General features: G+C 73.2%; 49 protein-coding genes (1 of these 49 only partly in view). 39 read left to right on the top strand and 10 right to left on the bottom strand.

Features of this window, described 5'->3' with window-relative positions; all coding sequences use genetic code 11:
• Positions 1-109 precede the first annotated feature (109 nt).
• Positions 110-862 (bottom strand): alpha/beta fold hydrolase, encoded by a 753-nt coding sequence (locus ACWCYY_RS29805; RefSeq protein WP_345289226.1) that lies wholly within the window; start codon positions 860-862, stop codon positions 110-112.
• Positions 863-979: 117 nt separating this feature from the next.
• Between ACWCYY_RS29805 and ACWCYY_RS29800 the strand changes: the two genes are divergently transcribed.
• The 5 genes from ACWCYY_RS29800 (at position 980) to ACWCYY_RS29780 (ending at position 6509) form a co-directional block, all read left to right on the top strand.
• Positions 980-1936 carry a Ppx/GppA phosphatase family protein gene (locus ACWCYY_RS29800; RefSeq protein ID WP_345289227.1) on the top strand — a complete coding sequence of 319 codons (957 nt, stop codon included), beginning with the start codon at positions 980-982 and terminating at the stop codon, positions 1934-1936.
• Between the two features lie 434 nt (positions 1937-2370).
• A complete protein-coding gene (locus ACWCYY_RS29795) occupies positions 2371-3168 on the top strand; it encodes a sugar phosphate isomerase/epimerase family protein (RefSeq protein ID WP_345289301.1) in 798 nt (265 codons plus the stop codon).
• 20 nt (positions 3169-3188) lie between these two features.
• Entirely contained in the window at positions 3189-3953 is a 765-nt protein-coding gene (locus ACWCYY_RS29790; protein ID WP_345289228.1) for a class I SAM-dependent methyltransferase, read from the top strand.
• A gap of 121 nt (positions 3954-4074) precedes the next feature.
• Positions 4075-5919, top strand: a complete 1845-nt coding sequence (gene ilvD / locus ACWCYY_RS29785) for a dihydroxy-acid dehydratase (RefSeq protein WP_345289229.1) — start codon at positions 4075-4077, stop codon at positions 5917-5919.
• A gap of 83 nt (positions 5920-6002) precedes the next feature.
• A complete protein-coding gene (locus tag ACWCYY_RS29780) occupies positions 6003-6509 on the top strand; it encodes a hypothetical protein (protein ID WP_345289230.1) in 507 nt (168 codons plus the stop codon).
• Positions 6510-6516: 7 nt separating this feature from the next.
• Here ACWCYY_RS29780 and ACWCYY_RS29775 read toward each other — a convergent pair whose 3' ends face one another.
• The 4 genes from ACWCYY_RS29775 to ACWCYY_RS29760 form a co-directional block, all read right to left on the bottom strand.
• Entirely contained in the window at positions 6517-6969 is a 453-nt protein-coding gene (locus ACWCYY_RS29775; RefSeq protein WP_345289231.1) for an SCO2583/SCO2584 N-terminal domain-containing protein, read from the bottom strand.
• A 58-nt stretch (positions 6970-7027) separates the two neighbouring features.
• Positions 7028-8281 carry an SCO2583/SCO2584 N-terminal domain-containing protein gene (locus tag ACWCYY_RS29770; RefSeq protein ID WP_449797785.1) on the bottom strand — a complete coding sequence of 418 codons (1254 nt, stop codon included), beginning with the start codon at positions 8279-8281 and terminating at the stop codon, positions 7028-7030.
• A 110-nt stretch (positions 8282-8391) separates the two neighbouring features.
• Positions 8392-8841 (bottom strand): hypothetical protein, encoded by a 450-nt coding sequence (locus tag ACWCYY_RS29765; RefSeq protein ID WP_380149572.1) that lies wholly within the window; start codon positions 8839-8841, stop codon positions 8392-8394.
• Between the two features lie 173 nt (positions 8842-9014).
• Positions 9015-10574, bottom strand: a complete 1560-nt coding sequence (locus tag ACWCYY_RS29760; RefSeq protein WP_345289233.1) for an extracellular catalytic domain type 1 short-chain-length polyhydroxyalkanoate depolymerase — start codon at positions 10572-10574, stop codon at positions 9015-9017.
• 202 nt (positions 10575-10776) lie between these two features.
• On the opposite strand from ACWCYY_RS29760, the gene proC reads away from it, so the two are divergent.
• From proC to ACWCYY_RS29735, 5 genes are all read left to right on the top strand, one after another.
• Complete coding sequence (gene proC / locus ACWCYY_RS29755) at positions 10777-11601, top strand: pyrroline-5-carboxylate reductase (RefSeq protein WP_345289234.1); 825 nt, start codon at positions 10777-10779, stop codon at positions 11599-11601.
• Between the two features lie 10 nt (positions 11602-11611).
• On the top strand, positions 11612-12265 hold the full coding sequence (locus ACWCYY_RS29750; protein ID WP_449797784.1) for an HAD family hydrolase: 654 nt from the start codon (positions 11612-11614) through the stop codon (positions 12263-12265).
• A 103-nt stretch (positions 12266-12368) separates the two neighbouring features.
• Entirely contained in the window at positions 12369-12872 is a 504-nt protein-coding gene (locus tag ACWCYY_RS29745; RefSeq protein ID WP_345289236.1) for a SigE family RNA polymerase sigma factor, read from the top strand.
• Positions 12873-12913: 41 nt separating this feature from the next.
• Entirely contained in the window at positions 12914-13717 is an 804-nt protein-coding gene (locus ACWCYY_RS29740) for a hypothetical protein (protein WP_345289237.1), read from the top strand.
• A gap of 43 nt (positions 13718-13760) precedes the next feature.
• Positions 13761-15407 (top strand): penicillin-binding transpeptidase domain-containing protein, encoded by a 1647-nt coding sequence (locus ACWCYY_RS29735; RefSeq protein ID WP_345289302.1) that lies wholly within the window; start codon positions 13761-13763, stop codon positions 15405-15407.
• A 41-nt stretch (positions 15408-15448) separates the two neighbouring features.
• Here ACWCYY_RS29735 and ACWCYY_RS29730 read toward each other — a convergent pair whose 3' ends face one another.
• The gene (locus ACWCYY_RS29730; protein ID WP_345289238.1) at positions 15449-16048 is read right to left on the bottom strand and encodes a hypothetical protein; all 600 of its coding nucleotides are present in this window, start codon (positions 16046-16048) and stop codon (positions 15449-15451) included.
• A 30-nt stretch (positions 16049-16078) separates the two neighbouring features.
• A complete protein-coding gene (locus tag ACWCYY_RS29725; protein WP_345289239.1) occupies positions 16079-16573 on the bottom strand; it encodes a helix-turn-helix domain-containing protein in 495 nt (164 codons plus the stop codon).
• A 202-nt stretch (positions 16574-16775) separates the two neighbouring features.
• On the opposite strand from ACWCYY_RS29725, the gene ACWCYY_RS29720 reads away from it, so the two are divergent.
• The 23 genes from ACWCYY_RS29720 (at position 16776) to ACWCYY_RS29610 (ending at position 35348) form a co-directional block, all read left to right on the top strand.
• A complete protein-coding gene (locus ACWCYY_RS29720; protein WP_449797783.1) occupies positions 16776-17141 on the top strand; it encodes a WhiB family transcriptional regulator in 366 nt (121 codons plus the stop codon).
• A 47-nt stretch (positions 17142-17188) separates the two neighbouring features.
• A complete protein-coding gene (locus ACWCYY_RS29715; protein WP_345289241.1) occupies positions 17189-17971 on the top strand; it encodes a hypothetical protein in 783 nt (260 codons plus the stop codon).
• Positions 17968-18180, top strand: coding sequence for a hypothetical protein (locus ACWCYY_RS29710; RefSeq protein ID WP_345289242.1), 213 nt, complete (start codon positions 17968-17970; stop codon positions 18178-18180). The genes ACWCYY_RS29715 and ACWCYY_RS29710 overlap by 4 nt, the downstream gene beginning before the upstream one ends.
• Before the next feature lie 301 nt (positions 18181-18481).
• On the top strand, positions 18482-18889 hold the full coding sequence (locus ACWCYY_RS29705) for a hypothetical protein (protein WP_449797782.1): 408 nt from the start codon (positions 18482-18484) through the stop codon (positions 18887-18889).
• A 119-nt stretch (positions 18890-19008) separates the two neighbouring features.
• Positions 19009-19584, top strand: coding sequence for a phage tail tube protein (locus tag ACWCYY_RS29700; protein ID WP_345289244.1), 576 nt, complete (start codon positions 19009-19011; stop codon positions 19582-19584).
• 85 nt (positions 19585-19669) lie between these two features.
• A complete protein-coding gene (locus ACWCYY_RS29695) occupies positions 19670-19960 on the top strand; it encodes a hypothetical protein (RefSeq protein ID WP_345289245.1) in 291 nt (96 codons plus the stop codon).
• Positions 19961-20025: 65 nt separating this feature from the next.
• Positions 20026-20373: a hypothetical protein gene (locus ACWCYY_RS29690; protein WP_345289247.1), complete on the top strand. Its 348-nt coding sequence runs from the start codon at positions 20026-20028 to the stop codon at positions 20371-20373.
• 15 nt (positions 20374-20388) lie between these two features.
• Entirely contained in the window at positions 20389-21189 is an 801-nt protein-coding gene (locus tag ACWCYY_RS29685) for a hypothetical protein (protein WP_449797781.1), read from the top strand.
• Between the two features lie 17 nt (positions 21190-21206).
• The gene (locus ACWCYY_RS29680) at positions 21207-22358 is read left to right on the top strand and encodes a phage tail protein (RefSeq protein ID WP_449797780.1); all 1152 of its coding nucleotides are present in this window, start codon (positions 21207-21209) and stop codon (positions 22356-22358) included.
• Positions 22359-22408: 50 nt separating this feature from the next.
• Positions 22409-23236, top strand: coding sequence for a hypothetical protein (locus tag ACWCYY_RS29675; protein WP_345289250.1), 828 nt, complete (start codon positions 22409-22411; stop codon positions 23234-23236).
• 7 nt (positions 23237-23243) lie between these two features.
• The gene (locus tag ACWCYY_RS29670; protein WP_449797779.1) at positions 23244-25610 is read left to right on the top strand and encodes a hypothetical protein; all 2367 of its coding nucleotides are present in this window, start codon (positions 23244-23246) and stop codon (positions 25608-25610) included.
• A gap of 32 nt (positions 25611-25642) precedes the next feature.
• The gene (locus ACWCYY_RS29665; protein ID WP_449797778.1) at positions 25643-25936 is read left to right on the top strand and encodes a hypothetical protein; all 294 of its coding nucleotides are present in this window, start codon (positions 25643-25645) and stop codon (positions 25934-25936) included.
• Between the two features lie 37 nt (positions 25937-25973).
• The gene (locus ACWCYY_RS29660) at positions 25974-26645 is read left to right on the top strand and encodes a hypothetical protein (RefSeq protein WP_345289254.1); all 672 of its coding nucleotides are present in this window, start codon (positions 25974-25976) and stop codon (positions 26643-26645) included.
• Positions 26646-26726: 81 nt separating this feature from the next.
• Positions 26727-26966, top strand: coding sequence for a hypothetical protein (locus ACWCYY_RS29655; RefSeq protein WP_345289255.1), 240 nt, complete (start codon positions 26727-26729; stop codon positions 26964-26966).
• The gene (locus ACWCYY_RS29650) at positions 26963-27304 is read left to right on the top strand and encodes a hypothetical protein (protein WP_449797777.1); all 342 of its coding nucleotides are present in this window, start codon (positions 26963-26965) and stop codon (positions 27302-27304) included. Before ACWCYY_RS29655 ends, ACWCYY_RS29650 begins: the two co-directional genes overlap by 4 nt.
• Before the next feature lie 27 nt (positions 27305-27331).
• A complete protein-coding gene (locus ACWCYY_RS29645; RefSeq protein ID WP_449797776.1) occupies positions 27332-29254 on the top strand; it encodes a peptidoglycan-binding protein in 1923 nt (640 codons plus the stop codon).
• A gap of 121 nt (positions 29255-29375) precedes the next feature.
• On the top strand, positions 29376-30581 hold the full coding sequence (locus ACWCYY_RS29640) for an MFS transporter (protein ID WP_345289258.1): 1206 nt from the start codon (positions 29376-29378) through the stop codon (positions 30579-30581).
• A gap of 10 nt (positions 30582-30591) precedes the next feature.
• Positions 30592-31791 carry an acetoin utilization protein AcuC gene (locus tag ACWCYY_RS29635; RefSeq protein WP_345289259.1) on the top strand — a complete coding sequence of 400 codons (1200 nt, stop codon included), beginning with the start codon at positions 30592-30594 and terminating at the stop codon, positions 31789-31791.
• The gene (locus tag ACWCYY_RS29630; protein WP_449797775.1) at positions 31788-32615 is read left to right on the top strand and encodes a phosphatase; all 828 of its coding nucleotides are present in this window, start codon (positions 31788-31790) and stop codon (positions 32613-32615) included. The genes ACWCYY_RS29635 and ACWCYY_RS29630 overlap by 4 nt, the downstream gene beginning before the upstream one ends.
• 118 nt (positions 32616-32733) lie before the next feature.
• Complete coding sequence (locus ACWCYY_RS29625) at positions 32734-32943, top strand: helix-turn-helix domain-containing protein (protein WP_057231645.1); 210 nt, start codon at positions 32734-32736, stop codon at positions 32941-32943.
• 113 nt (positions 32944-33056) lie between these two features.
• Positions 33057-33173 carry a 30S ribosomal protein bS22 gene (locus ACWCYY_RS29620; RefSeq protein WP_449797774.1) on the top strand — a complete coding sequence of 39 codons (117 nt, stop codon included), beginning with the start codon at positions 33057-33059 and terminating at the stop codon, positions 33171-33173.
• 125 nt (positions 33174-33298) lie between these two features.
• Positions 33299-34330, top strand: coding sequence for an NAD-dependent epimerase/dehydratase family protein (locus tag ACWCYY_RS29615; protein WP_345289262.1), 1032 nt, complete (start codon positions 33299-33301; stop codon positions 34328-34330).
• A gap of 7 nt (positions 34331-34337) precedes the next feature.
• Positions 34338-35348 (top strand): lysophospholipid acyltransferase family protein, encoded by a 1011-nt coding sequence (locus ACWCYY_RS29610; RefSeq protein WP_449797773.1) that lies wholly within the window; start codon positions 34338-34340, stop codon positions 35346-35348.
• Between the two features lie 220 nt (positions 35349-35568).
• Here ACWCYY_RS29610 and ACWCYY_RS29605 read toward each other — a convergent pair whose 3' ends face one another.
• The 3 genes from ACWCYY_RS29605 to ACWCYY_RS29595 form a co-directional block, all read right to left on the bottom strand.
• A complete protein-coding gene (locus ACWCYY_RS29605) occupies positions 35569-36831 on the bottom strand; it encodes a DUF5667 domain-containing protein (RefSeq protein ID WP_345289264.1) in 1263 nt (420 codons plus the stop codon).
• 268 nt (positions 36832-37099) lie between these two features.
• Positions 37100-37921 (bottom strand): ECF subfamily RNA polymerase sigma factor, BldN family, encoded by an 822-nt coding sequence (locus tag ACWCYY_RS29600; RefSeq protein ID WP_380149573.1) that lies wholly within the window; start codon positions 37919-37921, stop codon positions 37100-37102.
• Between the two features lie 437 nt (positions 37922-38358).
• Positions 38359-39264 carry an HAD family hydrolase gene (locus ACWCYY_RS29595; protein ID WP_449797772.1) on the bottom strand — a complete coding sequence of 302 codons (906 nt, stop codon included), beginning with the start codon at positions 39262-39264 and terminating at the stop codon, positions 38359-38361.
• A gap of 122 nt (positions 39265-39386) precedes the next feature.
• On the opposite strand from ACWCYY_RS29595, the gene ACWCYY_RS29590 reads away from it, so the two are divergent.
• From ACWCYY_RS29590 to ACWCYY_RS29565, 6 genes are all read left to right on the top strand, one after another.
• The gene (locus ACWCYY_RS29590) at positions 39387-39674 is read left to right on the top strand and encodes a glutaredoxin family protein (RefSeq protein WP_449797787.1); all 288 of its coding nucleotides are present in this window, start codon (positions 39387-39389) and stop codon (positions 39672-39674) included.
• 148 nt (positions 39675-39822) lie between these two features.
• Positions 39823-40554: a 3'-5' exonuclease gene (locus ACWCYY_RS29585; protein WP_449797771.1), complete on the top strand. Its 732-nt coding sequence runs from the start codon at positions 39823-39825 to the stop codon at positions 40552-40554.
• Between the two features lie 176 nt (positions 40555-40730).
• A complete protein-coding gene (locus ACWCYY_RS29580; protein ID WP_345289268.1) occupies positions 40731-41600 on the top strand; it encodes a redox-sensing transcriptional repressor Rex in 870 nt (289 codons plus the stop codon).
• Between the two features lie 34 nt (positions 41601-41634).
• Complete coding sequence (locus ACWCYY_RS29575; protein WP_345289269.1) at positions 41635-43008, top strand: glutamyl-tRNA reductase; 1374 nt, start codon at positions 41635-41637, stop codon at positions 43006-43008.
• A 41-nt stretch (positions 43009-43049) separates the two neighbouring features.
• A complete protein-coding gene (gene hemC / locus ACWCYY_RS29570; protein ID WP_449797770.1) occupies positions 43050-44036 on the top strand; it encodes a hydroxymethylbilane synthase in 987 nt (328 codons plus the stop codon).
• A protein-coding gene (locus ACWCYY_RS29565) for a bifunctional uroporphyrinogen-III C-methyltransferase/uroporphyrinogen-III synthase (RefSeq protein WP_345289271.1) crosses the window boundary here: on the top strand, positions 44033-45219 show its 5' portion. Its footprint extends 454 nt past the window's final position; the window shows 1187 of its 1641 coding nt (coding positions 1-1187); it begins with the start codon at positions 44033-44035; the stop codon falls past the right edge of the window. Before hemC ends, ACWCYY_RS29565 begins: the two co-directional genes overlap by 4 nt.

Here is a 45219-nt window from a genome sequence, read left to right as displayed (position 1 = left end):
ACTGCGCGAGTACGGAAGGCGGACCAGCGCTGGATCGGGGCAGGCGAGCCAGTTGCACGTGCTGCCGTTCCCCTGCGCGCAGTTCCTCGCGCCCCTGGGTCACTGCCACTTACTCGCCGAGGAATCGCTCCAGCGTGGTGGCGAAGGCGACCGGGGTCTCCTGCATGGGGTAGTGGCCCGAGGCGGGGAGGAGTTCGAGGTCGCCCTCGGGGTAGTGGGTGAGCCAGGTGGAGCGGTAGTAGTCCTCGTTGAGGGCCAGGTCGTGCTCGCCGACGAAGGCCCGGGCGGGCAGCCGCAGGCCGGAGACCTCGGCGCTCAGGTCGACCGTGGTCCACTGCTCCAGGTAGGAGGCGAAGGCCTCGGGCCGGGAGGCCCCGAGCGAGTTGGCGACCATCCGGTCGAGCCAGACGCCGGTGGCCCGGTTGCCGGTGACCAGGTCGATGATGGCGCGGCGGTTGCCGGGCTCGGCGGCGGCCCCGTGGAAGAGGTCGTACGCCTCGCCGAGCTCGTACGCGGAGGCGGCCACCGGCGCGACGCCGGCCAGCTTGCGGACCCGCTCGGGCGCCCGGGCCAGCACCTGCTGGGCCGCCTTGCCGCCCATCGAGTGCCCCACCAGGGAGAAGGTCTCCCACCCCAGCTGGTCGGCCAGCGCCAGGGCGTCCCCGGCGATCTCGGCCAGGCTGTACTCGCCCTCGACCGCGGCCCGCTCGCCGTAGCCGCGGTAGTCGAGGAAGGCGTAGCTGAAGGCCGAGCCGTCGAGGTACTCGGGGAACGGGCCCCAGCCGGCGCTGGTGCCGAACCAGTCGTGCAGCACCAGGACGCCGTGTTCGCCGGAGCCCACCAGGCGGTGAGTGATCGTCATCTCGGTCTCCTCCACGTCGAGTTGATCCAGGCGACGCTAGCGGCAGCGGGCCGGTCCCGGGGCCGGTGAGGTGTTATCCGGCCACCTGTGCGGCCGGATCGCGTAGCGTGGGCGGTTATGCGACTCGGTGTGCTCGACGTAGGTTCCAACACCGTCCACTTCCTCGTGGTGGACGCCCACCCCGGTGCTGCCCCGCTGCCCGCGTACTCCCACAAGGCGGAGCTGAGGCTGGCGGAGCTGCTGGACGGGGACGGTGCGATCACCGACGTCGGGGTGGACAAGCTGGTGGCCATGGTGGCCTCCTCGATCCGGGTGGCCGAGGACAAGGGCGTGGTGGACCTGCTGCCGTTCGCCACCTCGGCGGTCCGGGAGGCGGCCAACGGCGAGGCGGTGCTGCGCCGGGTGGCCGAGGAGACCGGGGTGGAGCTGCGGGTGCTGTCGGGCCCGGACGAGGCCCGGCTGACCTTCCTGGCGGTGCGGCGCTGGTACGGCTGGTCCTCCGGGCGGCTGCTGGACCTGGACATCGGCGGCGGCTCGCTGGAGCTGGCGGCCGGCCTGGACGAGCAGCCGGACGTGGTCTGTTCGCTGCCGCTGGGCGCGGGCCGGCTGACCGCCCGGCTGCCCGGGGACGTCGCGGACCCGGAGGACATCCGGGAGCTGCGCCGGTACATCCGGGCCGAGATCGCGCAGGTGGTGGGCGAGTTCACCCGGCGCGGGGCGCCGGACCACGCCGTCGGCACCTCGAAGACCTTCAAGCAGCTGGCCCGGATGACCGGCGCGGCGCCGGCCGAGGCGGGGCCGCTGGCGGTCCGCAAGCTGACCCGGGCCGGGCTCTCCGCCTGGGTGCCGCGGCTGGCCGGGATGACGGTGGCTCAGCGGGCGCAGATCCCGGGCGTCTCCGAGGGGCGGGCGAGACAGCTGCTGGCGGGCGCCCTGGTGGCGGACGCCGCGATGGACCTGTTCGGGCTGGAGGAGCTGGACATCTGCCCGTGGGCGCTGCGCGAGGGCATCATCCTGCGCCGCCTGGACACCCTCGACAGCCCCTCGGACCGGCACCCCGCGCTGACGGGGTGACAGACCTGCGCGGGTCGGCGGCGTGACGGGGCGCACACCATTACCGGCGCGCGCCGCTTACGCTGTCTCCCGTGGCGGAAGCAGCGGACGAGGACGGGTCGCGGCGGGGCCGCGCGGCCGGTGACAGCACCCGGCAGCCGCGCAGGGCCCGCAAGGCGCCTGCGCCGGAGACCACGGGCTCCGACGATCCGCAGCTGGTGCGGAAGGCCGCCAAGAAGGCCGCGAAGAAGGCTGCCAAGAGGGCGGAGACGGCCGAGGCGGCCAAGGCCACGAAGCCCGTCGAGGGGAGGAGGGCCGCCAAGCCGCCCCGGCAGTCGCAGCTGGCCCTCGCCACCCAGGCGGTCAAGGCCGTCCGGGCGGCGAAGAAGCCGGCCCTGCGGGCCCCGCTGCTGCGCACCACCGACCGCCTGGTGCTGCCGCCGCACGCCGACGGCCTGCACGTGCCGGACACCAAGGTGGTGCTCTCCACCGCCTCGGTCTACCCGGAGAACACCGCCACCGCCTTCGAGCTGGCCGCCCGGCTCGGCTACGACGGCGTGGAGGTGATGGTCTGGAACGACCCGGTCAGCCAGGACATCGAGGCGCTGCGCCGGCTCTCCGACGAGTACCGGATGCCGATCCTGGCGGTGCACGCCCCCTGCCTGCTGATCACCCAGCGGGTGTGGAGCACCGACCCGTGGACCAAGCTGGTCCGCGCCCGGGCCGCCGCCGAGAAGCTCGGCGCGGACACCGTGGTGGTGCACCCGCCGTTCCGCTGGCAGCGCCAGTACGCCCGGGAGTTCGTCGAGGGCGTGCACCGGATGGCCGGGGAGACGGACGTCCGCTTCGCGGTGGAGAACATGTACCCGTGGCGCTACCGGGACCGCGAGATGCTCGCCTACGCGCCGGGCTGGGACGTCACCGAGGAGGCGTACCGGCACTACACGGTGGACCTCTCGCACGTGGCCACCTCGCGGGTGGACGCCTTCGAGATGGTGGACCGGATGGGGGAGCGGCTGGCCCACGTGCACCTGGCCGACAGCCTGGGCTCCGCCAAGGACGAGCACCTCATCCCGGGCCGGGGGAACCAGCCCTGCGCCGAGCTGCTGGAACGTCTGGCCCGCACCGGCTTCGAGGGCCACGTGGTGCTGGAGGTCAACACCCGCCGCTCCGCCTCCCCCGCCGAACGCGAGGCCGATCTGGCCGAGGCGCTCGCCTTCACCCGGCTCCACCTGGCCACGGTGGCGAAGTAAGCCCGGGCTACCGTGGGTCCATGACGTCCTATCAGTTGCACGACCACGCGAACTCGTTCGGTGCGGTGGCGGCCGAGTACGACGCCGCCCGCCCCTCCTACCCGGCCGAGCTCTTCGACCGCCTGGAGGAGTTGGCCGGCTTCCCGCTCAAGGGTGCCGAGGTGCTGGACGTCGGTGCGGGCACCGGCATCGCCACCCGCCTGCTGGCCGCCCGGGGCGCCCGGGTCACCGCCGTCGAGCCCAGCCCGGGGATGGCGGCGCGGCTGCGAGCGGTCAGCCCGGAGCTGCCGCTGGTCAAGGGCACCGGGGACGAGCTGCCGTTCCACGACGCCACCGCGGACCTGATCACCTACGCCCAGGCCTTCCACTGGACCGACCCGGGCCGCTCGATCCCGGAGGCCCTGCGGGTGCTCCGCCCGGGCGGCTCGCTGGCGGTCTGGTGGAACGTCAGGGATCCGGAGGTCCCGTGGGTCCGGGCCCAGGGCGAGCGGCTGAAGGCCGGCACCCCGGAGAGCTACCACGGGTACGGAGCGGTGAAGGAGGTCACCGTGGAGTTCGCCCCGTACGGGCTGCCGAGCGGCCACGCGGTGCTGCGCTGGGACCGCCGGATCACGGTGGACGCGATGCTCACCGACCTGCGGTCCCGCTCCTACGTCGCGGTGCTGCCGGAACGGCGGCGGGAGGAGCTGCTGGCGGCGGAACGGGACGCGCTGCTCGCCGAGTTCCCGGACGGCGAGCTGGTCGACCCGTACGTGCTCGACCTCACGGTGCTCACGAAGGAGTGACCGGATGGCGGACGGAGTGTCCGTCCGCTGGAACCGAGGCGTAGGCTCGACAGCCACGGCGGCCCTGCACCCTCCCACCTGAGCGGGGCCCGCCCCGGAGCCTCCGAAGGAGTGGAGCACAGTGCCCGAGCTGAAGTCCCGTACGGTCACCCACGGTCGCAACATGGCAGGCGCCCGGGCGCTTCTCCGGGCCGCGGGCGTAGCCCGGGAGGACTTCGGCAAGCCGATCATCGCGGTGGCCAACTCCTTCACCGAGTTCGTCCCCGGGCACACCCACCTCCAGCCGGTCGGCCGGATCGTCTCCGAGGCGATCAAGGAGGCGGGCGGCATCCCCCGCGAGTTCAACACCATCGCGGTGGACGACGGCATCGCCATGGGCCACCACGGCATGCTCTACTCGCTGCCCTCGCGCGACCTGATCGCCGACTCGGTGGAGTACATGGTCTCCGCGCACTGCGCGGACGCGCTGATCTGCATCTCCAACTGCGACAAGATCACCCCCGGCATGCTGATGGCCGCGCTGCGCCTCAACATCCCGACGGTCTTCGTCTCCGGCGGCCCGATGGAGGCCGGCCAGGCCGTCCTGGTGGACGGCACGGTGCGCAAGCTCGACCTGGTGAACGCGATCTCCGACGCGGTGAACGAGAACGTCTCCGACGAGGACATCGCGATCATCGAGGAGAACGCCTGCCCGACCTGCGGGTCCTGTTCGGGCATGTTCACCGCCAACTCGATGAACTGCCTGGCCGAGGCGATCGGCCTGGCCCTGCCGGGCAACGGCTCGGTGCTGGCCACCCACACCGCCCGCAAGGCGCTGTACGAGGACGCCGGCCGCACGATCGTCGACATCACCAAGCGGTACTACCACCAGGACGACGCCACGGTGCTGCCCCGCTCGGTGGCCTCCCGCGCCGCGTTCGAGAACGCGATGGCGCTGGACATCGCGATGGGCGGCTCGACCAACACCATCCTGCACCTGCTGGCCGCCGCCCAGGAGGCCGAACTCGACTTCGACATGCGGGACATCGACGCCATCTCGCGCAAGGTGCCCTGCCTCTCCAAGGTCGCGCCGAACGGCAAGTACTACATGGAGGACGTGCACCGGGCCGGTGGCATCCCCGCCATCCTGGGCGAGCTCTACCGCGGCGGGATGCTGAACGAGGACGTGCACACCGTGCACTCCGCGACGATGGCCGAGTGGCTCAAGTCCTGGGACATCCGCGGCGGTTCGCCCTCCCCGACGGCGGTCGAGCTGTTCCACGCGGCCCCCGGCTGCGTCCGCTCCGCCACCGCCTTCTCGCAGTCCGAGCGCTGGGACACCCTGGACACCGACGCGGCGAACGGCTGCATCCGCTCGGTCGAGCACGCCTACTCGGTGGAGGGCGGCCTGGCCGTGCTCTACGGCAACCTCGCCGAGGACGGCTGCATCGTGAAGACCGCCGGTGTCGACGAGTCGATCTGGACCTTCTCCGGCCCGGCCGTCGTCCTGGAGTCGCAGGAGGACGCGGTGGACGCGATCCTCACCAAGCGGGTCAAGGAGGGCGACGTGGTGGTCATCCGCTACGAGGGCCCCAAGGGCGGCCCCGGCATGCAGGAGATGCTCTACCCGACCTCCTTCCTCAAGGGCCGCGGCCTGGGCAAGGCCTGCGCGCTGATCACCGACGGCCGCTTCTCCGGCGGCACCTCGGGCCTGTCCATCGGCCACGCCTCGCCCGAGGCGGCCTCCGGCGGCACCATCGCGCTGGTCGAGGACGGTGACGTCATCGCGATCGACATCCCCAACCGCTCGGTCGAGCTCAAGGTCTCCTTCGAGGAGCTGCACGAGCGGCGCCTCAAGCTGGAGGCGGAGACCGGCTACCGGCCCAAGGACCGGGTCCGCCCGGTCAGCGCGGCGCTCAAGGCGTACGCGGCGATGGCCACCTCGGCCGACAAGGGCGCGGTGCGCGACGTCAGCAAGCTGGGCTGACCCGACGTCAGGCGGCCGCTCCCGGGTGATCCGGGAGCGGCCGCTTCGTCGTTCCCGGGGTGCCCCGTGTCATCATCGGAGCCGTGAGCGAGCAGACTGAGCACCCCGACGGCACTCCCGAGCCGATCCGCTGGTTCGGCACCAGCTGGGTGGAGCGCGGCTCCGGCTACTGGGCCCGCCGGGTCGCGGTGCCGCTCGGAGCCCTGGCCGCCGCCGCGGCCGGCGCCCTGCTGCTGCGCTTCGCGGTGGAGGGCGTGCGGGACTCCGAGGCCGGCGGGGTGGTCTACGGGCTGCTGGTGGCCGCCATCGGGCTCTGCTCCCTGCTGGCCGGGCTGCGCACCTGGAAGGTGCTGAGCGAGGGCAAGGAGAGCCTCACCGGCTGGATGACCGAGGAGAAGTCGCTCGGCGCGGTCTGGCTGATCGGCTTCGTCGGCGCGCTGGTCGCCTACTTCCTGCGCAGCCTGCTGGAGGCTCCGGGCGAGAGGGTGAAGCGGGCCCGGTACGAGGAGGCCCTGGCCGCCGTCGACCGCCGCCGGGCCGCGAAGGCCGCGCGCAGCGGCAATCCCGGGCGGCCGAAGAAGCGCCGCTGAGGCTCCGTCAGACCGGTTTGGGCACGTCCTGCGCGGGCGCCGTGGGATCGGCCGGGGCGGTCGGGGTCGGCTTCGGCTGAGGTGTCACGGGGGTGGCCGGCTCCCGCACGGTGTCGGCCGCCACCTTCAGGCTGAACAGCACGATCGCGCAGACCGCGACCACGATCAGCCAGGTCTGCCACGAGGCCCCGGCACCTCCGGCGCCCCGGCGGATCCCCCGGCGGCCCCGGGCCCCGGACTTCCGGCGGGCCGCCTTCGGCCCGTCGTTGACCGAGCGGCGGCCGCCCGGGTCGTGCGGCGGGGTGTGCTTCCACCGGGCGGCCAGCATCCTGGTCCGGCCGCTGGCCTCCTTGACGGTGGCAGCCCGGACGAAGGCCTCGTCCAGGACGAGACCCTCGAACGGGTCCTTCTCCGACGGTTCGTCGGCTGAGCGCGGCTCTGGCTCATCGGCTATCGGCACGCCGTCAGTATGCCCCCCGCCCCCGTCGGGGACGCGTGAATTCGATCAGCCGGGGGACTCAGCTGCGGGTGGTGGTCCCGCACTCCTCGTGCTTCTCGATGTCCTTGCTGCGGTCGTACGGGTCGCTGCTCGGGCCGGTCGGCTCCGGCCGGGTGCCGAAGCTCATGTTGAACTGGGCGAACTGCGGGTGGAAGAAGCCGTCGTAGACGTCGCAGGCGCTGTTGCCGACGTCGCTGTCGGTGTCCGCGAAGCGGATCTTCTTGCTGTCCACGTCGTACCGGGCCGGGTCGTAGAACCGGAAGGCCATCACCCGTCGGACGATGGTCCGGGCGGTCCAGGTGTTCGGAGCGACGTCCTCGGTCGTGAAGCCGGCCGGCTTCACGGTGCCGGCGGCGGGCGAGGGCCGCTTCTTGCCGGCCTCCGGGCCGGGGCGCAGCGCGTAGACGAAGGTGTAGTCGGTGCGGACCAGCAGGCCCTTCTCGCCGTCGCCCTCGAAGCTCATCCGGCCCTGCACCTTCACGGTGTCGTTCACCGGGATCGCGTCGCGCGGGTCGAAGCGGCTGAACACCGAGGTCGCGTCCCCCTTCTCGGAGGGCGCGCGCAGCCAGCCTTCGGTCTGCCGGCGCGGATCGGTGTCCAGCATGGACAGCGCGGTGTCGGTCTGCCCGCCCGAGACCATCGCGTGGTCCAGGTTCGAGGCCACCAGGAAGTCCTTGACCAGCTTGAGCCGGGCGGCCACCTGGTCGGCGTCGAAGGTGCCGACGGCCTGGGCCTGCGGCAGCAGGATCGCGTCCGGCCCGGCCGGCCAGCCCTCGGCCGGGGAGCCGGCCCAGGGGCGGGCCACGGTGGGCTGCTGCTCGTCCACCTGCGGGGCGGCCGCGGTCGGCTTCGCGGTCTCCGGGCCGACGGTCGGCACCGGGCGGGCCGCGGTGCCGTCGGCCGTCCCGGTGTCGCCGCGCCAGTCGGCGTACCAGCCGCGCAGCGACTCGACGTTGAGCGCGGCCAGCACCAGCGCCACGGCGAGCGCCACGTAGAGCGGCGCCTGCCAGTTCGGCCTGCTCCGGCGGACGTTGCCCCAGGGGTCGACGGGCTTCGGCTTGCGGCCGAAGCGGCGCTTCGGCCTCGGGCCGTCGTTGACGGAGCGGCGGCCGCCCGGGTCGTGCGGCGGCTGCTCCTTCCAGCGGGCGGTGAGCATCCGGGTGCGTCCGGACTGCTCCTTGACCTCGGCGGAGCGGACGAACTCCTCGTCCAGGACCAGGTTGTCGAACGGGTCCTCGGCGGGACGCGGCTCGGGCTCTTCGGCTATGGGCACGCGCACAGTATGCCGACGCCGTCGAGCGCCCGTTCGGGAGGGCCGGACGGTCCGCCGCCCCGCCGTTCCGGTGCGTACGGGTTGCTGACGGTTCGTCCGGTGTACGGCCGTCAGCGGGTGCGGCGCGAGCGCTTGACCGAGCCGACCACACCGGCGACCACCAGCAACAGACCGGCCGGCGCGAGCGAGGAGAACAGCGACTCGAACAGCTCGGTCCCCCCGAGGAAGGTCAGGTTCACCGTGTTGAGCAGCCAGAACGCGGCCGACGCCGGGAGCGCCGAGCGCCACGGGTGCTCGGCGGCCCAGCGGTGGATCCGGCGGTCGGCCGCGTCCCGGCGCAGCTTCCCGCCCAAGGTCCCCACCAGGAACAGCACGAACAGCCCCAGCCCGGCCGGCCCCGCCACCACGTCCGCACCCCAGTGCCCGGTCACCACGTTCACCCCGAGCGCGGCCGAGCCCACCAGGGCCCCGGCCCCCGCGGCCGTCCGCCACGGCCCCAGCGTCGCCGAAGCCACCGCCAACTGGTTCTTCTCACCACGCGACAGATCTCCGTGTCCCATGCCCTCCACGGTCCTCCCGTCCACCCCCGTAATCCATAGGGGCCACCCCTGACCTTCCCCCTACGGGGAACGACGGCCAGGAGTGGCCCCGAAGAAGGAGGACGCGGCGGCCGGGTGCGGTGGGCCGGGGCCGGGATCGCCGTGGTGCGGAGGAGGAGCTCCTCCTCGTTCCCTCAGGTGCGGTACTCCAGGGTCAGGGTCGCCGCGGTGCCGCGTTGCAGGAAGAGGTAGGCGGTGCTGGAGAGGGGGCGGTCGAAGGCGAGGCGGAGTTGGAGGGGGGTGCCCGGGGTGACGGTGGGGTGGAAGTCGGTGGAGGTGCGGGTGCCGGAGGTGAAGGCGGGGATGGTGGCAGCGTCAGGGGTGTCGGCCGGGGCGGCGTAGTCCTCGGGGGTGGTGGTGCAGCTGGGGCCGTAGCAGCCGGTGCGGGTGGAGACGGTCAACTGGGCTTCGTTCCAGGGGTTTCCGCTGCCGCTGGCGTAGGTGACGGTGAGCCGGGCGGCGGTGACGGTGGCGCCGGCGGGGAGGGCGGCGGTGTCGAAGGAGAGCAGGGCCCGGTTCTGCTTGCCGTCGGTGCCGCGGCCGACGGCCAGGCCGAGTGAGCCGGCCAGGGTGCCGACGGTGGGGGAGGTGCCGTCGGCGTTGGCCTTCACGTAGCCGTCGCGGGTGGTGTCGTCGGAGAGGGTGAGGGTGCCCGTGGAGGGGGAGGGGGACGGGGACGGCGAGGGGGTGGGTGAAGTGCCGTCGAGGGAGAGGAACGTGGCGATGCGGTAGGACGCGCAGAGGTTGACGTCCAGGATGTAGGCGCCGGCCGTGCCGCACTGCTCGGCTCCGCTGCCCGGGTCGACCGGCTGTCCGTGGCCCATCCCGGTGATGGACCAAGTCTCCACCCGGGCCTGCCCGTTGGCGTCGGCGTAGACCTTGTGGGGGTTGCCCGCGACGGTCTCGGTGAGGGCGGGGGTCTGCGGGACGCCGTTGGCGTCCGTCCACTGCTCCATCAGCTCGGTGAGATTCACGGGCTTCACCAGTGCGTCCGAACTCCCGTGCCAGATGGACACCTTGGGCCACGGGCCGGTCCAGGACGGGTGGCCGGAGCGGACCAGGTCGCCCCACTGGGCGGGGGTCAGGTCGCGACCGGTGGTCATGCAGTCCACGCTGGCCTGGGTCTGGGTGGAGGCACAGCGGTACGGCAGTCCGGCCACCACCCCGCCGCCGGCGAACACGTCGGGGTAGTCGGCGAGCAGCGCGGCGGTCATCGCCCCGCCGGCCGAGAGGCCGGTGACGTAGACCCGGGAAGGGTCGGTGGACAGGTCGGCGGTCGCCCGGGCGACCATCTGACGGATCGACAGCGCCTCGCCCTGGTCCCGGGAGTAGTCGCCGGGGACGAACCAGTTGAAGCAGCCGGAGGAGTTGTTGGCCGACTGCTGCTGCGGCAGCACCAGCGCGAAGCCGTACCGCTCGGCCCACCTGGTCCAGCCGGTCTCGTCGTCGTAGGCGGCGGCGGACTGGGTGCAGCCGTGCAGGGCGACCACCAGCGGCCGCCCGGCGGGCAGCCCGTCCGGGACGTAGCGGTACATCAGCAGGTTGCCGGGGTTGGAGCCGAAGCCGGTGACCTGGGTCAGGACGGCGGCGGCCCGGGCGGGGGAGGGGGAGAGGAGGGGGAGCGCGGCGGCGGCGAGCACGGCGAGCAGCGTCAGGACGGCTGCCCACCACGCCCGTTGGGGTCGGACGTGCATGGTGAAGGCTCCTGGGTGGGGGTGAAGCCGGGTGGGGGTTGCCGCGACGGTAGTGGCGGGACGGTGGCCCCGGTCACGGTGCGGGCGGACACCGGCGGGCGGCCCGGGTGGCGGTGCCGCACATTGCCCACAGCGTGGACGGCTGCGCCGGACGGGCGCCGCCTGGTGCGAGGATGGCCGTACACGTGAGCAAGGAGCGGCCATGACCAGCAGCGCGTCCGGACAGAAGATCGCCTTCCTCGGCACCGGCAAGATCGGGGAGGCCCTGCTCTCCGGTCTGCTGCGGGCCGGCACCGACCCGGCGGACGTCCTGGTCACCGCCCGCCGCCCCGAGCGAGCCGCCGAACTGACCGAGCGCTACGGCGTCACCGTGGTCTCCAACGCCGAGGCGGCCAAGCTGGCCGACACCCTGATCCTGGCGGTCAAGCCGCAGGACATGGGCACCCTGCTGGAGGAGCTCTCCCCGCACGTCGAGCCCGACCGGCTGGTCATCTCGGCGGCGGCCGGCGTGCCGACCCGCTGGTTCGAGGCCCGGCTGGCCCCCGGCACCCCGGTGGTCCGGGTGATGCCCAACACCCCCGTGCTGGTCGACGAGGGGATGAGCGTGATCTCCGGCGGCTCGCACGCCGAGGAGCAGCACCTGGAGCGGGCCGAGGAGATCTTCCGCTCGGTCGGCAAGGCGCTGCGCCTGCCGGAGAGCCAGCAGGACGCGGCCACCGCGCTCTCCGGCTCCGGCCCGGCCTACTTCTACTTCCTGGTCGAGGCGATGACCGACGCGGGAATCCTGCTCGGCCTGCCCCGGCACGTGGCGCACGACCTGATCGTGCAGTCCGCGATCGGCGCCTCGGTGATGCTCCGCGACTCGGGCGAACACCCCGTCAAGCTCCGCGAGGCGGTCACCTCCCCGGCCGGCACCACCATCGCGGCCATCCGCGAGCTGGAGAACCACGGCGTCCGGGCCGCCCTGCTCGGCGCCCTGGAGGCGGCCCGCAACCGCTCGCAGGAGCTGGCCTCCGGCGGCAAGTAGGCTCACGGGCGTGAGCTACGACTTGGTGGTCTTCGACAACGACGGCGTTCTGGTGGACAGCGAGCCGATCTCCAACCGGGTGCTCGCCGAGTACCTGACCGAGCTCGGCCACCCGACCACGGTCGAGGACTCCTACCGGGACTTCATGGGCTGCGCCGCCCACACCGTGCACGACGTGGTCGGCGAGCGGTACGGGGCACGGCTGCCCGAGGGCTTCGACGAGCTCTTCCACACCCGGGTGTTCGCCGCGTTCGAGCGCGAGCTCACCCCGGTGCGGGGCGCCGAGGAGCTGCTGAAGACCCTTCAGCAGCGCGGCGTCCCGTACTGCCTGGCCTCCTCGGCCCACCACGCCTGGATCCGCACCGCGCTCGACCTCACCGGGCTGCGCGGCCACCACGCCGAGGAGCGGATCTTCAGCGCCCAGGACGTCGGCGTCGGCAAGCCCGCCCCCGACCTCTTCCTGCACGCCGCCCGCACCCTGGGGGTGGACCCGGCCCGCTGCCTGGTGATCGAGGACAGCCGCAACGGCGTGCTGGCCGCCCGGGCCGCCGGGATGGACGTGTACGGTTACGCGGCCCTGACCGACCCGGCCAAGCTCACCGGCGCGGGCGCCACCGGCCTGATCACCGACCTCGCCGAGGTGCCCGGGCTGCTCGGCCCCTGACGGGCGGTCGGACGCCCGGAAAACTTTTTCCCCCGGCCTGTAACGCCGCCGGTGCCCCGCGGCGTGGGTACCGCGACGAACGGGATCGGGGAAGGACCAAGTGGTGGGGGAAGCTCCTGCGGACTTCATGGAGTTCGCGCACGCCCACAGCGGCAGACTGTTCAGAACGGCCTGCCTGCTGACCGGTGACTGGCACCTCGCCGAGGACCTGGTCCAGGAGACCCTGGCGAAGATGTACCGCTCGTGGCGGCGGATCGACCGCTCCGAGCCCCCGCTGGCGTACGCCCACACGGTGCTCTCCCGGACCTTCGTCTCCCAGCGCCGGCTTCGCCGCTCCGGCGAGCGCCCCTCCGAGGCACTGCCCGAACCGGACGGCCACCTCGGCGACGACCCGGCCCTGCGGATCGCCCTGCTGGAGGCCCTGGCCCAGCTGTCCCCGAAGGACCGCACGGTGCTGGTGCTGCGCTACTGGGAGGACCGCTCGGTCGAGGAGACCGCCCGGCTGATGGGCATCCGGGTCGGCTCGGTGCGGGTGCGCAGCCTCCGCGCCCGCGACCGCCTCCGGCAGGTCCTCGGACCCGAGTTCGCCGAACTGAGCCGCGCGTGAGGCCCCCGCGCCGTCACCCCCACGACCGAACGGAGAGCACCGTGCCGCATGACCGACCGCCGCAGTCCGAGGCCGAGCTGCACGAGGTCCTCGGTCGGGCCGTCGACGGGTTCGCCCCGCACAGTCACGACCTGGTCCACCGGGCTGCTACCCGAGGGCGCCACCTGCGCCGGATCAGGAACGTCCAACTCGCCTTCGCAGCCGTCGTGTTGGTGGGATCGACCGGATTCGGACTGGCCGCCCTCGGTCCGGCCGCCGAATCCGGCCCGGCCCTGCCGGCCGCCTCGGCCACGCCGACGCCGACCGCGACCCCGACGGCGACGACCGCCGACACCCTGCCGCTGCTCGCCGCGCCCACCTACCAGCCGGGCCGGGCCGACGGGGCGGGGCAGTTCGGCACCCAGTTCGCGGCGATGCTCCCCCGGCGCGGCACGAGCAGCCACCCCGACCAGATCGGGTCGTTCACCGACTGGCGCCTGACCCCGCGGTCGAGCGGGGACGCCCGGGAGCGGCGGGAGGTAAGGGCCATGCTGTCCTTCCAGGACGGGAAGCGGCGCACGGCCCTGAGCCTGACACTGGCCGACCTCACCGCGCAGGAGGTCATGGCCTGGCCGTGCACCACGGACGCGTACGGGGCCTGCGCGAGGCTCGCCGACGGATCGCGGGTGAGCACCATCCAGGAGGCCACCGGCTCCAAGCCCTTCCGTTGGGCGGTCGCCGTGCTCCGCCCTGGCGGCCGGCTGGTCCGGTTCGAGCAGTTCAATCCCGACGGGCAGCAGGAGGCGATGACGGTGAGTCTCGACGAGATGACCGCCATCGCCTTGGATGCGCACTGGTCCAAGTGACCCACGAGCACCGCAACGACAGGGGGAGTCAGCAGTGAGCAGAATGGCGGCCGGAATGGGGTTCGCGGTGGCGGGGGCCATCGTGTGCGGGGCCGGGGGGTACGCGGCCTACGCCCTGGTGGGCGGGCCGACTCCGGGGGGACCGAAGGTCCCGGCGGTGGTGGTCACCGGGCCGCCGACGGCGGCGGAGGCGGCGAAGGGGGCCGAAGCGTTCCTGAAGGCCTGGGCGGACGGCGACTACGAGGAGGCCGGGCGCCTCACCGACCGCCCCGAGCCCGCGATCGTCGCCCTGACCAGGTTCCGGACGGAGCTGAAGCCGACGGCGGTCTCGCTCGCCCTGGGCGGCCCGGTGCCGTCCGCCTCGCCGTCGCCGTCCTCCTTCGTGACGACTCCGCCGGTGTCGGACCGCGAGGTGCCGCTGGCCTTCCGGGCCGAGGTGCGGCTGCCCGACGCGGCCCAACCCTGGCGGTACGAGGGCGCGTTCACCATGGTGCGGGGCCGGGACGGGCGGGTGGTGGTGCACTGGAGTCCTGATGTGGTCCACCCCAAGCTGACCGGCACCAAGGAGCTGTCGGTGCGTCCGATCTCCTCCTCACCCTCCCAGGTGGTGGACCGAAAGGGTCGGCCGGTCGGTGAATTCCCCTCCGTGAGAGCGGTGTTGGGGCAGATCAGGTTCACCGGGACGGAGGACCCGGGCAGTGCGGGCCGCGGGGTGGTGGCCTTCGCGCAGGGCAGCTCGTCGCCCGGCGAGCAGCTGTTCACCATCACCGAGCCGAAGAGCGGTGCCCAGCGGCGGCTGACCCTGGACGCCGACCTGCAACGGGCGGCCGAGGCGGCGGTCGCGGCCCGGACCACACCGGCCTCGATCGTGGCCGTCGAACCCAGCACCGGTCACGTGCTCGCCTTCGCCAACAACCCGGCGCAGGGCCAGAACCGGGCCTTCGGGGCCAACCAGGCCCCGGGGTCCACCATGAAGGTGGTCACCGCCGCCGGGCTGCTGGAGGCCGGCCTGACGCCGGACAGCCCGCTGCCCTGCCCGCCGACCACCACCGTGTCCGGCCGGACGGTGCGGAACGACTTCACCGATCCGCGCCCGGGCTACACCTTCAAGGACGACTTCGCGCAGTCCTGCAACACCGCCTTCCTGGACGCGGGCGGCGACCGGCTCAAGGGTGCGGCCATGCCCACCCTGGCGCGGGAGGTGTTCGGCCTCGGCCTGGTCTGGCAGACCGGCATCGACACCTTCGACACCGCCGTACCGGTCGAGGGCAACCCGGCCGAGGCCGCCATGGCCCTGATCGGGCAGGGGCGGGTCCAGACCAACGCGCTCGCCATGGCCTCGGTCTCGGCCACCGTCCAGAGCGGCACCTTCCGCCAGCCGGTCCTGATCCCCGGCCTGCCCCAGCCGAGGTCCGCGCGCACCCTCGGTGCACAGCCCCTGAAGGACCTGCGGTCGATGATGCGTCGCACCGCCGAGAGCGGTACGGCCGCCGGGGCGCTGCGCGGCATCTCCGGCGCGGCCGGCAAGACCGGTACCGCCGAGGTCAACGGGCAGCCCAAGCCCAACAGTTGGTTCACCGGGTACTGCGGCGACCTCGCGGTGGCGGCCGAGGTCCAGGCGGGCGGGCACGGGGCGGAGGCCGCCGCACCGGCCGCGGCCGCGCTGCTGCGGATCGGCAACACGCGGTAGCACCCCTCGGGCGCCGGGCGCCGGGCGCCGGGCGCCGGGCGTCAGGCGTCGGGCTCTTCGGAGCGGGCAGGACCCTCCGGGGCCTCCGGCCGGCCCGGTGGCTCGGCGGTCTCCCGGCGTCGTCGTCGGGAAGGGCGGCGCGGGCGGTGCGGCATCAGCTCGCGCCGCCCGTCGCTGTCTGCCGCCCGGACCAGTGGGATCCGGGGCGGGAAGGCCAGGACGGTGGCCTCCGGGCCGGAGGAGTGTTCGTCGTCGGCCTCGGTGCGCGGCGCCCGGACCTCGGACCCGGCCTGTGGCGGAGCCTCCGAAGGGCCCTGGGCCTGGGCCGGGACGGAGGGCGCGGGGCCGGACACCGACTGGCGGTGGAGGTGCTGGACGGCGTCCTGCCACCCCTGGGCGTAGGCGGACTCGCGGGACCGCTCGTACTCCTCCGGAGTGGTGATCAGCACGCCCTCGGGGAGGGCCAGTTCGACCAGCGAGGTCAGTGCCCGGGTGACGGCGGCCGGGGAGAGCCGGCGTCCGGGCTCCCGGGAGGCACGGTCGGTGAGCTGTGCGATGAGGGCGAGGAGGTCGAACTCCTCGCCGCTCTCGGCCAGTTCGCCCGGGCCGGGACCGTCCGTCCGGTTGTTCTGCCCAGCCACGCGCCGAACGCCTCTCACCGATCCACGGGCTCAGCCCGTAGCGAGCCGTCTGGTCCCCTTGCGTCCCGTAGCCTCCCGGCCGGTCTCCCGGTGGTCGTCCCCGGCCTGGTCGGGCGTGAACTGCTGGGCGACCTTGATGAACATCTCGCGCCGGTCGTCGGGAATCCCGAGTGCCGACGCGACCTGCTCCAGGGTCATCCGCTGCCCGACGGCCGTGGCGGGTGCGGTGTCCACAGGGTAACCGACCGCCTCCGGGAGATCATCCGCCGTCAGCTTGCCCGACTGGATGAGGACTTCCCGGATCGGGACGCCGAGGGCGTGGGCCAGACCCCGCATGGTGTCGAGGTCGGGCATGCTCTGGCGCTGCAGCAGCCGGGTCACGGCTGCCCGGTGCACGCCCGCGTCCTCCGCGAGCTTCGACTTGCCGCCGCCCCGGGGGCTGTCGATGTCGTAACCGCGGTCGCGCATCAGGTCCTCGATCCAGGACGCGAACCGCTCGATGTCGGTGCTGCTGCTCGGCACCATGTGTTGGACTCCCTCCGCCTGCCCCCGCACCACCCAAGGGTACCGCGCGCTCGCGCGCGTAATCAGTGCTCGGACGCACCCTGTCATGTCGATTGGGCCACGGTTGTGCGGGGATTCGGCCGCTCTGTGAGGGAGTCGTCGCGGTCCGTCGAAGGTCCGTCCCGAAACAGCTTGCGCGCGCAGGCGCAACAACGCAGGATGGGTGCGAACCCGCAACAAGATCGGACGGGCCGCCCCGGGCTCCGCCCTCGAGTCCTGGAGCAGCCCTGCCATGCCCGTTGCCGCCACCGTTGCCGACGCTGCTGCCGCCGCCCGTCCCGCCGGCGAGGGTCACGCCTACGCCCGGGAGCGCGCCGAGGACTGGCGCGAGCGGGCCGCCTGCCGGGGGTTGCCGGCCCGGGAGATCTTCGTGACCAGGGCCGCCCAGGCCGCCCCGGCCCTGCGCCGCTGCGCGGCCTGCCCGGTGCGCCGCCGTTGTCTGGAGGCGGTGCAGCCCGAGCTCTCCTGGTTCGACGGAGTCTGCGGCGGCCGCCTCTGGCGCAACGGTCGCGTGGTCGAACCGCGTTGAAGTCCGCCTCCTCTTCCTGTCCCGCCGTCTCTGCCGGGGAGTCACCCATGCACGCCCAGTCCGCCTTCCCCTCCACCGTCGCGGGCCGTCAGCTCGCCCGCGCCGCCCTGTGGATCGACATCCTGCGCCGCCAGTTCCCGGAGCTGATCGAGGAGTTGGCCCCCGGGCGGCCGGGTGCCGCCAACCGGTCCGGTGCCCCCAAGGGCGCCGCCGAGGCGGCCCGCCGGGCGGCCGCCGACCGGGCCGACCGCGAGGCCGCCCTCTGGAACGAGCGGCACGGGCTGCGCGGCGCCTCCGGCGGCCGGGCCCCGCTGCGCCTGCACATCTCCGACGTGCTGCGCGACATCACCGACGGGGTGGTCGAGTTGGAGGAGGCCGTCCGGGAGAAGCTCCGGCTCGGCCGGGCCCCGCGGGCCGACGTGCCGGCCCGGCTGGACCGGATCGAGGCGCTGCTCGCCGAGGTGGCGGGCCACCCGACGCTCGCCGAGCACGTGCTGGAGGAGGCCCGCCGGATGTCCCGCCGCTGTTCGGCGGCGCTCGGCGAGGCCGAGACCCTGGTCCGGGTGCGGGGCCGCTGCCCCTGGTGCGACTCGGTCTCGCTGCGGGCCTTCCCGGCCTGGCGGGCGGTGCTCTGCGTCAACCCGGGCTGCCGCTGCACCGAGCCGGACTGCGAGTGCCGCACCGCCCCCGGCCACCGGCACAGCTGGGCGGAGACCTCCTGGTCCCAACTGGCCCAGGAGGCCGGGGTGGACGAGGCCGCCCTGGCCGTCCTGGTGGACGAGGCCGAGCCCGCCGGCCCCGTCCCCGCCGCCGTGGAGGGGGCCCGATGAGCACGCTCGGACTCCCGGCCGGGGCCGCCCTGGTCAACGCGCTGATCGCCGCCGCCGAGGTGGACGTCGCGCCCGCCACCATCCGCAAGTGGGTCCAGCTCGGCCACCTGGCCGCAGCCGGACGGCAGGGCAGGGCCCTGCTCTACCGGCTGGAGGACGTCTTCGCCGCCGAGCGCCTCACCCGGCGAGGTCGCCCGCGATCCGCCTGACGCGCCATCAAGAGAGCCCCGCCCCGGCACGGTTGCCGGAGCGGGGCTCTCGGCGTTCCGGCGAACGTGCCCGCCCGCACAAGTTGCGCCCGCGCACGCAATGCGTCACAGTTGGAGCAGCGGCGGAGCTGTGCCCCCAGCGCGGAAGCGAGGGGAGCGCGGCCCGCCGTTTCGCACGGGGCGGCCGCCGCCCCGCCGGTAACGGACCCCCTCCTCCCTCCCGCACGAGGTCCCGCCGCCGTGCCCACCGACGGCCGTCCCGCGCACCGACTCCGAGCCCCCGTCAGAAGGGAGCAGAACCATGGCCACTCCGCTGCTGGCCCTGCCCGACGTCGAACGCCTGATCGTCGACAGCCTGCGCAACCGCACCGAACTGGCCGCCGCCACCGTCGACAACAAGCCGCCCGCCGGCTTCGACGGGACGCAGGCGGTCGTCCTGGTCTCCCGCACCGGCGGGGCCTGGATCGACGACCAGCACCTGGACCTCCCGCTCGTGGACCTCGAGGTCTACGGGCCGACCAAGACCGCCGCGCACGCCCTGATGCAGCTGGCCCGGGCGGCCGTCTTCCAGCTGCGCGGCACCGTCTACGGCGGCGCCCTGGTCGTCGACTTCCAGGAGACGGACGGCCCCCGCTGGCTGCCCGACTACAACCGGACGAGTGCCAACAGGTACCGGAACACGGTGCAGTTGACGCTCCGTCCACTCTGAGCCGCCGCCCCGGCGGGCTCCCCACGATCGGGCCCCTCGCACCACCGCGAGGGGCCTTTCCCGTACCCGCGACCGCGAGTACGGACCACCCGGCACCACCTTCTCCCGAGGAGATCACCATGGCAGGCACCAACGCTTCCGAGATCCGCGTCGCCGGCACCGGCCGCATCCTGGTCGCCCCGGTCGGCACCGCCGCCCCGGCCGACACCTCCGCCGCCTGGGCGGCCGCGTGGAAGGACCTCGGCTACACGACCACCGACGGCATCAAGTTCGCCAAGAAGGACAAGATCGACCCGGTCAAGACCTGGCAGTCCTCCAGCACCGCCCGGCTGATCTACGGCGACCGTGACCTCACCCTGAAGTTCCAGCTGCTGCAGCTGAACGAGGACACCCTGCCCTTCTTCCTCGGTGGCGACGCCACCGCCGAGACCGCGGCCGGCTCGGGCATCTACAAGTACGACCTGTCCCCGGCCCCGAAGGCGAACGAGAAGGCCCTCGGCATCGAGTTCACCGACGGCTCGGCGATCACCTACCGCTTCGTCGTCCCGCGCGGCCAGGTGACCGACACCGAGGAGCTCGGCCTGACCCGCACCGCCGCCATCAAGCTCGGCGTCACCTTCACCGCCCTGTCGGTGGACGACACCAAGCCGCTGGCGACCATCCTGATGAAGGACCCGGCCTACTCGGCCGTCTGATCCCTCGTCACCCCCTGGGCAGGGCCCGGCGGACCATCCGCCGGGCCCTGCCCGCTCTCCCCAACTCACCAGTCAGGAGCCCGACATGGCCAGCTTCTCCGTCAACGCCGCCCGCGCCCAGCGCCTCGAAGCGCTCGGCCGCACCTGGACCTTCGACCTCGACGGCGAGGTCTTCGAACTCCCCACCGAGCTCGCGCGCGGGATCGCCCGCAAGCTCGCCGCGCTGGACGACGACGACGTCGACGGCCTGCTCCGACTCCTGCTCGGCGACGCCCAGTTCGAGCGCTTCGACCGCCACGACGTCACCATGCAGGACGTCGGCGCGATCCTGGAGGCCTACGGCAAGGAGACCGGGCTCGGCCTGGGGGAATCCTGAGCCTCGGCGCGTTCGTCGACGAACACGCCGAGGCCCTCGAAGCCGACCTGCTCCGGCACTACGGCGTGGACCTCCTCGACTGGCACCGCGACCGGCTCTCCGCCCGCCGGCTCTCGGTGCTGATCAAGCACCTCCCGCGCGACAGTGCCCTCACCCGCGAACTCCACGGCGAAGCCGCCGACTGGTCCACCACCGACTACCTGCTGGCCAACGTGGTCGACCACCTCGCCGTCGCCAACTGGATGTTCGCCACCATCAACCGCGACGAGGAAGCCGACCCCCTCGACCCCCCGGAGCCGGTCGTCCGCCCGGGCCAGGAGGACGAGGACGGCAGCCCGGCGGACGAGGACTGGGACGAGGAGCCGCGGCCGGTACTCCCGAGCGCCGTCGAGCTCCGCTCGTTCTTCGGATAGGACCGGAGGAAATCCATGGCCAACGTACCCGGCTCCGACCTTGCGGATCACCTGCTCAAGGACAAGGTCAACGGCCTCGCCGACGAATGGACCGTCTACAAGGCCGATGCCAAGGTCCAGAAGCACATCCTGACCGGGCTCGCGAGCAGCATCACCTACATCAAGGGTGACCTCAACGGCCTGGCCGGCAGTCTCACCGCGATGAAGGCCGACGTCACCCTGCTCGCCTTCGGCCTCACGGCGATCAAGGCCGACTACACCTTCCTGAAGGTGGACGAGAAGGGGATCTACTGGCGCGGCCGTCCGCTGAAGCAGTGGGGGGCCGACAAGGACAAGCAGAGCGCGAAGAACACCGAGAAGGCGCAGGCGGCCCTCAAGGAGAAGAACGGCGAGATCGTGCGCCGCCTGCGGCTCATCGAGAACAAGCTCTCCGCCCACGGCACGACCAAGGAACAGCTGGACGCGGCACGGAGCAAGAAGAACGCCTCGTCCCGGGCTTACCGGACCTCGGGCAGCGATGACGACCTCAAGACCGCCCAGCGTGACATGAAGGAGTTCCAGCGTCTGCAGGACAAGGCGCAGCGCGAGTCCGACGACCTCAAGAAGCTGGTCAAGCAGGCGCAGAAGGACGAGGGCCGCCTCGGCAAGCTCGCCAAGGAGGCCGAGAAGGTCACCAAGATCACGGACAAGATCAACAAGGCGGAGAAGCGGGCGAAGGAGCAGAAGACCGCGGCGGACAAGTACTTCAGGGACATCGAAACCAGGGCCGGCCACCTGGAGCAGAAGCTCAGGAGCCTGGCCGCAGCCGTGGGCTGACCACGAACGGAGAAGTGATGAGTCTCAAGTCCTCCCTCATCGGGGCCACGGGAAGCCTGTCGAAGTTCGCCTCCTCGCTCGGAACGACGGCCTCCAGGGTCGACCGGCTCCGGAGCTCGGCGCGGGACGCCGACGGTGCCGTCGGCAAGTTGAAGAACTCCGCCGCCCAGGCCGAGAAGGCCGTGGGCGGCACCGGAAAGGCCGCCGGGACCACCGGCGGGATGTTCGGGAAGATGAAGACCGGCCTGGGGGCGGCGACCACCGGGTTCAAGGGCCTCAACACGGCGATGAAGGGCAACATCATCGGCCTGCTGCTGATGCTGCTCGCGCCGCTGATCGCCAAGATCGTCGACATGGCGATGCAGTCCAAGACCATGCAGAAGATCATGGACACCGCCTTCAAGGTGATCGGCAACGTCATCGACACGGTGATGAAGGCGATCGGCCCGGTCATGAAGCAGACCGGCGAGATCATCACCAAGGTCTGGGGCAGCATCCAGAGCGCCATCGCCACCGTCGTGGACTGGATCTGGACCGCGATCAAGTGGTACTTCAACGCCTACAAGACCGTGATCACCACCGTGCTGGACGTGGTCCTGAGCGTGGTGACGGGTGCGTGGAACGGCATCCGCAGCGCGATCTCCGGCGTGCTGGACTGGATCAAGAGCGCCACCACCGGTGCGTTCAACACCGTCAAGGACGCGCTCAGCAGCGCCTGGGGGGCGCTGTCGGGGATCGCGGAGTCCGCGTTCAACGGGGTGCTCGGGGCGGTGAAGACGCCGCTGAACGCGGTGATCGGGCTGGTCAACCGGGCGATCAACGCGATCAACGGGATCAAGATCGAGATTCCGGACTGGGTGCCGGGGATCGGCGGCAAGGGGTTCGGGGTCCACATCCCCACGATTCCGATGCTGGCCAACGGCGGCATCATCGCGCCCTCCGCCTCCGGCACGCTCGCGCTGATCGGCGAGGGCGGCCAGCACGAGGCGGTCATCCCGCTGGACCGGCTGGACAAGATGCTCAGCTCCGGCGGGGCCTCGGCGCCCGCGCTGCACCGCCTGGCCGCCGCCGTCGAGGCGATGGCGCTGCGGCCGGTCCTGGTCCAGGTCGACGCGCAGACCATCGCCCGCGCCGCGATGGACGGTCAGCGCCAGCTCGTGCGCCGGTAGCCGACCGGCAGCAGCCAGAACCCGACACCTGAAGAGAGGAGTTGTGCCGCATGCCGCACAACCTGTGGATCGGCCGGCCCGGAGCGCTCCGGGAGATCGACCAGGCCGCGAAGAGTTGGGACCGCAGCGCCGACCTGGGGGTGACCGAGTTCCGGGCGCTCGGCGGACGGGCGACGGTGGTCTACACCCCGAAGCCCGTCCGCCGCCTGAAGCTGAGCTGGGAGGGGCTGGACCGGGACACCGCCACCTACCTGGACCGGCTGGCCCGGCGGGCCGACGGACCGGGGCCGCTCGCGGTGATGGACCCGGCCTCGGTGAACCTGCTGGAGCCGGCCCAGGCGGCCGGACGGGACCGGACGGGCAGCACCGGACGGGCCTGGTTCGTCTCCGGCCAGCCCGGCGCGGTGGTCGAATCGACCACGGTCAAGGGGCAGTTCGGATTCCAGGCGCAGGCCGCGGAGAGCGCGGTGGCCTGGCGCAGCCCGTACTGGGCCGGCGGCCTGCCGGTGGTGCCGGGCTGGACGGTGTCGTTCCGCGTCCCGACCGCCTTCCCGTCCGACACGTGCGTGGCCCAGCTGGACTTCAAGTCCGTCGCCGGCACGTACCTGAACAGTGCGGTGGTGACGGGCCGTCAGGTCACCGCCGTGGTGCCGCCGGACGCCGCCTTCGTCACGGCGGTCGCCAAGCCGGGTGCGGTCGGCACCTACTCGCTGGCCAACGCCTGCTACACCATCGGCGGCGACTGGCCGGACGAGGGCCTGCCCGGCGACGGCTGCCCGCCCATGGCGATCACCGGCTACAGCGACGTGCCGACGGCACAGCTCCGCTACCGCAACGTCTCGATCGACCTGCTGGAGGTGGCCGGTGCAAACGGATGACCCCACCATGATCGACGCGCTCGCCGCCGGCGAGCGCGCCTACCGCAGCACCACCCGCCTCGGCGGCACCGACCTCAGCCCGCAGATCCAGGGCTGGAAGGTCGACCGTGCCTACAACACCGACCTGCCCTCCGCCATGCGGGCCTTCGCCGGCAGCTCGTCCGCCCAGCTGGACCTCAAGCTGGGCGGCAGCGCGGCCGGCAACGGCCCCGCGCTGTACTCGCCGTGGGCCCCCCGGGCCACCGCCGACACCGTCCGTCCGCGCCAGTCGGTGGTGCAGACCGTCGGCCTGGAGAGCACCGGCGCGGTGCCGGTGTTCCGCGGGACGGTGCGCAGCCGCTCCGCCGCCTCCGGTGGCGACTCGGTGCAGGTGACGGCGCTGGACGGGGCCGAGCGGCTGCGCGGCCCGGCCCATCTGCCCAAGCCCTACGCCGGGTTCCTCGGCAAGCAGCCGATCGCCAGCGCCACCTGGTGCGTGGACGAGCTGCTGCGCCAGGGCGGGGTGCACACCTGCCCGCCGCCGCGCTACCCGAACGTCTCCAACGACCAGCACACCGCGTTCTACGCCTCGCTGCACGGCGGTCTCACCCCGACCTACGGCATCCCGTACCAGATCCCGGCGGCCACCGACTACGGCTGGTCCCGGACGGCGGCGCCGTACGAGATGGCCCTGGTCCCCAAGAAGACCAACCTGACGGTCAGTTGGATGCCACGCAGCCGTACCAGGATCCCCGGCCGGACGATCCTGGCCGAGGTCACCGTGAACAACATGGTCGGAGCCGGCGAGCGCGCCAAGGTGCAGATCGACCTCGCCACCGACGACGCGGGCTGGGGCTTCGGCCTGCTCCGCTTCGCGGTGGACTTCAACGCCGGTACGGTGACCGCCTGGTCGGGCCGTGAGGGCGGAGCCGGCCAGGGGTACAGCTGGTCCTTCCCCGCGCTCACCCAGCAGAAGGGCAACTGGCAGCTGGGCATGCTCTGGGACGGCATCTCCTCGCTGACCCAGCAGCGCTACGACTCCACCCTGCAGCGGTACGCCAAGGCGTTCCAGCTGATCCCGCACCTGATCGCCCCCGACGGCACCCAACTGGCCGGGCAGATGATGGAGTTGAACGCTCCGGACGCCATGCAGTGGGAGTCCGAGCTGTACCGGGTCGACCTGGTCACCGACGTGGCCGCCGAGTGCGTCCAGGTGACCGCCGGAGCGGGGACGGTCTTCACCTTCCAGCCCGCCGGCTTCAAGCAGGACTGGAAGAAGGGGGCCACCCTCGACGAGGTCACCCTGCCGCTCTACAGCGTCCCGACGGTCTCGGGGAGCCAGTGGGACGTCATCACCCAGATCGCCAAGGCGGCGCTGTCCACCGCCGAGTTCGACGAGACGGGGGTCTTCCGCTGGCGCAACCACACCCGGTTCCTCAGCGCGCCGACCAGGGCCCAGCGCACGCTGACCACCCTGCGGGACATCGCCGCCCTGACGGTCTCCGAGGAGATCGACGCCTGCCGCAACTACTGCGTCCAGCCCTACCAGGACTGGTCCAAGGTGGAGACCCAGAAGAGCGAGGTGATGCACGACGGAGCCTTGGTCCGCACCGTCCCGGGCAACGGCGTGCTGGAGATCGCCTACGAGAAGGCGGTCGAGGAGCCGGACATCTGGCCGCCGCTGGTCGACTGCGACCAGGTCGTCTCCGAGGACTCCGCCGTCCGCTTCTCGCTGGTCAACGCGGCCAACCAGAAGGCGCAGAAGGGCCGGGTGGAGACCTCCGTCCGCCGGGACGGCGGCACCCTCTACGTCCGCTTCCGCAACATGGCCGCCGAGCCGCTCTACACCGTCAACAAGGACGGCTCGGGCTCGGTGCGGCTGGTCATGCCGATGCCGAAGACCGAGCCGGTGAAGCGCACGGCGATCGTCCAGAACTCCGAGAGCCAGGCCCGCTACGGCTTCCAGGAGTTCACCGCGGAGGACACCGACTGGGTGCAGGACTACGACACCGCGATCTCGCTGGCCAAGGCGCTGGAGATGTCCGGCCGCTACCCCATCCCGGTGTTCGGCGGAGTCGAGGTGCTCTACGACCCGAGGCTCCAACTCGGCGACGTGGTACAGCTGGTGGACACCTCCGGTGCCTACCTCGACACCCTGGCCTGGGTCATCGGCATCTCCGTCGAGGCCGGCTCGGACGGCGCCATCCGGCAGACCCTCACCCTGCGCGGCACCTCCTGGCCGAGCGGCGAACTGGACGTCGGCCTCACCCCGGACCCGCCGGTCGACCCCGACGCCTGGACCAGGCAGCCGTTCAAGCAGGTGACCGAGCGGTACCCGTCCTACGCCCACATCACCCAGGCGGGCCGCAGCTACAAGGACCTCTGGACCCGCTGAGGGTCCGCCAACCCCCTTCCGAGGAGCCAGAGATGACCGACACCACCCCGCAGACCGCCGACACCGTCCGGCTCGACGCCGACCAGCTGCGCACGCTGGCCGCCGAGGTCGCCCGGCAGCTGGCCGACTGGCTGTCCACCCGCGCCCCCGGCCGGATCCCGGTCGACGACCCGCTGGCCGGCGCCGGGCAGCAGGTCAGCCTGCCGACCGGGGCCTCCGTCACGATCGAGTTCCCGCAGCCGCCCGCCGAGCCCGCCGAGCCCGCCGAGCCCGCCGAGCCCGCCGAGCCCGCCGAGCCCGCCGAGCCCGCCGGGCCCGCCGCGTAGCCCGTCAACTCCCGTACGACGAACCAGAGGTGGACTCGTGACCAAGCAGACCCCGATGAACCAGCTCCCCTACCCGGAGCCCAGCGACATCGCCGACATCCCGCTGCACCTCCAGGCGCTGACCCAGGCCGCCGACTCCCGGATGGTGATGCGCTTCGACACCGCCACCGCCCGCGACACCGCCGTGGTCCAGCCGGTGGCCGGCATGATCGCCTGGATCAAGTCGCCCGGCTACTACACCGTCTACAACGGCACCGGCTGGGTGCAGGACCACACCCTCAACCCGCCGCGCCTGATCACCAGGCAGAGCGCGGACCAGTCGCTGCCCAACAACGCCATCCTCTACCTGACCTGGGCCGCCAGCCCGATCACCGACAGCCACGGCGGCGTCGACCCCGCCCAGCTCACCCGCTACACCCCCAAGGTCGCAGGGCACTACCTGGTCACCGCCCAGGTCGCGTTCAGCGTGAACACCTCCGGCGGCCGGGTGGTCAACCTGATCAAGAACGGCGACGCCAACCAGAACTTCGGCCAGGTCGCCCACGGTGCCGTCCCGGTGGCCGGCTACTTCACCACGCTCTGCGCCACCGGCATGACCTACTTCAACGGGACCACCGACTACTACGAGGTGCAGGTCGCGCAGAACTCCGGCGCCGCGCTCACCACGGTGAGCGTCGGCACCATCACCCGTGCCCTGCGCGTCTTCTGACCCATCACCACCACCGAGCCCTGCCCCGGCCGCACCCCGGCCGGGGCAGGGCTCTCCCCGTTTCCCGCCAGGAGGCACCCCATGACCGACTCCACCCGCCGCGCCCTGCGCACCACCCTGCAGACCCTGCTCGGCCTGCTCGCCGCCCTCCCCCTGCTGGCCGACAGCGGCACCCTGCCCGCCACCCTCCCCGGCCTCGCCGTCGCCGTCGGCGTCTCCACCGCCCTCACCCGGCTGATGGCCCTGCCGGGCGTCGAGGCACTGCTGCCCTCCTGGCTGCACCGCGCCCCCGACGGGGAGTCCACCGAGCAGGGCGAGTGAACCCCGGCTCCACGGGGATGGACTCGCTGGACACCCTCGTCGTCTGGTGCGGTGCGCTGGCCGCGGTCGCCGCCGCCACCGGCATGCTCTGGCGGCTCGGCCGGGTCGTCCGCCAGATCGCGCATAGGGTCGAGGAGTTCAGTGAAGACTGGCAGGGTACCGAACCCCGCCCCGGCGTCCCCGGCCGAGAGGGCGTGATGGCCCGGCTCTGCGGCATCGAGGAACGACTCACCGCCGTCGAGCACGAGCTGCGCCCCAACAGCGGTTCGTCGATGCGCGACGCCATCGACCGCGTCGACCGCCGCACCCTGCGCATCGCACCCGATGCGGATAACTGAACTCACCATCAGGCAAGGGGGACTGACATGCAGTTCGTGCCGCGCGCCCAGTGGGGCGCAGCCCAGCCCAGGACCGACCTCCGCACCGTCGAGGCGACCCAGGGCGTCAAGATCCACTACGAGGGGACCGCCGTCCCCGCCGACCTCGCCGACGCCGCCCAGCACTCCCGCTGCGCCGCCCGGGTCCGCGCCATCCAGGCCAGCCACCTCGCCAACCACGCCGAGGGCTACGTCGACATCGCCTACTGCGTCGACGCCGAGACCGAGGCGCTCACCCCCGAGGGCTGGAAGCGCCACGAGGAGCTCAAGACCGGGGATCTCCTGCTCACCCTCAACCACGAGACCGGGCAGGCCGAATGGCAGCGGGCGGAGGGCATCCACGTCTTCCCGGCGAAGCCCCGCGAGCTGGTGCTGATGGAAGGGCGTTCGCACTCCTCGCTGACCACTCCCGAGCACCGGTGGCCGGTGGAGCACTACTTCCGCCGGACCGGCACCGCCAAGCTGAAGAATCCGGACGGGACCTGGGCCGATCTCGGGGGCCGGGCGCCGCGGTCGGTGCGCGGGTACGAGCGAACGTTCGCCACCTCCGCGACCCTGACGGACAAGCACCGCATCACCACGGCGGCCCCGGTGGCCAACCTGCCCGCGGAGGCCGTGCACAGCGACGAGTTCGTCGAACTCGTCGCCTGGTACTGGACCGAGGGCCACATCGCGCGCAGCCGGGGGAAGCTGCTGAACGGTGTGACGATCTATCAGTCGCACACCGCGAACCCGCACCTGGTGGACCGGATCGAGCAGGTGCTGCGAAAGCTCTACGGCCCGCCGGCGCCGACGCTCGACCGCAGGGGCGACACCGTGCCGCGCTGGCGGATGTACCGGAACGGGAACAAGACCGAGTTCCGGCTCAACACCGTGGCCGGCGGCGAGGTCCAGCGGGTGGCGGAGGCACCGGACAAGGTGGTCCGGGTCGACTTCGTCACCAGCCTGACGCAGGACCAGTTGGCCCTGTTCGTCGAGGTCTCGGTACTTGCGGACGGCTGGGCACAGGGCCGCGGCGGGACGGTGACCCAGAAGGTGCGGGACCGCCTCGACGCGCTCCAGATCGCCTGCACCCTGCTCGGTTGGCCGGCTGTCGTCCGGCCGGCGCACTGGAAGGGCGAGGAGCGCTGGTCGCTGCACTTCAGCCGGTCGGAGCGGTCCAGCCGGTTCTACCCGGTGGCCGCGCACAACCGTGGCCACCGGTTCGCCATCAGCCGGGTCACGCACGACGGCCCGGTCTGGTGCCCGACCACGCCGAACAGCACGTGGTTGGCCCGCCGCAACGGCACCGTCTACTACACCGGCAACACCGCGGTGGTCTGCCCGCACGGCTCGGTCTTCGAGGGGCGCGGCGCTCACCACCAGACGGCGGCCAACGGCAACGGCGCGCTCAACCGCGGCCACTACGCGGTCTGCGCGATGCTCGGCGACTCCGGGCTGACCGAGCCGACCGAGGCGATGCTGAACGGTCTGCGCGACGCGATCGAGTGGCTGCGGCGCGACGGCGGCGCCGGGCCCGAGATCCGCGGCCACCGCGACGGCTACGCCACCAGCTGCCCCGGTGAACCGCTCTACGCCTGGGTCCGCCAGGGCGCCCCCCGCCCGTCGGGCAGGCCCGAGCAGCAGCCGCCCGCGCAGGAGCACCGGGACCAGCAGGAGCAGCAGCAGCCCCAGGGTCCGGCCTGGCCGGGGGAGTACCTGAGCCTGCGCTCGCCGATGCTGCACTCCGAGGCCGTCCGTGTCTGGCAGCAGCGGATGCGCGACCGCGGCTGGAGGATCGACGTGGACGGCTGGTACGGCCCGGCCTCCGCCGCCGTGGCCCGCGGCTTCCAGGCCGAGAAGGGGCTGCAGGCCGACGGGGTGGTCGGACCGGCCACCTGGTCGGCCGCCTGGAACGCGCCGGTCAGCTGACGTGCCGTCGGGAGGGGCCGGAACGTTACGTCCCGACCCCTCCCGCAAACACGTTCCACCGCCTACGCTCACGCCTCAACATCCACGTACCGGCCGGTAGCCGGGGGCAGCGAGGTCGGCGATGGCGGAGCAGCTGGTGGACGGGCGGCTGCGGCGGGCCCGGGCGGCGGTGGCGGGGAGTTTCCTGTTGCAGGGGACGACCTTCGCGCTGCTGGTCACCTGCATACCGGAGATCCAGGAGCGGTACGGGCTGAGCGACGCGCTGCTGCCGGTCTTCCTGGCGGCGGTGCCGGTGCTGGCCGGGGTGGGCTCGGTGGCCTCGGAGGCGGTGGTCGGGCGGACCAGTGCGAAGACGGTGCTGCGGCTGGTGCAGCCGGCCGTCTGCCTGAGCCTGGCGGCCGTCGGACTGGGGCACGAGCTGTGGCAACTGGCCATCGCGCTCGGCCTGTTCGGCCTGCTGGTCGGTGCGCTGGACGCCAGTATGAACATGCTCGGGGTCGGGCTGCAGCGCCGCTACGGCCGGAGCATCATGATCGGCTTCCACGCCGCGTTCAGTCTCGGCGGCATCCTCGGTGCGGTGATCGCCGGCCTCGGCGCGCACTACGACACCTCGCTCGCCGTCCTGTTCGGCGGCGCCGCCGCCGTGCTCGTCCCGCTCGCGCTGCTGACCGGCACCCGCTTCCCCGGCCGGGCCGAACTCGGCGACGCCGTACGGGAGGCGGCCGCGGCCGCCGCCTCCCGGATCCCCTGGCGCCCGCTGCTGCCGCTGTGCGCGGTGATGGCCTTCGCCTACATCGCGGACGCCTCGGTCTCCAACTACAGCGTCAAGTACCTGACCGACGTGCTCGGCAGTCCGGCCGACCTGGCCAAGCTCAGCTACCTCGGCTACATGGTGGCGATGCTGCTCGGCCGCACGCTGGGCGACCGCGCGGTGGAGCGCTGGGGCGCGGTCGCGGTGGTCCGGGCGGGAGCGGTGCTCTCCGCGCTGGGCTTCGCCCTGGCGGCCGCCGCACCGGGGCAGTGGGCCGGGATCGCCGCCTTCACCGTGCTGGGCTTCGGCATCTGCGCGATCATCCCGCAGGTCTTCGCGGCGGGGGGCAGGAGGTTCCCCGAGCACGCGGACGCCGCGGTGGCCCGGCTCAACCTGTTCAACTACGTGGGATTCCTCGTCGGTTCGCCCCTGGTCGGCGCGCTCGCCGGGGCGGGCTCGTTCCGCCTGGCGCTGCTCGCGCCGCTGGTCCTGGTGCTGGCGGTCGCCCCGATGAGCCGTTTCTTCACCGCGCCCGCCGCCGAGCCGGTGGCCCCGGAGGCCGCGCCCGCCCGATAACGTAAGGCCCATGAACGCACGGCCCGGGCCCGAGGACAGCTGCGGCCTCCACCTGTACTGGGACGAGGGCGTCACCGCCTACGACTTCGGCCCCGGCCACCCGATGGACCCGACCAGGCTGGCGCTCACCATGCGGCTGGTGGAGGCCCTCGGGCTGGACACCGCACCGGGGGTGACGGTCCGTTCGGCGCCGCCGGCCGGGGAGTCGACCCTGCGGCTGGTGCACACCGCCGAGTACCTGGACGCCGTCCGCCGGATCGCCGCCGAGCCGGACCGCAGCGACCCGGCGCACGGCCTGGGCACCGACGACAACTGGGCGTTCGCCGCCCAGCACACCGCCTCCGCGCTGATCGCCGGCCAGTCGGTGGCCGGGGCCGAGAGCGTCTGGCGCGGAGCGGCCCGGCACGCGGTCAACTTCGCCGGCGGCCTGCACCACGCGATGCCCGACCGGGCGGCGGGCTTCTGCGTCTACAACGACCCCGCGCTGGCGGTGGCCCGACTGCTGGAGCTCGGCGCCGAGCGGGTCGCCTACCTCGACGTGGACGTGCACCACGGCGACGGCGTCCAGCAGGCCTTCTGGGACGACCCCCGGGTGCTCACCGTCTCCCTGCACGAGAGCCCGGCCAGCCTCTTCCCGCAGACCGGCTGGTCCACCGAGACCGGCGGGCCGAACGCCCCCGGCACCGCCGCGAACCTGCCGCTCCCGGCCGGTACGGGCGACGCGGGCTGGCTGCGCGCCTTCCACGCCTTCGTGCCCGAGCTGCTGGGCGCCTTCCGCCCGCAGGTGATCGTCAGTCAGCACGGCGCGGACACCCACCTGGAGGACCCGCTGGCCCACCTCGCGGTCAGTCTGGACGCCCAGCGGCTGGTGGCCGGTGCGGTGCACGACCTGGCCCACCGGTACGCGGACGGCCGCTGGCTGGCCCTCGGCGGCGGCGGGTACGCGGTGGTCGACGTGGTCCCCGCCGCCTGGACCCACCTGGTCGCCACCGCCACCGGCCACCCCCTGGACCCGGCCACCGAGGTGCCGCCCGCCTGGCGCGAGCAGGCCCTGAAGCTCACCGGCCGGCCCGGCCCGGCCCGGATGACCGACGGCGCCCGCCTCGACTGGCGCGACTTCGACGACGGCTACGACCCCGGCGACCGCCTCGACCAGGCGGTTCTGGCCGCCCGCCGTGCCGTCTTCCCGCACCACGGACTGCTGCCGTGACGGGGCGGGAGGAGCTGGTCGCGCACCTGCTGCGGCACAGGCTGGCGGGCCCCGAGATCCCGACGAGCCGTCAGAACAACCTCCGCCACTACCGCCTGTTCGCCCAGGCCGACCCCAAGGCGCTGATGGGCCTGGACCCGGAGCGGCGCTGGGACGAGGAGGCCGTGCTCGGGCTGATGGTGGCGAAGGTCGGCGTGCGGCCGGAGCCGGCCTACACCGAGGGCCCGGACGTCATCGACCCGGCCAGGACGGTGGCCGCGCTGGACCGGCTGGCCGCGCTGCTGGCGGCCACCGCCCGCCGCCGCGGCACGGTGCTGGCGGGCACCGGGCACCCGGCCAAGCTGACGGCCTTCCACACCGCGCTGGCCCGCGCGCTGGAGCGGGCCGGCTGCACCCTGCGCACGCCCGCGCTGGGCGCGCGCTTCCGCGAGCCCACCCCCTCCGGTACGCGGCACTGCCGCCTGGACGCCCTCGGCCCGGTCCTGGTGGTCCGCTCGGCGGAGAGCACGGCGGGGGGCGCGGCGGAGCTGCTGCACACCCACTCCCCGCTGCCGGTCCGGCTGGCCCTGACCGCGCTCGCCGAGGCCGGCGAACCCCTGCCCGACCTGGTGCTGGGCGACCACGGCTGGCTCTGCGGCGCCGGCCGGCTGGGCATCCCGGCGGGCGGGATCGCCGACTGCAACGACGTCGCGCCGTTCGCCGCCGAGGCCGAGGGCACCGTCGCGGTGGCCGTCCCGGTGGACGACGGAGCGCAGCCCGACTGCTACAGAGCGCTGAGTGACTACGTACTGCAACGGGCGGACCTCGCACCGTACTCGGAGTGAGTTCCTCCCCCTTCCCACTGGTACCACCCTTAACTACTCTGGGGATACACGTGTGTCGGTGGAGTCACCGGAGGGGAAGCCGGTGCCTTGCACACGGGACAAGGGTCGGGTGAAGTCCATGAGTTCCGGAGAACGCCCTTTGCAGGAGGTCGTCTTCCTGACGGTGGCCGAGGTCGCCTCGGTCATGCGGGTCTCGAAGATGACGGTGTACCGCCTCGTGCACAGCGGAGAGCTGCCCGCGATCCGGGTGGGCCGCTCCTTCCGGGTCCCCGAACAGGCCGTCCACGAGTACCTGAGGGAGTCCTACGTACGACTGGAAAGCGCCTGATCGCCGCCCTGTTCCCGCCTCGGCGGGGCAGGATTACGGCTTATCCGGCGTGGACGGTAGGCTAGGCCCTCCGTCAGTCGTATGGACTCCGTCTCTCACGGACGAGAGTCTCAGTGAGCGAGGGTAGTTCCGTGGGCTCTGTCATCAAGAAGCGTCGCAAGCGTATGGCCAAGAAGAAGCACCGCAAGCTTCTGAAGCGCACTCGCGTGCAGCGTCGCAACAAGAAGTAACACCCCACGGTCGCGCCCTGGCGCGCCTGGGTGTGAAGACCGCCCGTCCCGGCTCCGGCCGGGGCGGGCGGTCGCCTTTTTCCGGTACGGTGCGGCAGAGAGGGCGTTCGAGAGGGGCGGCAGGCGTGGGGAAGACCGTGCTGGTCACCGGCGTGGCCCGGCACCTCGGTGCGAGGTTCGCGGCCCGGCTGGCCGCCCGGCCCGGGATCGACCGGGTGGTCGGGCTGGACAGCGGGGAGCCCTGGGGCGGGATGGCCGCCGACGGGGTCGAGTACGTGCGGGCCGAGCTGCGCCGCCCGGCGGTGGCCCGGGTGCTGGCCGAGCACGCCGTGGACACCGTGGTGCACCTGGACGTCAGCGCGGGCACCGGCAGCCGCGCGGCGGCCAAGGAGAACAACGTCATCGGCACCATGCAGCTCCTCGGTGCCTGCCAGAAGGCCCCGGGCCTGCGCCGACTGGTCGTCAAGTCCACCACCGCCGTCTACGGCTCCGCCCCGCGCGACCCGGCCGTCTTCGGCGAGCGGACGCTGCCCAGGGCGCTGCCCCGGGACGGCTTCGGCAAGGACGCCACCGAGGTCGAGGGCTACGTCCGCGGCTTCGCCCGGCGCCGCGCCGACGTGGCCGTCACCGTGCTGCGCTTCGCCAACATCGTCGGCCCGGCCGGGGACACCCCGCTGAGCGACTACTTCGCGCTGCCGGTGCTGCCCACCGTGCTGGGCCGGGACCCGCGCCTCCAGTTCGTGCACGAGGACGACGCGGTGGACATCCTGCACCGGGCCGCCACCGAGCAGGCCCGCCCGGGCACCTACAACGTCGCGGGGGAGGGCGTGCTGCTGCTCTCCCAGTGCGCCCGCCGGCTCGGCCGGCCGACCGTGCCGCTGCTCGGGCCCGCGCTCGGGCTGGCCGCCGGGGCGGCCCGCTGGACCGGCCTGGCCGACATCTCGCCGGAGCAGATCCAGCTGCTCAGCCACGGCCGGGTGGTGAGCACCGGTCAGCTCAGGGAGACCTTCGGCTGGGAGCCCGGCCGCTCCACCCCGGACGCCTTCGCCGACTTCGCGGCCGCGCAGACCGTCGGGCTGCTGCCGCCCGGCCGGCTGGCCGCCGCCACCGACCGGCTGGCGGAGCTGCTGACCCGTCAGACCCCGACCAGGAGCTGAGGACGCGATGTCCAGTGCCAACGAGCCCGTGCCCGACGGGGCCAAGGTGATCCCGATCGAGTCCGCGCCCAGCTGGCAGCCGGAGGAGCCGGCCCCCGCGCTGGCCGACCGGATCGCGGACGCCGTCGGCGGTGCGCTGGCCGGGCCGATCGGCGCCGCCGCCACCCGGGCGCTGGGCAAGGGCTGGGAGCAGCGGGCCGCCGACGGGCTGGCCTTCCTGCGCCGCCGGGTCACCGGGGACTACGAGGTGGACGAGTTCGGCTTCGACCGGGAGCTCACCGAGGAGGTGCTGCTCTCGATGCTCCGCCCGCTGGCGGAGAAGTACTTCCGGATCGAGGTCCGGGGGATCGAGAACATCCCGGCCGAGGGCGGGGCGCTGATCGTCGCCAACCACTCCGGGACGATCCCGCTGGACGCGCTGATGACCCAGATCGTCATCCACGACCACCACCCGGACCGGCGTCACCTGCGGATGCTGGCGGCCGACCTGGTCTTCGTGCTGCCGGTGGTCGGCGAGCTGGCCCGCAAGGCCGGGCACACCCTGGCCTGTGCGGAGGACGCCCAGGCGCTGCTGGAGCGCGGCGAGGTGGTCGGGGTCTGGCCGGAGGGCTTCAAGGGGATCGGCAAGCCGTTCAGCGAGCGGTACAAGCTGCAGCGCTTCGGCCGGGGCGGCTTCGTGGCCTCGGCGCTGCGGGCCGGGGTGCCGATCGTGCCCTGCTCGATCGTCGGGGCGGAGGAGACCTACCCGATGATCGGCAACGCCCGGACGCTGGCCCGCGCGCTCGGCCTGCCGTACCTGCCGATCACCCCGACCTTCCCCTGGCTGGGGCCGCTGGGCGCGATCCCGCTGCCGACCAAGTGGACCATCCAGTTCGGCGAGCCGATCGCCACCGACGGGCACCCGCCGGAGGCGGCGGAGGACCCGATGCTGGTCTTCGACCTCACCGACCAGGTGCGGGAGACCATCCAGCACACCCTGTACAAGCTGCTGGTGCAGCGCCGCTCGGTCTTCTTTTAGGGGCCGCCTCCTTGATGGGGCCGGGTCCGCGCCGCCGGGGCACGTACCTCGCCGGCTTCTCGTCAGTCGCCGATGCTCCGCATGGACTCCCTCCTCGGCGCCGCCGAGGCACGCACCCCGACGACGCGGCCTGATCCGACCCCATCAAGGAGACAGCCCCTAACGGACGACGGGGAGGGGGCGGGGCCCGTGGCCCCGCCCCCTCCTTGCCGACGGTGGATCAGCCGAGCGAGATCTCCGGGAGCAGACCGGGGATCAGCGACGGGATGCGCAGCTCCTGCTGGGGCTGCTGGTCGGCCGGTGCCGCGCCGTCCGCCGGGGCGGGGTCGGCCGGCTGGCGGTCGGAGGTGCCGGCGGAGGGGCTGCTGCCGCCACCGGTGACGCCGCCGAGCGGGCCGGTGCCGTTCCCGGTGAGCGGGGCGGGCAGCAGCTTGTCCAGCAGGTTGGGCGAGGGCTTGGCGTTCGGTGAGGAACTGCCCTGGCCCGAACCGGGGTTGGCCGGGTTCTGGGCCTTGGGCTGGCCGGCGGTGGAGTTGCCGGTGCCGCTCTTCGGCTGCTGCTCGGCGGGGGCCGACGACTGACCGCCGGTGCCGCTGCTGTCGCCGGGAGCCTGCGCGCCCTTGCCCTTGGCCTTCTCCTGGCCGGGGGCCGGGGCCAGCCTGAGCGGGGCCACGTCCTCGGTCATCTCGTCGAAGAGGTGGTTCACCTTGCTGGCCTGGGTGGTCAGTTGGCTCGGCAGCTGGCCCTGGACGGAGGCCCAGCGACCGTCCTCGACGGCGGCGAAGTCGGCCAGCCGGCGCATCGGGTCGAGCGAGCCGTTGCTCCGGTAGACGGAGCGGAGCAGCTCGCGGCCGCGCAGGGCCTCGGCGTGCATGTCGTCCAGTGCGCGGCGGACCTGCTCGACCGTGTGCGGGCTGAGCGAGGTGCCGGTGTCCGACCGGTCGAGCAGGCCCCTGGCCTCCTCGAGGCGGGTGGACGCCTGGTCCAGCAGCAGCGCGCCGACCTCGGAGTCGGAGCCCGCCCAGCTCAGCCGGAGGTCCTCCAGGCCGCGCTTCATGCCGTAGAGGGTGTCGCCCGGAAGGGCGTTGGAGCTGGCCGCTGCCGCCCCGGCGAAACTGCCCACCGCGACGGCGCCGACCAGGCCGCCGATCGCCAGCCGCCGGCCCCAGCGCCGCCGTGCCCCGGCGCGGATCGCCCGGTGGCGCCGCTGCTGGGGCACCCGCGCCGTCGGCGGGGCCACCCACTCCCGCTCGAACGCGGCCATCAGCTGGGCGCGTTGGAGCGCCCTGGCCTCACCGCCGAGCTCCGGACCGGGCAGCGCGCCGAGCGCGTCCGCCATGCCCAGCAGCTCCGCCATCGCGGTGGAGCCGGTGGGCCTGCCGTCGTCCGATCTCAAGTCCCCCTGGTGGGGCTCCGCGTGGTGGGCCTCCAGCGCCTCGGCGAAGGCCCTCGCCCGCCGGTGCTCCAGCATGTTTGCCGTCACGGGCCACACCTCCCTTCGTCGTTGTCGACTCCCCGGCCTGCCGGACGGTTGCCACGGCGGGCCAAAACCACTCCATCGGGTGAGCGTGGCCGATCCTGCTTGACCGACGGCCCGGCGGGGGCTTGCACGCTGGCCAACGAGCGGTGAGGGGAGTCGGTTACGCACGACCCCCCGTCGGCGTTAAGCAGAGCATGTGACCGCGCCTTCACCCGACCGGGCGGCCGGGGTCGTCCGCCTGACGAACCGTCAGGCGGCCCGTCGGCGCCCGTCACCGGGCGTCGGGCGGCAGCAGTCGGGCCAGGGTGCGCACCGCGCGGTACTGGAGCGTCTTGATGGCGCCCTCGTTCTTGCCCATGATGCGGGCCGTCTCCGCGACCGAGAGCCCCTGCAGGAAGCGGAGCGTGACGCACTCCTGCTGCTGCGGGTTGAGCCGCCGGACGGCGTCCAGCAGGGCCGCGTTGGAGAGCGACTCCAGCACCGACTCCTCGGGGCTGCGCTCGCACTCGTTGGAGTCCAGCATCTCGCCGGTGGTGACCTCCAGCCGGAACCGGCTGGACTTGAAGTGGTCCGCCACCAGGTTGCGCGCGATGGTCACCAGCCAGGCGCCGAAGTCCCGGCCCTGCCAGGTGAAGGTGCCGATCCGGCGCAGCGCGCGCAGGAAGGTCTCGCTGGTGAGGTCCTCGGCCGTGGCCCGTCCGCCGACCCGGTAGTAGATGTACCGGTAGACGGTGTCGGCGTAGTGGTCGTACAGGCGGCCGAACGCCTCGCTCTCGCCGTTCTGGGCGCGCTCCACCAGCTCCATGATCGGGTTGTGCTCGGACTCCAGGCCGGGCGCGGGCGCGGTTCTGGCCCGGCCGCGGCTGCCGCTGCCGACCGCGCCGCGGCTGCGGGTCGGGGTGGAGCCGGTGGTGGTGGAGCGCAGCGCGAGGCCGGGGCCGGCCGCCAACGGCGCGCCCGCCAGCGCGGGTTGCGGCAGGTACAGCTCGAACTCGCGGATCGCGGAGCGCAGTCGTGCCAGGTGGGTACCGCGCAGGGTGAGGGGCGACGGGCGGGAGGAGGCAGGCGCGTCGTTCCGGACGGGTGGGTACACGGGACTCCCAGAGGCAGAACTGTGGACGGGTCACCTCCGCCTGCGCGGAGAGCACGCGCCCTGATCCCCCGTCACGGGTGACGTGTGGGTGGCGTGCATCCAGGAGAGAATAACGCTTTGTGCAATGACAGCTACACCCTGTGGCCGAAGTGGTCGTTTGAGATCCGCTTGGCGTGCATATGCGGCTGGAACTGACCGAAGGTGTCGCGGGGAGACTGCCTCAAAGTGAGTGACCGTGCACGCCTGGTGACAGATTCCGGAGCGGGGCGGCTGGTTTCCCGGGTTCGGGGCCCGGCAACCCCAGACTTTCCCGAGTCGCCGAACGATCGCTTCCGGTCACGGCCGGACGGGTTCGGAACGGCCCCGGCGGGGGCCGGAGTTCGCTCGGACGTGTGAGGCCGACCGGCGGGTCCCCGGCGCGTCACCCTGACGGGTGGTCAGGTGGCGTGCTGGCGCCGCCTGATGGCCACGGTGGCGGCGGCGGCCCCGGCCAGGACGCCCAGGCCGGCGGCGGCGGGCAGGCCGACCCGGGCCGCCTTGCGGCCGGTCCGGAAGTCCCGCACCCGCCAGCCGTTGGCCCGGGCGTGGCGGCGCAGCGCGGAGTCGGGGTTCACCACGTAGGGGTGGCCGACCAGGCCGAGCATCGGGATGTCGTTGGCCGAGTCGCTGAAGGCGGCGCACCGGTCCAGATCGAGCCGCTCGCGGCGGGCCAGCGCGCGGACCGCGGCGGCCTTGGCCTCCCCGTGCAGCAGGCCGCCGACCAGCCGTCCGGTGTAGACGCCGTCCACCGCCTCGGCCACGGTGCCGAGCGCGCCGGTCATCCCGAGCTGCCGGGCGATGATCCGGGCCACCTCCTGCGGGGCGGCGGTGACCAGCCAGACCCGCTGGCCGGCGTCCAGGTGGAGCTGGACCAGGGCCCGGGTGCCGGGCCAGATCTTCCGGGCGATGACGTCCTCGAAGATCTCCTCGCAGATCTCCTCCAGCTCGCTGGTCCGCTTGCCGGCGACCAGGCCGAGCGCCTTGTCCTTGGCGTCCGCCATGTGCGCCGGGTCCTCGGCGCCGTGCACCCGGAACCAGGCCTGCTGCCAGGCGAAGCGGGCCATGTCCCGCCGGGTGAAGAACTTCCGCCGGTACAGGCCGATGCCGAGGTAGAAGATGGCCGCGCCGCGCAGGATGGTGTTGTCGCAGTCGAAGAAGGCGGCGGCCCGCGGGTCGTCCGGGGTCGGCTGGTGGTCCCCCTCGGGGGCCTGTGTCCGCGCCGCGTCGGCGGCTGCCTCGCCGGCCAGCACCGTCTGCTCGTCCGGCGCCTGCCGTACCCGCGTGAGCCTTCTCAGGGCGACCATGCCACCGAGCATAGCCAGCCGCCGGGACTCTCCTCGTGACCAGCGCCTTCAGGGAGGGTGAACGGGAGCCCACCGGCGGACGCGCCCGCGGCCCCTCGGCGGCCGGTGCGGCGGCGGGCACAATGGGGCGGGTGAGCCCACTGCTGCGACGCGACACCTCCAAGAAGCCGGCCGAGCGGACCGTGACCCTGATCGGGAAGCCCGGCTGCCACCTCTGCGACGACGCCCGGGAGGTGATCGCCCGGGTCACCGGGGAGCTGGGCAGCACCTTCGAGGAGCGGGACATCCTCCAGGACGAGGAGCTGTACCGCAGGTACTGGGAGCAGATCCCGGTGACCCTGATCGACGGGAAGCAGCACGACTTCTGGCGGGTCGACGAGCGCAGGCTGCGGGCGGCGCTGGGCGGTTGAGCCCGGGCCGGTACCCCTCCGATCGGCGGGGGTGCTTCTCCGAATCGTTGTCTCGAATATGAGGATCGGCTTAGGAAACGCCTGATGGTCGGCTTACGATCTAACACGTTTCTGTCCGCCGGGGGCTGGATGACGGAGGAGGGCGTTCATGCTCCCCGGTCGACAACTGCCGCCCCCGCGGGGCGGGTTCGCCGTGGTCGACGTCGAGGCCACCGGCCGCAGCCCGTGGCGGCACCGGATGGTCGAGGTCGGCGTGGTGCTGCTGGACGGCCAACTCCGCCCGGAGGGCGAGTTCTCCACCCTGATAGACCCGGTCGGGCCGGTCGGTCCGACCCATGTGCACCGCATCGCCCAGGGCGACGTGGTCGGAGCCCCGCGCTTCCGGGAGCTGGCCCCGCTGCTGCTCGACCTGCTCGGCGGCCGGGTACTGGTCGGACACCACGTCAGCTGTGACCGGGCCTTCCTGGAGCGGGAGTTCGCCCGCATCGGGGTGCCGCTGCCCGCGGTCCCCGCGCTCTGCACCCTCCGCCTGGCCCGGGCCCGCCTGCCCGGGGCCGGCGGGTACGGGCTGGCCGCCTGCGTGGAGACCGCCGGCCTCGGCTGGTACCCCGCGCACACCGCGCTCGGCGACGCCCGGGCCACCGCCGAGCTCTTCCGCCACCTGGCCGCCCGGGCCGAGTGGCAGGCCCCGCTGCACGAGGCGGCCGGGCTGCCCTGGCCCCGGCTGGGCGCCGCGCCGTCCCGCCGCCGGGCCGGCGAGCTGCCGCTGATCCGCCGCGAGGCGGTGCTCGGCCCGTGGCCCCGGGGGGTCGAGGCGCCGACGGTGCTGACCGCCCGGGCCACCGCCCCGGTGCCCTCCGCGTCCGGCGCGCGGCGGTGACCGTCCGCCCCGGTCCGGTACGGTGCGACCTGACGCAGTCCGCGGTCGGCTCCAGGACGTGCCGCCGCCGCGTGATGCGCGTCACTGTGGGCGGACAAAACGGACACCATCTTTGTGCACACGTTCACAAACGCATAGCCTGGCTGCCAAAGCCCAGCTTCACCCACAGGAGCACCGTGGCAATCGGCCGATCCACCCAGAGCACCTCGCAGACGCCCGAACCGGGCGCCGCGCGCCGACCCTCGCGTGCCCGGGGCATCCCGGAGGCGACCGTCGCCCGCCTCCCCCTCTACCTGCGGGCCCTGACCGCGCTCTCCGAGCGCTCGGTCCCCACCGTCTCATCCGAGGAACTGGCCACCGCGGCCGGGGTCAACTCGGCGAAGCTCCGCAAGGACTTCTCCTACCTCGGCTCCTACGGCACCCGCGGCGTCGGCTACGACGTCGAGTACCTCGTGTACCAGATCTCCCGCGAGCTGGGCCTGACCCAGGACTGGCCCGTGGTCATCGTCGGCATCGGGAACCTCGGCCACGCGCTCGCCAACTACGGCGGCTTCGCCTCCCGCGGTTTCCGGGTGGCCGCCCTGCTGGACGCGGACCCGGCCGTGGTCGGTTCCACCGCGGCCGGCCTGCCGGTCCGTCACATGGACGAGCTGGAGTCCATCGTGGAGAGCCAGCACGTCTCGATCGGCGTGATCACCACCCCGCCCGGCGCCGCCCAGCAGGTCTGCGACCGCCTGGTGGAGGCCGGCGTGACCAGCATCCTGAACTTCGCCCCGACCGTGCTGACCGTCCCGGACGGCGTGGACGTGCGCAAGGTGGACCTCTCCATAGAGCTCCAGATCCTCGCCTTCCACGAGCAGCGCAAGGCCGGCGAGGAGCCCGGGCAGGGCGACTCGGTGCTCGACCGGGCCCCCGGTCCGGTCCGGGCCGCCGCCGCCAAGCTGCGCCGGGCCGCCGGCGGCGGCACCGCCAAGGCCGAGCCGGCCAAGGGCAAGCCCGCCGCCAAGGCCGGCGAGGGCGACCTCTCGGCGGTGATGCCCGCATGAGCATCCGTCGGATCCGCATCACCGAGGGGCGGGCATGAGTCTTCTCGTCGTCGGGCTGAGCCACCGCAGCGCGCCCGTCACCGTGCTGGAGCGCGCCGCGCTCACGGGGGAGACCCCGGCCCGCCTGCTGCACGACGCGGCCGCCGCCCCCGCGGTGGCCGAGGCCGCGCTGGTCAACACCTGCAACCGGATCGAGCTCTACGCCGACGTGGACAAGTTCCACGCGGGCGTCGCCGAGCTCTCCCTGCTGCTCGCCCACCACAGCGGCGTCGACCTCGAAGAGCTCACCTCGCACCTCTACGTGCACTACGAGGACCGGGCGGTGCACCACATCTTCTCGGTCGCCTGCGGCCTGGACTCGATGGTGGTCGGCGAGGGCCAGATCCTCGGCCAGCTGCGCGACGCGCTGGCCCGGGCCCAGGAGGAGCACACCGCCGGGCGCGGGCTGAACGAGCTGTTCCAGCAGGCCCTGCGGGTCGGGAAGCGCGCCCACAGCGAGACCGGCATCGACAAGGCCGGGCAGTCGCTGGTCACCTTCGGCCTGGAGCAGGTCGCCGCCGGGGCCGGCGAGATCGCCGGCAAGCGCGCCCTGGTGGTCGGCGCCGGCTCGATGAGCTCGCTGGCCGCCGCCACCCTGGTCCGCGCCGGCGTCTCCGACCTGCTGATCGCCAACCGCACCGCCGAGCGCGCCGAGCGGCTGGCCGCCAACCTCGGCGCGCGCACGGTGGAGTTCGCCAAGGTCCGCGAGGCACTGGCCGACGTCGACCTGGTGATCTCCTGCACCGGCGCGGCCGGCGTGGTGATCACCGCCGAGGACGTGGCCGCCGCCACCGCCCTGCGCACCGGCGAGGGCCCGCTGGCCTTCCTCGACCTGGCCATGCCGCGCGACGTGGACCACGACGTGCACGGACTCGACGGCGCCCTGCTGGTCGACCTGGAGAGCCTCTCCCGGGCCCACGCCGCCACCCCCGGCGCCGGGGACGTGGACGCGGTGGTCGGCATCGTCTCCGACGAGGTCGACTCCTTCGCCGCCGCCCAGCGCGCGGCCCGGATCGCCCCCACCGTGGTGGCGCTGCGTCAGATGGCCTCCGAGGTCGTGCTCAGCGAGCTCGGCCGGCTCAACTCCCGGATGCCCGACCTGGACGAGCGCACCCGCGCCGAGGTCTCCCAGACCGTCAAGCGGGTGGTGGACAAGCTGCTCCACGCCCCCACCGTCCGGGTCAAGCAGCTCGCCGCCGAGCCCGGCGGCGCCGGGTACGCGGACGCGCTGCGCGAACTCTTCGACCTGGACCCGGCGGCGATCCAGGCGGTGGCCGGCTCCCCGGCCGGCGCCCGCCCCAGGCCGCCGGCCCAGGCCGGACCGCCGGCTCCGGCCGATGCCGGACACGCGGGGGGCAGCCCCCGATGAACCACCAGACAGCCCACGAGCATGACCGGGACGATCACCTCATGAATGGTCAACTGACCGGCGGCGGACAGCCGCTGCGCCTCGGCACCCGCCGCAGCGCCCTCGCCATGACCCAGTCGGGCATGGTCGCCCGCGCGGTCGAGCGGGTCACCGGCCGACCGGTCGAGCTGGTCGAGATCACCACCTACGGGGACACCTCCCGGGAGGCGCTGGCCCAGATCGGCGGCACCGGCGTCTTCGTCTCCGCGCTGCGCGACGCGCTGCTGGAGGGTCGGATCGACCTGGCGGTGCACTCCCTCAAGGACCTCCCCACCGCCGCCCCCGACGGCCTCTTCCTGGCCGCCGTCCCCGAGCGCGAGGACAGCCGGGACGCCCTGGTGGCCCGCGACGGCCTGGCCCTCACCGAGCTGGTCGAGAAGCTGGCCGGCTCCGGGCACCCCGTCCGGATCGGCACCGGCTCCCCGCGCCGGATGGCCCAGCTCAACGCCTGGGCCCGCGGCCTCGGCGCCACGGTCGAGACGGTGGCCATCCGCGGCAACGTGGACACCCGGATCAACAAGGTCACCGCCGGCGAGCTGGACGCGGTGGTGCTCGCCACCGCCGGGCTCAACCGCCTCGGCCGCTCGGCCGAGATCACCGAGCACCTGGAGCCGGAGCTGATGCTCCCCGCCCCCGGCCAGGGCGCCCTGGCCGTCGAGTGCGCCGACCCGGCGCTCGCCGCCGTGCTGCGCGCCCTCGACCACACCCCGACCCGAGCCGCCGTCGCCGCCGAGCGGGCCCTGCTGGCCCGCCTGGAGGCCGGCTGCTCCGCCCCGGTGGCCGCCCTGGCCACCTGGCAGGGCACCGAACTGCGGCTGGAGGGCGTGGTCGGCACCGTCGACGGCGCCACCCTGCTGAAGATGACCGCCAACGGTCCGCTCACCCCCGACGAGACCGCCGAACGGCAGGCGGTGGCCCTCGGCCACGCGCTCGCCGAGCGGCTGCTCGAAGCGGGCGCGGCCAACCTGATGGGGGAGCGAGCCCGATGAGCGCCGCCGCCAACCTCGCCCACAACCCGGCCGCCCCGGCGGGCCGTTGCACCTTCCTGGGAGCGGGGCCGGGTGACCCGGGCCTGCTCACGCTGCGCGCGGTGGACGTCCTCTCCTCCGCCGACGTGCTGATCGCCGACCCGCTCACCGCGGCCGCCGTGCGCACCCACTGTCCGGTCGGCGTCGTGGTGCACAGCACCGTCGGCGAGGACTGCCCCGACGTGGCCGCCGTGGTCGCCGAGGCGGTCCGCAACGGCAAGCACGTGGTCCGCACCGTCGACGGCGACCCGGGCCTGGACGGCTGCGCCGCCGAGGAGATGCTCGGCTGCGCCAACGCCGCGATCCCCTTCGAGGTGATCCCCGGCGTCGCCCAGTCGGTCGGCGTCCCCGCCTACGCGGGCGTCCCGCTGCGCGGCAGCCAGGGCGCCGACGTCCGCTTCGTCGACGCGGCCGGCCTGCTGGCCGGCGGCAACATCGACCTCGGGATGCCGGAGACCACCCTGGTGGTCCGCACCACGCTGGGCCAACTCCCGGCCACCGCCCAGGCCTTGGTGGCCAACGGCCGCAAGCCCGAAGCCCCGCTCTCGGCCACCCTGTCCGGCACCACCACCCGGCAGCGCACCTTCACCGCCACCCTGGCCACCATCGCGGCCGACCTCAAGGCGGCCCGGGTGCTGCCCTCCCCGGTCTCCGCCCCGGTGGACCCGAACACCTCGGTGATAGCCGTGGTGGGCGAGCAGGTCGCCCACCGCTCCTCCCACTCGTGGTTCGAGACCAAGCCGCTGTTCGGCTGGAACGTCCTCGTCCCGCGGACCAAGGAGCAGGCGCACGGCCTCTCCGACCAGCTCCGTTCCTACGGCGCCGTCCCGCAGGAGGTGCCGACCATCGCGGTCGAGCCCCCGCGGACCCCGCAGCAGATGGAGCGCGCCATCAAGGGCCTGGTGACGGGCCGTTACGAGTGGATCGCCTTCACCTCGGTGAACGCGGTGCGCGCCGTCCGGGAGAAGTTCGAGGAGTACGGCCTCGACGCCCGCGCCTTCGCCGGCATCAAGGTCGCCGCGGTCGGCGAGACCACCGCCCAGGCGCTGGTCGACTTCGGCGTGAAGCCCGACCTGGTGCCCAGCGGCGAGCAGTCCGCCGCCGGCTTGCTCGAGGACTGGCCGCCCTACGACCCGGTCTTCGA

Source organism: Kitasatospora sp. NPDC001664 (genome assembly GCF_053596675.1).
The sequence above is the reverse complement of the archived record's forward strand: the minus strand, read 5'-3'. Positions and strand labels throughout refer to the sequence as shown.

Coding starts and splice junctions, on each gene's coding strand:
- ACWCYY_RS29805 (WP_345289226.1), bottom strand. CDS start 862: ATGACGATCACTCACCGCCTGGTGGGCTCCGGCGAACACGGCGTCCTG.
- ACWCYY_RS29800 (WP_345289227.1), top strand. CDS start 980: ATGCGACTCGGTGTGCTCGACGTAGGTTCCAACACCGTCCACTTCCTC.
- ACWCYY_RS29790 (WP_345289228.1), top strand. CDS start 3,189: ATGACGTCCTATCAGTTGCACGACCACGCGAACTCGTTCGGTGCGGTG.
- ACWCYY_RS29765 (WP_380149572.1), bottom strand. CDS start 8,841: ATGGGACACGGAGATCTGTCGCGTGGTGAGAAGAACCAGTTGGCGGTG.
- ACWCYY_RS29760 (WP_345289233.1), bottom strand. CDS start 10,574: ATGCACGTCCGACCCCAACGGGCGTGGTGGGCAGCCGTCCTGACGCTG.
- proC (WP_345289234.1), top strand. CDS start 10,777: ATGACCAGCAGCGCGTCCGGACAGAAGATCGCCTTCCTCGGCACCGGC.
- ACWCYY_RS29735 (WP_345289302.1), top strand. CDS start 13,761: ATGGCGGCCGGAATGGGGTTCGCGGTGGCGGGGGCCATCGTGTGCGGG.
- ACWCYY_RS29725 (WP_345289239.1), bottom strand. CDS start 16,573: ATGGTGCCGAGCAGCAGCACCGACATCGAGCGGTTCGCGTCCTGGATC.
- ACWCYY_RS29715 (WP_345289241.1), top strand. CDS start 17,189: ATGCACGCCCAGTCCGCCTTCCCCTCCACCGTCGCGGGCCGTCAGCTC.
- ACWCYY_RS29710 (WP_345289242.1), top strand. CDS start 17,968: ATGAGCACGCTCGGACTCCCGGCCGGGGCCGCCCTGGTCAACGCGCTG.
- ACWCYY_RS29705 (WP_449797782.1), top strand. CDS start 18,482: ATGGCCACTCCGCTGCTGGCCCTGCCCGACGTCGAACGCCTGATCGTC.
- ACWCYY_RS29700 (WP_345289244.1), top strand. CDS start 19,009: ATGGCAGGCACCAACGCTTCCGAGATCCGCGTCGCCGGCACCGGCCGC.
- ACWCYY_RS29695 (WP_345289245.1), top strand. CDS start 19,670: ATGGCCAGCTTCTCCGTCAACGCCGCCCGCGCCCAGCGCCTCGAAGCG.
- ACWCYY_RS29685 (WP_449797781.1), top strand. CDS start 20,389: ATGGCCAACGTACCCGGCTCCGACCTTGCGGATCACCTGCTCAAGGAC.
- ACWCYY_RS29680 (WP_449797780.1), top strand. CDS start 21,207: ATGAGTCTCAAGTCCTCCCTCATCGGGGCCACGGGAAGCCTGTCGAAG.
- ACWCYY_RS29675 (WP_345289250.1), top strand. CDS start 22,409: ATGCCGCACAACCTGTGGATCGGCCGGCCCGGAGCGCTCCGGGAGATC.
- ACWCYY_RS29670 (WP_449797779.1), top strand. CDS start 23,244: ATGATCGACGCGCTCGCCGCCGGCGAGCGCGCCTACCGCAGCACCACC.
- ACWCYY_RS29665 (WP_449797778.1), top strand. CDS start 25,643: ATGACCGACACCACCCCGCAGACCGCCGACACCGTCCGGCTCGACGCC.
- ACWCYY_RS29655 (WP_345289255.1), top strand. CDS start 26,727: ATGACCGACTCCACCCGCCGCGCCCTGCGCACCACCCTGCAGACCCTG.
- ACWCYY_RS29645 (WP_449797776.1), top strand. CDS start 27,332: ATGCAGTTCGTGCCGCGCGCCCAGTGGGGCGCAGCCCAGCCCAGGACC.
- ACWCYY_RS29640 (WP_345289258.1), top strand. CDS start 29,376: ATGGCGGAGCAGCTGGTGGACGGGCGGCTGCGGCGGGCCCGGGCGGCG.
- ACWCYY_RS29635 (WP_345289259.1), top strand. CDS start 30,592: ATGAACGCACGGCCCGGGCCCGAGGACAGCTGCGGCCTCCACCTGTAC.
- ACWCYY_RS29625 (WP_057231645.1), top strand. CDS start 32,734: ATGAGTTCCGGAGAACGCCCTTTGCAGGAGGTCGTCTTCCTGACGGTG.
- ACWCYY_RS29610 (WP_449797773.1), top strand. CDS start 34,338: ATGTCCAGTGCCAACGAGCCCGTGCCCGACGGGGCCAAGGTGATCCCG.
- ACWCYY_RS29595 (WP_449797772.1), bottom strand. CDS start 39,264: ATGGTCGCCCTGAGAAGGCTCACGCGGGTACGGCAGGCGCCGGACGAG.
- ACWCYY_RS29590 (WP_449797787.1), top strand. CDS start 39,387: ATGGGGCGGGTGAGCCCACTGCTGCGACGCGACACCTCCAAGAAGCCG.
- ACWCYY_RS29585 (WP_449797771.1), top strand. CDS start 39,823: ATGCTCCCCGGTCGACAACTGCCGCCCCCGCGGGGCGGGTTCGCCGTG.
- ACWCYY_RS29575 (WP_345289269.1), top strand. CDS start 41,635: ATGAGTCTTCTCGTCGTCGGGCTGAGCCACCGCAGCGCGCCCGTCACC.
- hemC (WP_449797770.1), top strand. CDS start 43,050: ATGAATGGTCAACTGACCGGCGGCGGACAGCCGCTGCGCCTCGGCACC.